Below are 48,004 nucleotides of genomic sequence, written 5' to 3' on the forward strand. Positions count from 1 at the left end.
AACGGCGACGAGTTCGGTATCGCGGCCGTGCTGACCGCGTTCCGCGACGAATTCGGCGCGCGTTGCGAAGCCAAAATGGCCGCGCTGAAACGCCTTTCCGTGCCGGACGACACCGGATGTTCACCTTCTGGTTCCACTTTGTTCACCGAATTGACCCGGTTGTTCGGGGCCCTGCGGCAGCACGGGCCCGCGGCCGTGGTCTTCGACGACCTGCACGCCGTGCCGAACCCCGGCTTCACCGTGGCGGCCGCGCGCCACGCGGGCTGCACCGTCCTCGCGACCTGCCGCGAGGACGAGACCGTGGAACCGACCCTGCTGACCGCGCTCGCCGACCAGGTCGTCGACCTCGGGCCGCTGCCGGACGGCGAGATCGACGAGCTGATCGCCGCCCGCGGGCCGGTCGACCCGGCGGTGGCCCCGGCCGTGCGGGAAGCGCTCGGCTCCCTCGCCGGCAACCCGGGCGCGGTCCTCGGCACGTGGGAAGAGCTCCGGCGCACCGGTCGGCTCGTGCCGGTGCGCGGGGTGCTGTGCCTGGCCGCCCCGGACGCGCCCATCGCCCTGCCGGCCGGGCACGCCTTCGTGCGGCGGATCGGGGACCTGCCGGAACCGGCCACGGAGCTGGTCGCGCTGGTCGCCACCGCCGGGCGCTTCCGGGTGGACGACCTGCTGGCGCTGGCCGAGGCCGCCGGGTGGGAGCCGCCCGCCTGCGGCCGGGCCGCCGACCGGCTCGTCGCCGCCGGGGTGCTGGGCTGCGACGAGCCGGGGACGCTGTTCGTCACGTCCCCGGCTCTGGCCGCCGCGGTGCTGCGGGCCTTGGGGGAGCAGCGGGTGCGCGCGCTGCACGGGATGCTCGCCGAGCACCTGCTCCGCGAGCCGGAGGCGTGGCCCGCCGAGTCCGCGCTCGTCGCGGACCACGTCGCGCTGGCCGGCCCGGAACTGCGGGCCGGCCCGGCCGCTGTCGCGTTGTTGTGCCGCGAAGCGGCCGGAGTCCTGCCGGCCGATCCCGCGTCCGCCGCCCGCTGGTACCGCGCCACGCCGGCCGCCGGCCGGACCCCGGACCTGACGAGGTCGCTGCTGCGCCTGCTGGTGCGGATCGGCCGCTACGACTGGCTGGGCGAGGCCGTCGCCGAGACGGTCGCTGCCGGGGTGCCGGCCGGGCTCGAGGACGAACTGGCGGTGGTGGCGGCCCTCGCCGCGCTGCACACGGGCCTTCCGGTGCCCCCGGCGGTGGCGGACGCGCTGGCGGGTCGCGCGCCGCTCGTGTTCACCGCGCGGTGGTTCGACGGCCGCGAACCCCTGTGCCTCGACGAACTGCTGAGCGCCTTCGGCTCCTTCCGGCTCGGCGCCCCGCCGGACCTCGCCCCGGCGCGCGACCAGCTCGGGATCTGGTGCGGCCGGCACGACCTGGTCGCCCTCTTCGGGTTCCTGTTCGGCGACGAATACGGCGCGCCCGAGGGCGGCCCGCTCGCGCTGTACCACCGGGTCATCACGGGCTACCACCGCGGGGACTGGGCCGACGTGCTGTCCGCGAGCCGGGCGCTCGAGCTGAGCGGCCGCACGGGCACCCCCGTCCACTGCCACGCGCGCTTGCTCACCGCGGAAATCCTGTCCTGCGAAGGGGAGTTCGAGCTCGCGGCCGCCTGGCTGGAGGCCGGGGAGCGGTGTCCGCTGCCCGCGATGGTGACCTGGGCCCGGACCGGCCTGCTGTGGCGCAGCGGCCGCCTGCCCGAGGCGATCGAAGCGGGCTGGCGGGGCTACGAGCGCGCCGCGGAGGCGGCCGAGCGGGGCAACGTGGTCGGGTTGCACTGGCTGCTCGTGCGGCTGGCGATGCTGGAGGCCGAGGCGGACCACCCCGCCCGGCTGCTCGAGCTGCACGCGCTGGCCCGCAAGTGGTACGCCCGCTACGGCGGGCGGCGGCTGCGGATGGCCGAGCTGATGGTCACCGGCCTGGCCGAGCGGGACCTGGCGAGCGCGCGGACGGCGGTGGAGGTGGTGCGCGGCCACGCCAACCAGAGCGACCTGATGCGGGCGTGCCTGATCGCGTCGTTCGTCGCCGACGAGCCGCGCCCGTGGCTGCACGAGGCCTACGACATCGCGCGGCGCCTGGGCGGGGACCTGCTGCGCATGGGGATCAAGGCGAGGATGCGCGAGCGGGGAGTGCCGCTGCCCCGGCAGCACCTCGCTTCGGACGACCTGTCTGCGACCGAGGTGCGCATCATCGCCCTGATCCGGGATGGCCTGACGAACCGGCAGATCGCCGGGACGATGCGGATCAGCGAGAAGACGGTGGAAAGCCACCTCACCCGGCTGTTCGCGAAGACGGGCTGCCGCTCCCGGCTCGACCTCGCGACGGCCAGCATCGAGGGCCGGCTGACGGTGTCCGGGCTCGACCGCAGCGGCACGGCCTGACGACCGGAAACGTCGCGAATGACTCATTCGGGACCTCCGAGGTCCCGAATGAGTCATTCGCGGCAGCCGGGCCGGGTCAGTCGGCGACGAGCTCGGCCACGGTGACGCCGATCGGCGTGCTCGGGCGCCCGGTCAGCGTGCGGAGGTCGGCCGTGGTCTCGGCCAGGAGGCCGTTCTTGGTGTCGGCGTCGAGGGCGACGAGCAGCCCGACGACCGGCTCCGGCAGGCCGGCCTGGGTCAGCGCCTGGGCGTGCTCGTCGGCCGGCAGGTCGGCGTAGGTGACCTCGCGGCCCGCGGCCTTGCCGATCTCGGCGGCGAGTTCGGCGTACGACCAGGCGACGTCGCCGGCGAGCTCGTAGATCTTGCCTTCGTGGCCCTCGCCGGTGAGCACGGCGACCGCGGCCGCGGCGTAGTCGGCCCGGGTGGCGCTCGCGACGCGGCCGTCGCCCGCGCTGCCGACGAAGGTGCCCGTCTGCGCGGCCTGCTTGATCACCTCGGTGTAGTTCTCGTGGTACCAGTTGTTGCGCAGGATCGTCGCGGTCAGGCCGGACGCCTCGATCAGCTCTTCGGTCGCCTTGTGCTCCGGGGCCAGCACGAGCGCCGACGTCGTCGCCTTCGGGGCGCTGGTGTAGACGAGGTGCCCGACGCCGGCCTGCTTGGCCGCCTCGATGACCGCCTGGTGCTGCGCGACGCGCTGGCCGACCTCGCTGCTGGAGATCAGCAGCACCTTGTCGGCGTCCTTGAACGCGGTGACGAGGCTCTCGGGGTCGGTGTAGTCGGCGCGGCGCACGTCGACGCCGCGTTCGGCCAGGCCGGCGGCCTTCTCCGGGGTGCGCACCGCGGCGACGACCTGGTCGGCGGGCAGCTTCTCGAGCAGGCCTTCCACCACGAGCTTGCCGAGGTGGCCGGTGGCGCCGGTGACGACGATCATGAGTTGCTCCTTGAAGTTTCAACTACGTGTCCTTGGAGCATGTACTAACTTTTCGAAAGTACCCACTGGATGTTAGTACCATCACATCCATAGTGCCAACTGCCGGGTAGTATCGGGGTGTGGACGAAGAGCGGATCGATGCCGAGCACGACGCCTTGGTGGCGGACGTGTTCAGCGCCGCCTGCGCGTCGCGCACCCTGCTGGAACACGTCACCGGCCGGTGGGGTGTCCTGGCGCTCGTCGCGCTCGACGACGGCGTCTTCCGGTTCAACGCGCTGCGCCGCCGGGTGCAGGGCGTCAGCGAGAAGATGCTCGCCCAGACGTTGCAGGCCCTGGAGCGCGACGGCTTCGTGCACCGGGACGCCCGGCCGACGATCCCGCCGCACGTGGAATACAGCCTCACGCCCGCCGGGCGGGAGGTCGCGCGACGGCTGCGGGAACTGATCGAGTTCGTCGAGGCCGCCGTGCCCGATGCCGTGGCGGCGCAAGCCCGTTACGACGAAGCGAAGGCCCGGATTTCCGGCTGATCAGTCCCCGTCGAGGCCGTCGGCGAGTTCGTCGAGCTCGTCCCGGCCGAGCCCGGACAAGGTGAGCCCGGGGTCGGTGGCCGTGGCCAGGGCGGTCACGGCGGCCGCCCAGCCGTCGGCGAGCTCGTGCGCTTCTTCGCCGGTGAGGCAGTTCCCGGCCCAGATCCAGTGGGCGACGAGCCGGAGGCCGCCGGGACCGTCCTCCAGTGCCGTGTTCACGGTGAGCACGGCCGGTACGGCCATCCCGGGGCCGCTTCCGGGCGCGGGGGACGGTTCCGGTGCCACGGCCCAGTCCGCCGGTGCCCCGGCGGCGTACCGGCCGAGGTGGTTGAAGACGATCGGGGGAGCGGGCAGCGCGCCGAGGACCCGGCCGTGTTCCGGGTGCAGGAAGCGCAGCAGGCCGTAGCCCCGCCGATCGGCCGGTCCCGCGTGCAGCTGCTCCCGCGTCCGGCGCAGCACGTCGTGCACGGCGCGCGGGTCGGTCCACGGCCGGGTGCCGCCGGACGGCCCCGGGTCGAGCCGGACCGGGTACAGGGTCGTGAACCAGCCGACCGTGCGGGACAGGTCGAACTCGTCGCGGCCGTGCCCTTCGAGCGTGACCGTCAGCGCGCTGTCCTGGTCACCCCGGCGCCGCCGGAATCCCGCGGCCGACAACGCCAGCGCGGCGAGCAATGGCTCCAGGACCGCCGTCCCGGCGGCCGCGAACGGCTCGGCGGGCAGGTCCAGCCGCAACCGCCGCAGCGTCGCGGCCGTGTCCCGCGCGGGGTCGAGCGGCCGCCCGAGCCACGGCCGGACGTCCCGCATGACCTCCGCCCAGCCCTCGAGATCGGCGGTCACCTCGGGGAGCCGCTCGTTCAGGAGCCGGGCCCACTGCCGCACGGACGTGCCGACCGGCTCGAGGGCGGGAGCGCGGTCCTCGCGCACGGCCGTCCATGCCGTGGCCAGGTCCTCCAGCAGGATCCGCCACGAGACGCCGTCCACGGCGAGGTGGTGCACCACCAGCAGGAGGCGGCCGCGCTCGGCGGGACCGGCGTCGAACCAGACTGCCCGGAGCAGTTCTCCCGCCGCCGGGTCCAGCTCCGCCTGGGCCGCGGCACCGCGCCGGGTCAGTTCGGCCTGCCTGGCCTCCGGCTCGAGCCCGGTGACGTCCACGCGGAGCACCCGCGCCGCCACCGCGCCGGGCGGACGGACTTCCAGGCCGTCGCCGGTGGCGACGAGCCGGAGCGCGTCGTGGTGGTCGAGCAGCGCGGCCAGCACGGTGTGCAGCTCGGGCAGGCCGATCCCGGCCGGGGTCCGCACGAGCATCGACTGGTTGAACCCCGCGCCGGCCGCCCCGCCGGCGCCCCGCAGCCAGGCCGCCATCGGGGTGTCTTCGACCGGGCCGGCCGGGTCGATCTCCGGCACGGACACGCCTCGCGCCGGCTCGGCGGCCGCGGCCATCTTCGCCGCGGTCCCGCCGAGCAGGACGTCACGCGGATGCAGCGTCCACCCGGCCTTGCGGGCCCTGCTCACCACCTGCAGGGCGCTGATGCTGTCGCCGCCGAGGTCGAAGAAGCTGTCCTCGACGCCGACCGACGCCAGCCCGAGCACTTCGGCCAGCACGGCGCAGAGCACACGCTCCGCCTCCGTGCGGGGCTCGGCCGCGCCGCTCTCGAAACGCGGAGCGGGCAACGCTGCCCGGTCGAGTTTCCCGTGCGGCGTCCGGGGAAACTCCGTCAGCCGGAGCACCGCGGCGGGCACCATGTGCGCCGGCAGGCGTTCGCGCAGGTACTCGCGCAACGGGGCGTCGTCGCCGACGTAGTAGGCGACCAGCTGCCGGTGTCCCGGCCGGTCCTCGCGGAGCAGCACCGTGGCCTGCCGGACCGCGGGGTGGCCGGAGAGGACCACCTCGACTTCGCCGGGCTCGACCCGGAAGCCGCGGATCTTCACCTGGTCGTCGGCGCGGCCGAGGTAGGCGAGCGTGCCCTCGGCCGTCCACGCGGCGAGGTCGCCACTGCGGTACAGCCGTGCCCCGTCCGGGGCGGCGACGAACCGGGACGCGGTCAGCCCGGGACGGCGCAGGTAGCCGCGGGACACCTGGGCGCCGCCGAGGTAGAGCTCGCCGGGAACCCCGGGCGGGACCGGCCGCAGCGACTCGTCGAGCACGTGGGCTTCCGCGTTGTCCAGCGGGCGCCCGATGGTGACCGGGCTTCCGGTTTCCAGGGGCTCGGTGACCGTGACCGTGACGGTGGTTTCGGTCGGCCCGTAGGCGTTGACCAGCCGGCGGCCCGGTGCCCAGCGCTCGGCCAGCCGGGGTGGGCACTCCTCTCCGGCGGTCATCAGCGTGATCCCGCCGGGCAGCCCGCCGGGCGGCAGGGTCGCCAGCACCGTGGGCGGCAGGGCGACGAAGTTCGCCCCGGTCTCCGCCACCAGCCGCGCCAGCGGCTCGCCGGGGACGCGCCGCTCCGCCGGCACCGGCACCAGCACCGCGCCGGCGAGCAGCGCCACGAGGATTTCGCCCGCGGCGGCGTCGAACCCGAGCGGCGCGAACTGCAGGATGCGGGTCTCGTGGTCCATCCCGAACCGCCGGACGTGGTCGGCGACCAGCGCCACGACGTTGCGGTGCTCGACGACGACCCCCTTGGGCGTCCCGGTCGAGCCCGAGGTGAAGACGACGTAGGCCGCGTGGTCCGGGCGCAGCGGCACCTCCGGCGCCGTCGAAGGCCCGTCGCCCCCGAGGTCGCCGGGAGTGAGCACCACCGTGGGCCGGGCTTCCGCCAGCAGGTGGGCGATCCGCTCGGCGGGGTAGGCGGGATCGATGGTGAGGTACGCGGCCCCGGACTTGAGCACCGCCAGCAGCGCCACCACCAGTTCGATCGACGGCGGCAGCCGCAGCGCGACGATCCGTTCCGGGCCCGCGCCCTTCCCGATCAGCACGTGGGCGAGCCGGTTCGCGCGCTCGTCGAGCTCCCGGTAGGAGATCTCGGCGCCGTCGAAGAGTACGGCGGTCTCGTCGCCGCGCTCGGCCGCCGTGGCCGCGAACAGCTCGGGCACCGTGGCTTCCGGCAGCCGCCGGAGGGGGCCGTGGGACGCGGCGAGCACGAGGTCGCGCTCGGCGGGGGCGAGCACGTCGATCCCGCCCGCCGCCGCGTCCGGGGCGGCCACCGCGGCGGCGAGGACCCGGACGAGCCGGGCGGTGAGCGCCTCCGCGGTGGCCCGGTCGAAGAGGTCGGTGGCGAATTCGAGGTACCCCCGCATGCCTTCGCCGCGGCGCGGCACGAGCGCGAACGACAGGTCGAACTTCGCCGTCCCGGTGCCGGCCGGGACGATCTCCGCGGTCAGGCCGGGCAGGTCCAGCCGCGGCTCCGCCGTGGTCTGGAACGCCAGCAGCACCCCGAACGGCCGCCGCCCGTTCGTCACCCGCGTGACCGGGACGTCCTGGTGGGCCAGCGCGGCGACGTCGGTTTCGCGCACCCGGCCCAGCAGTTCGCGGAAGGTCGGCCGCCCGGACAGGTCCACCCGCAGCACCAGGGTGTTGACGAACAGGCCGACCAGGTCGTCGAGCGCGGGGTCGCCGCGGCCCGCCACGGGGGTGCCGATCGCGATGTCCGAGCCCACGCCCAGCTTGCCGAGCAGGGTGGCGAGTGCCGCGTGCACCACCATGAACTCGGTCGCCCCGGCCGCCGCGGCGAGGTCCGCGATCCCGCGGTGCAGGCCGGCGTCCACAGTGAACTCCACGACGTCGCCGCGGTGGGACGGCGTGGCCGGGCGCGGCCGGTCGGTGGGCAGCGGCAGGTCTTCGGGCAGGCCGTCGAGGGCGCGCCGCCAGAACTCCAGCTGCCCGTCGTCGGGCCGGTCCCGCCGCGCCAGCACGTGATCCGCGTACTGCAGGGGCAGCGGTGCCCAGTCCGGCGCCTGTCCGCGGGCCCGGGCCGCATAGGCCCGTGAGAGGTCACGGGCCAGCGGGTCCAGTGACCAGCCGTCGGCGGCGATGTGGTGCACCACAAGGGAAAGCACGTGTTCGTGCGCGCCGAGGACGAACAGGCGGGCGCGGAGCGGAAGATCCTCCGAGAGGTCGAACGGCTCTCGCGCGTGGGCCGCGACCGCGGCGTCGAGTGCCCCGGCGGAGACCTCGGTGACCGGCAGCACCGGCTCGGCGTGGTCGCGGATCACCAGATGAGCCACGCCGCCGGTGTCGGCGACCACGGTCCGCAGGCTCTCGTGGCGGGCGACGACGTCCGCCAGTGCCGCGCGCAGCGCTTCGCGGTCGAGGACCCCGGAAAGCCGGGCCGCGGCGGTGATGTTGTAGAGCGGAGACGGCCCGGAAAGCCGCTGCTCGACCCAGATCTGTTCCTGGGCGGGCGAAAGCGGCAGGCGGCTGGGCCGCGGAACGCGCGCGGGGCGGGACGGGGGCGCCGCCGTCACGGCCGCCCGCTCGATCGCCGCCAGCAGCTTCGCCACGGTCGGCTCTTCGAACACCGCCCGGACGCTCAGGGGGACCCCGAAGTCCGCGTGGATCCGGCCCACCAGCCTGGCGGCCAGCAGGGAGTGCCCGCCCAGCTCGAAGAACCCGTCGTCCGGCGAAACCCGTTCGACGCCCAGCACCTCGGCGAACAGCGCGCACAGCTTTTCTTCCGCCGCGGTCGCGGGCCGCCGTCCCCGCCCGCCCGAGAAGACCGGGCCGGGCAGTGCCTGCCGGTCGAGCTTGCCGTTGGGGGTGAGCGGAAGGTCGCGCAGCACCAGGAACGCCGACGGCACCAGGTACGCGGGCAGCTGGGTCCGGGTCCACGCGCGCAGCTCGTCGACGTCGAGCGCGGCTCCGGCCGCCGGGACGACGTAGGCGGTCAGCTGCGATCCGCCCCGCTGATCCTGTGCGGCCCCGGCGGCGACCTCGCCGACCGCCGGGTGCCCGGCCAGCACGGCCTCGATCTCGCCGGGCTCGATCCGGTACCCGGAGATCTTGAGCTGGCCGTCGGCCCGGCCGGTGAACTCGAGTTCGCCGGTGTGGCTCCAGCGGCCGAGGTCCCCGGTCCGGTACATCCGCTCGCCGTCGCCGAACGGGCAGGCGACGAACCGGCCGGCGGTCAGCCCGGCGCGGCCCAGGTAGCCCCTGGCGAGTCCCGGCCCGGCGACGTACAGCTCGCCGGGCACGCCGGCGGGGACCGGCCGCAGGCCCCGGTCGAGCACGAACACCCGCAGGTCGGGCAGCGGCACCCCGATCGGGCTGCCGTCGTGCGTCACCGAGTCCGGGCCGAGCTCCCGGTAGGTCACGTGCACGGACGTCTCGGTGATCCCGTACATGTTGACCAGCAGCGGTTCTTCGCCGGAACGCCGGGCGTACCAGTCCGCCAGGCGGCGCGGTTCGAGCGCCTCGCCCCCGAAGATCACCGTGCGCAGGTCCGGGGTGTGCCCGGCTTCGGCCTCGTCCGCGATGAGGTGCAGGAAGGCCGACGGCGTCTGGCACAGCGTCGTGACCCGCTCCTCGGCCAGCAACCGCCGGAAGTCACGCGGTGTCCGGGCGGTGTCGAGGGGAACCACGACCAGCCGCCCGCCGTGCAGCAGGGCACCCCAGAGCTCCCAGACGGAGAAGTCGAACGCGTAGGAGTGGTAAAGCGTCCAGACCTGGTCCGGCCCGAAGCGGAACCGGCGGGCGGCCGAGGCGAAGAGGCGGGTCACGTTGCCGTGCGTGACGAGCACGCCCTTGGCCCGGCCGGTCGAGCCGGAGGTGTAGATGACGTAGGCGAGCTGGCCGGGCAGGATCCGGCGCCCGGGCGGGGTATGCGGGTGCGTGGCGATGGCGGGGTCGTCGAGCGGCAGGCAGGGGACCCCGGTCTCGACCGCGTGGGGGCTGATCACCAGCGACGGCCGGGCATCGCCGAGCACGTGGCCGAGGTGGCCTTCCGCGCATTCCGGGTCCAGCGGCAGGTAGGCACCCCCGGCCTTGAGCACGGCCAGGACGGCGACGACGAGGTCGGCCGAGCGGGGCAGCAGCAGCGCGACGAGCCGGTCGGGGCCGATGCCCCGGGCGATCAGCGCGTGCGCCAGCCGGTTGGCTCGCGCGTCCAGCTCCCGGTAGGTCACCTGCTCGCGGCCGCAGGTGACGGCGACGCGGTCCGCCGAAACCGCCACCTGCGCCTGCCAGAGGTTCACCAGGGTCGCCGTGACCTCTTCGCGGGCGGGCTGTGGGGCGGCCTCGGCGCCCAGGTCCAGCGTGATGGCCGGGGCGTCCGGGGCGGCCAGGACGCCTTCGGCGGCCGCCTCGAAGCAGGCCCGCAGCTCGGCCGGGCCGGCCGGGCCGAACAGCCCGGGCTCGTAGCCCGGCTCGCCGGAGTCCCCGCTCCGGCGGATCACGTCGCGGACCGTCACCGAACCCGGCAACGGTGGCACGTCTTCGCCGAGACCCAGTTTGGCGACCAGGATCGTCCACACCGCCCGCACCGCGGCGCCGGTGGACACGCCGGCCTCCGCCGCGAGCCCGGCCAGGCGTTCCCGGGCGGTGGCGGGCAGTTCCACCGGCAACCGCCCGGGGAGATCCGGGGAGGGCACCCCGGTGCTCCCCGCCGTCCGCTGCGGCCGGGGCAGGGCGGCACGGTCGAGCTTTCCGTGCGGGGTCACCGGGAACGCGTCCAGGGGCACGATCGCGGCGGGCACCATCACGGCGGGCAGCCGTCCCGCGGCGTGGGCACGCAGCACCTCGGTGTCGCAGCCGGAACCGGAGGCCGCGACGACGTAGGCCACCAGTTCGCGATCGCCCGCGGCGTCGGGCACGGCCAGCACGACGGCGTCGGCGACGGTGTCGTGGCCCCGCAGCACGGCCTCGATCTCGCCCGGCTCGATCCGCACCCCGCGGATCTTGACCTGGTGATCGGCCCGGCCCAGGTACTCGACCTCGCCGTGGCGGTTCCAGCGGGCCCGGTCCCCGGTCCGGTACAGCCGCTCGCCGTCGCCGAACGGGCTCGCCACGAACCGTTCCGCGGTCAGCCCGGCCCGGCACCGGTACCCGCGGGCGAGCTGGATCCCGGCGAGGTACAGCTCCCCGGGCGCGCCGGGCGGCACCGGCCGCAGCCGGTCGTCGAGGACGTACAGCCGGGTGTTCCACACGGGACGCCCGATCGGCACCACCGGCAGCTCCTCCGCCGGCGGCGACGCCCACGCCGTGACGTCGATGGCGGCCTCGGTCGGGCCGTAGAGGTTGTGCAGCTCGGCGCCGAGCCGCGCGTGGAAGTCCGCGCGCAGGGCCGGGGACAGCGCCTCCCCGCTGCAGTAGACGCGGCGCAGGCTCGCGCATGCGGCCGGGTCGGCCACCCGCAGGAACTCGCGCAGCATCGACGGCACGAAGTGCAGGTCGGTCACCCCCTCGCGCCGGATCACCTCGGCCAGGTACCACGGGTCGCGGTGCCCGTCCGGGCGGGCCACGACCAGCGCGGCTCCGGTGACCAGGGGCCAGAAGAACTCCCACACCGACACGTCGAACCCGCAGGAGGTCTTCTGCAGCACGCGATCCGCGGTGGAAAGCCGGTAGGTGCCCTGCATCCACAGCACGCGGTTGGCGAGCGCCGCGTGGGACACCACGACACCCTTCGGCCGCCCGGTCGAGCCCGAGGTGTAGAGCACGTAGGCGGCGCTGTCCCCGTGGGGACGGGCTTCCGCCAGGGGCCGCGACGGCGGGAGGCCGTCGTCGAGCGACAGCACCGGACTGTCCACAGTGGAGGGAATCAGCGCGGCCGCGGCGGCGTCGGTGACCACCAGGACCGGTGCGGCGTCGCCGAGCAGGTGCCCGATCCGCTGGGCGGGGTAGTCCGGGTCGACCGGCAGGAACGCCGCGCCCGACCGCGCGATCGCGTGCAGCGCCACGATCAGCTCGACCGAGCGCGGCAGCACGACGGCCACCACCCGCTCCGGTCCGGCTCCGGCCGCCGCGAGCACCCCGGCGAGCCGGTCGACCCGCGCCGACAGCTCGGCATACGTGACGGTTTCGCCTTCGAAGACCACGGCGGGCGCGTCCGGGGTGGCCCGTGCTCGGGCGGCGAACAGCTCCGGCATCGTCACCGCCGGGACCGGGTGCGCGGTGTCGTTCCACGTGGTCAAGACCTGCCGCCGCTCGCCGTCGTCCAGGACGTCGAGGTCCGAGATCGCCCGGCCGGGCGCGGCCGCGACGGCTTCGAGCACCCGGCTCAGCCGCCCGGACAGCCGCTCGGCGGTCTCGGCGTCGAACAGGTCCGTGCGGTACTCCAGTGCGCCCGCGAGCCCGCCGCCGGAGGACTCCGCGTAGTCGAGGAGCAGGTCGAACTTCGCGGTCGCGGTGTGCAGTTCTTCCACCGTGGCCCGGGCGCCGGCCAGGTCGCCGTGCCGGTCCGCCTGCGCCCGTGCGACGACCATGACCTGGAACAGCGGGTTGCGCGTGAGCGAGCGCGCCGGGTTGAGCGCGTCCACGACCAGCTCGAACGGCACGTCCTGGTGGGCGAACGCGGCCAGGTCGGTCTCCCGGACGCGGGCGAGCAGCTCCTCGAACGACGGGTCACCCGAAACGTCGGTGCGCAGCACCACCGTGTTGACGAAGAAGCCGACCAGGTCGTCGAGCGCCTGGTCCGGCCGTCCCGCGCAGGCTGTGCCGATCGGGATGTCGGTGCCGGCGCCCAGCTTCGCCAGCAGCAGCGCGAACGCCGCCTGCACGACCATGAACACCGTCGCCCCGCTGCGGTGGGCGAGCGCGCCGAGCCTGCTGTGCGTATCGGCGTCCACCCCGAACGGCACCCGGCCGCCGGCCGGTGTCGAGGCCGCCGCTCGCGGCCGGTCGAAGGGGAGCGGCAGCTCGTCCGGTGCCCCTTCCAGGGTGGTCCGCCAGAAGTCCAGCTGACGGCGGACCAGGCTGTCCGGATCGGACTCCGAGCCCAGCATCTCCCGTTGCCACACCGCGAAATCGGCGTACTGCGCGGGCAGTTCCGGCGGGGCCGGGATTTCGCCGCGGGCCCGCGTTTCGTAGGCGGCGGTGAAGTCGCGCCACACCGGGGCCCACGACATCGCGTCGCCGGTGATGTGGTGCATCACCAGCAGCAGGACGTGGTTCTCCGGCGCGAGGCGGAACAGCCGGGCGCGCAGCGGCAAGTCCGTCGCCAGGGCGAACGGCCGCCCGGCCGCCACCGCCACCGCGGCGTCGAGGTCGGCTTCGGCGACCGGCACCGTGTCGAACGGCAGGCGCCGCAACGCGGTGTCCGGGTCGAGGACGTGCTGGTACGGCACCTGCTCGTGCGCCGGGAACACCGTGCGCAGGCTTTCGTGCCGGGTGAGCACGTCGCCGAGCGCCAGGTGCAGTGCCGCCGTGTCGACCGGGCCGGACAGGCGCACGAGCACGGGGACGTGGTAGGCGGAACCGGCTTCGCCGTACTCCTCGAGGAACCACAGCCGTTGCTGCGCGTAGGACAGCGGCACCCGGTCTGGTCGCTTCGCCGTCCGCAGGGCCGGGCGGGCCGAGCCGCCGTTCGCCGCGATCGTCGCGGTCAGGGCCGCCACCGTCGGTGCCTCGAACACGGCCGACACCGGCAGATCGGTCCCGAACACCTCGCGGATGCGCCGGACCAGCCGGATGGCGAGCAGCGAGTGCCCGCCGAGCGCGAAGAAGTCGTCGCCGGCGCCGGGTTGCCCCAGCACTTCCGCGAACAGCTCGGCGAGAGCTGCTTCGCGCTCGTCGCGCGGCTTTTCTCCGGGTGCGGCGGGCCAGGACGGTTCCGGCAGCCGGGCGCGATCGATCTTTCCCTTGCGGTCCAACGGAATCCTGTCGACCTTCGTGACCAGGACCGCCGGCTTCACGGCGGCCGGGAGCCCCGCGGTCATCGCCTCCCGCGCGGCGGACTCGTCCGGATCGCCCTCGACGTACCCGGCCAGGAACGGGTCGCCCGCCGGATCCGGCCGCACCACCGCGACGGCCGCGCGCACGCCGTCGAGCCCGCGCAGCGCGGCCCCGATCGCGGCGAGGTCGAGGCGGACGCCGCGAAGGGCCGCGGTGTCGAGGTACTCCAGTTCGCCGGTGCGGGTCCAGCGGGCCCGGTCGCCGGTCCGGACCATCCGCGACCCGGGCGGTCCGGCGGGATCGGCCACGAACCGGGCCGAGGTACCGGCGGGATCGCCCGCGAAGCCCCGCGCCACCCCGGCACCGCCGGCGTACACCTCGCCGGCGACGCCGTCCGGCACCGGACGCAGATCCGGTCCCAGCACGGCGATCCGCGTGTTCCGCACGGGACGTCCGATGAGGACGGCACCGGAACACTCGGTGAGGCCGTATGCGGTGGTCAGCCCGGCGTCCCGCAGGGGTTCTCCGGTCACCACGACCTTCCGCACCCCGGGAAGCGCCTTCCCGTCGCGGAGCACCGAAGGCGTGACCTCGGCGACCGTGACCCCGTTCCGGACGTCCCCGGCGACGCGGACCCGGCCGCCCACCGCCAGGGCGGCGAACAGCTGCCACACCGAACCCCCGGACGTCAGCGGCGCGTTCTGCAGCACGGTGTCGGCCGCGGTGATCCCCAGCTCGTCGATCCGGGCCCGGAGCTGGTTCATCAATCCGGCGTCGCACACCACCGGACCGCTGACGAAGGCGGCACTGCTTTCGTGCCTCGGCACGAAACCGAAGCCCGCGGCTTCGGGGAGGTCTTCGACGACGAGCACCCGCAGACCGGGAACGCGCGCGGCGATCTTCTCCGCCGTCGTACGCCACGACGGGGGTGTCACCAGGAATCCGGCGCCGCTGTCCGCCAGGGCGACCGCGCTCTCCTCGAGCGGCTCCACCGGTAGGTACGCCCCGCCCGCCGCCCACACGCCCAGCACCGCGCCCGCGAACCCGCCGCCGGGCTCGCCCACGACGCCGACGACGGACTCGGCCCCCGCCCCGGCGGCCACCAGGCCGGCGCCGACCTTGCGGGCGAGGTCCAGCAGCTGCCCGTAGGACCAGGTGCGGTCGTCTTCCAGCACGGCCACCGTGCCCGGCGCGGTCCCCGCGACAGCGCGCAGAAGCTCGCCGAGGTTCTCGGTGGGGCACGGCTCGCCGTCGCCCCACCGCGGCCGGGCCGGACCGGCTTCGAGCCGGGCCAGCGGCCGGTCTCCGGCGAAGTTCGCGAACTCCGCGAGGAAGTCCACGAAGAGCGTCAGCAGTCCGGCCAGCTCGTCGCCGGTGTACAGCGCCGGGTTGGCGTTGACGTCGAGGAAGAGCCCGTCGCCGCCGGTCTCGCCGACGATGAGCTCGAGGTCGTCCACGGGGCCCGTGGACAGGACTCGTCCCGTCGCGGTGCAGCCGCCGAACGCGCGCGTTTCGCCCAGTCCGAGGACATTGACCGCCGGGCCGAACGGGCGGACATCACCCGGCAGTCCCAGGTGCCCCCGCACCAGGCGGCCGCGGTACCGCTGGTGCCGCACCGTGCGCCGGACCTCCTCCGCGGTGTGCGCGAGCAGCTCGCCGCGGGTCATTTCCGGCCGGACGGTCAGCGGCAGCGGCAGCGGGTTCGCCACCACGCCGGGCGCCCTCCGGGCGGCCGCACCGCGGCGGGCGGTCGTCAGCAGGGTCAGGAGCACGTCCCGGGAGCCGGTCATCCGCCCCGCGAAGGCCGCGGTCGCCGCGACGACCAGTTCGGGGAGCGCCACCCGCGCCCGCCACGCGCTCTCCCGCAAGCGTTCGGCGTCGGAGCGGGACAACCGCGCGGACCGCCGCACGACGTCGGTCGCGAGCGCGGGGGCGCGGCCGGAGAGGCTGGTGGGCTCGGGCGGGCACGGGAACCGGTCCGTCCACAGTGCACGGTCCCGGTCGAACTCGGCCGAGCCGGCGTGGTAGGCGCGATCGTCGTCGACGAGGACTTCCAAGGGCACCAGCGCGTCTTCGCCGGAGGGGCGGCCCGACACGAGTGCGTCGTAGACGTCGGTGAGGCGCTTGAGCAGCAGCCCCTGGCTGAAGCCGTCGACGGCCAGGTGGTGCAGGCACATGAAGAAGCGCCACCGCCCCGCGCCGAGCCGGTAGAGCACGCAGCGGGGCACGAGCGGCGCGGACGGATCGAACGGCGTCCGCACCTGGGCCCACATCAGCTCTTCGGCCGCCGCGGCCGGGTCCGGCTCCCCGGCCAGGTCCAGCACCGGGACGTCCACTCCGGCGGGCTCGATCACCTGGCGGGGCTCGTCGTCCACCACCTCGAAGCGGACCCGCAGCGTCTCCGCCTCGCGCACGACCTGCCGCACGGCCGCGGTCCACAACTCGGGCTCGAACGGCCCTCGGATGTCGTAGTACCCGGCGACGTTGAAGACCGCGCTGTCCCGCGCTTCCTGCCAGCGGTACCACAGCTCGGTCTGCGCGGCGGTCAGGGGCAAGGCGACGCGGCTGGCCATGCGAGGAACTCCTCTGGACGGTGGATGGAGAGCAGGTCGTGACGGCTCAGCGGTCCTGGGCGAACCCGAGCAGTTCGCCGACCGACAACGCCGTCCGGCAGCCGAGGCGGGCCGGGGCCGGGCGGCCCGCCACGGCGCCGCCGTGGTGGGCGAAGAACTGGTCGCAGATCGCCGCGACCGGCTGTTCCGGGCGGCCGAGCGCCAGCGGCTCCGGGGTGGCCGTGGTGTTCACAGTGGACTCGACGACGTTCATGCTGCTCTCCTCAGGGTGTTTTCCCGGAAACCGAACGGAAGACCCGCCACGCCGCCGTCACGACGACGGCCAGCAGGATCGTGATCGTCACCAGCGCCACCGGAACCGCGTGGACGACGGCGATGCTGTCCCCGGTGTCCGCCACCGGGTTTCCCCACAGCCGGCGGCAGGCGGTCGACACCGTGCTGACCGGGCTCCACGACGCGACCGCGTGCAGCCAGCCCGGCAGGCCGTCCGGGGGGACGAAGGCCGTCGAAAGGAACGAGCCCACCACCAGGACCAGACCCGACAGCGAGTTCACCGCCGGGGTGCTGCGGATCCGCAGGCCGGCCAGGATGCCCGTCCACGACAGGAGGAACGCCAGCGCCAGCAGCAGGCCGAAGCCCGCCAGGGCCGGCAGGAGTCCCGTGTGGATCCGCCAGCCCAGCAGCCAGCCCGCCGCCAGGGCGATGGCCAGTCCGGCGGTGATCAGCAGCAGGTCGCACAGCGACTGCGCGAGCAGCACCGGGAGCCGGCCGATCGGCAGGGACCGGAACCGGTCGACGAGCCCGTCGCGCAGGTCGTCCGCCAGCGCGATCGCGCTCGTGCCGAAGCCCGCCAGGGCCACCTGGGCGCCGACGCCGGCCATCGTGAAGTCGAGGTAGCTCGTCCCGTCCGGCATCGCGATCGACTTGTCGAGCAGGTAGCCCATCACGACCACCATCGTCACCGGGGTGAGCGTGACGGCGAACAGCTCGCCCGGCGTCCGGCGCAGCCGCAGCAGCCGCCGCCCGGTGAGGGCGGCGGTTTCGGTGAGGATCATGCGCGCTGGTCCTTTCCGGTCAGGGCGAGGAAGACGTCGTCGAGGGACGGGCGACGGACAGCGAAGTCGGCCACGGCCAGGCCGGCCCGGTCGAGGGCGGCCGCCGCGGCGGCGACGGTCGCCATGCCGTCGTCGACCGGGAGGGACAGCCGTCCCGCCGCCCGGTCGACATCCGACGCGGCCGGGCCGAGGGCGGCTGCCGCGGCCGGGACGTCGGCCGGGTCCGCCAGGACGATGCCCAGCCATTCGCCGCCCACCTTCCGTTTCAGTTCCTCCGGGCTGCCCTCCGCGACGACCGAACCGGCGCCGAGGACCGCGATCCGGTCGGCGAGCTGGTCGGCCTCCTCGAGGTACTGCGTGGTGAGCACCACCGTGATGCCGCCGTGGACCTGCTCGCGGACCTCGTCCCAGAGCAGCCGGCGGCTGGCCGGGTCCAGCCCGGCGCTCGGCTCGTCGAGGAACAGCACCGCGGGCCGGGTGACCAGGCAGCACGCCAGGTCGAGCCGCCGGCGCATCCCGCCCGAGTAGGTGCCCGCCCGGCGGTCCGCGGCCTCGGTGAGGCCGAACCGCTCCAGCAGCTCGCCCGCCCGCGCCCGGGCACCGCGGGTGCCCAGCCGCAGCAGCCTGCCCAGCAGCACGAGGTTCTCGCGGCCGGTGAGCTGCGCGTCGACCGCGGCGTACTGGCCGGCGACCGCGATCCGGCGCCGGACTTCCTGAGGCTCGCGGGCGACGTCGAACCCCGCGACCCGCGCGGACCCGCCGTCCGGCGCCAGCAGGGTCGCGAGGATCCGGACGGTGGTGGTCTTGCCCGCGCCGTTGTGGCCCAGCAGGCCCAGGACGGTCCCGGACGGCACGTGCAGATCGACGCCGCGCAGGGCCTCGTGGCCGGGAAAACGCTTGCGCAGCTCGTGGGTCTCGACGACCGCGTCCACTTCGGACCCCTTTCCTGGCGGTTGCCTCCGATCCTGGCCGCGGCCGCACTGGCATGACGCCAACCTCGCTTTTGCGGTTTGCCAGTCACGCGCTGCCGATACTGGCGGCCCCACCCGCCCCCGGAGAGGAGCGCCCCCGATGCCCGAGACGGTGCTACCGCTGACCGCCGCCCAGTCGGAGCTCTGGCAGCGCTGCGTGCGAGAGTCGGGCAACGCGGTGTACAACCTCGGCGGCGTCTACGACATCCACGGCCCGCTGGACGCCGGCCGGTGGACGGCCGCGGTGCGGACCGCGGTGCGGGAAGCCGAGACCCTGCGCGTGCGGTTCGTGCTCGAAGACGGTGAGACGCGGCAGGCCGTCGTGGCCGCCGAACCCGACGTGGCCCTGCTCGACCTGAGCCGCGACGCGGCCGAGGAGTGGATGCGGGCGGACCTCCGCAGGCCCTTCGACCTGACCGCGCCGATGCTGCCCCGGTTCGCGCTGATCCGGGTCGCCCCGGAGCACCACCTGGGCTACGTGTGCGTGCACCACGTCGTGTCCGACGGCTTCAGCCAGCTCCTGCTCTTCCGGCGAATCCTCGAGATCTACGACGCCGGACCGGACGCGGGGAAGGGCGCGCCGCCGCCCCTGCGGCTCCTGGTCGAGGACGACGTGGCCTACCACGCCGATCCCGCCCGGCACGGACGCGACCGGGCGATGTGGGCGAGCCGCTTCCCCCGGAAGCTGGAGCCGACGACGCTGTCGAGCCGTCCGTTCGTGCCCGCGGCCGACTTCGTCCGCGAGACCGCGCTGGTGCCCGGCGAGGTCGCGCGGAAGCTCCGGGAGGCCGCGTGGGAGGTCCGGGCGGCCCTGCCCGGGCTGCTGGTCGCCGCGACGGCGGCGTACGTGCAGCGGACGACCGGCACCCCCGACGTCCTGCTGAACCTGCTGACCACCGCCCGCACGGACGCACAGCTGCGGCCGATCCCCGGCATGGTGGCGAACGCGCTGCCGGTGCCGGTGCCGATCCGGCCGGGGATGCCCCGCGGCGAGCTCGTCGCGGCGGCGGCCGCGGAGATCAAGAAGACCGTGCGGCACCAGCGCTACCGCGGGCGGTGGGTGCGCGAACACCTGGGCCTGCCCGGTGATCCGCGCCCGTTCGGCCCGACCGTGAACATCCTGCGCGTCGGCCAGGAACGGCTTTCCGGCGGCTGCCGCGCGAGCGTGCACGACCTGTCCACCGGCCAGGTCGACGACATCGAATTCGTCGTCGGCGAAACACCCGAGGGCGGACTTCCCCTCACCGTCATCGCCAACCCCGCGCTGTACCGCCAGGACGAGGTGGCCGCGCACGCGGCGCGGTTCGCGGCGTTCCTCGCGGACTTCGCCCGGGAGGGAGCGCTGTGACCACCCACGGACTGCAGGACGTCCTCCCGCTGACGCCGTTGCAGGAAGGGCTGCTCTACCACGCCGCCTTGAGTGACAGCGGCACGGACGTCTACCACGTCCAGCTCGTCGTCGACCTCGAAGGCGACCTCGACGTGCCGGCGCTGCGCGCGGCCGGGCAGGCGCTGCTGGACCGGCACCCGGCCCTGCGTGCCTGCTTCCGCCGGCGCCGCTCCGGCGAACCGGTGCAGGTCGTCCCGGCCCGTGCCCGCCTGCCGTGGCGCGAGGTCGATCTCCGCGACCGCCCGGACGGCGAAGCGGACGCGATCGTCGACGCCGAGCGGGTCCGCCCGTTCGACGTCGAAAACCCGCCGCTGCTGCGGTTCCTGCTGATCCGGCTGGGTGGAAAGCGCTTTCGGCTCGTCTCGACCAACCACCACGTCCTCGCCGACGGCTGGTCGATGCCGCTGATCCTGCGTGACCTCTTCGCGCGCTATGCCGGGCACCCGGTGCCGCCGGCGCCGGACCACCGTGACTACCTGAAGTGGCTGCGCGGCCAGGACCGGGCCGCGGCCGAGCAGGCCTGGCGGGAAGCCCTCGACGGCCTCGCCGAGCCGACGCTCGTCGCCGCGCCCGGGCGGCTGCGCGAGCCGAAGCTGCCCACGGCACTGGTCGTCGACGTGCCGGAGCGGCTGACCGCGGACGTCACCGCCTGGGCGCGCGCCGAAGGGCTGACGCTCAACACCGTCCTGCAGGGCTGCTGGGCGATCGTGCTCGGCGGGCTCACCGGCCGCTCCGACGTCGTGTTCGGCGCGGTCACCGCGGGACGGCCGCCGGAGGTCGCGGGCATCGCGGACATGGTCGGGTTGTTCATCAACACGCTGCCCGTCCGCGTCCGGCTCGACCCGGCCGCCACCCTCGCCGGCACCCTGGGACGCCTGCAACGCGAGCAGTTCGGCCTCCTTCCGCACCAGCACCTCGCGCTCTGGGAGGTCCAGCGGCAGGCCGGGCTCGGCGAGCTGTTCGACGCGGCGTTCGTCTTCGAGAGCTACCCGCTCGCCGCGGAAGGCCTCGACGGCGAGATCGCCGGGCTGCGCGCGAGCGCCGCCGAAGCCCGGGATGCCACGCACTACGCGCTGAGCCTGACCGTCGTGCCGAACCAGCGCCTGCGCCTGCGGCTGGAGTACCGCGACGACGTCCTCGACGCCGGGACCGCCCGCCGCACCGCCGACCGGGTCCTCGACCTCCTGCGCACGCTGGTCGCCGAGCCGGACCGCCCCCTGGGCCGGGTTTCCGCGCTCACCGCGGCCGAGCTGGCCGGGGTGCTGGCCGACGGCCGCGGGCCGCGTCACGAGCCGGGCCTGCCGGTCGCGGACCTGGTCGAGGCGCAGGCGGCGCGCACCCCGGACGCCGTCGCCGTCGAACACGACGACGCCTCGCTGACCTACCGCGAGCTGAACGCGCGGGCCAACCGGCTGGCCCACCGGCTGATCGCCGCGGGCGCCGGGCCGGAGCAGGTGGTGGCCGTCGTGCTGCCGCGTTCGGCGGACCTGGTCGTCGCCGCGCTCGCGGTCGCCAAGTCCGGCGCGGCCTACTTCCCGCTCGATCCCGGGCACCCGGCCGAGCGCGTCGCCGGGCTGATCGCCGACACCGAACCGGTGGTCGTGCTGCGCGACACCGAAGCCGCGGGGTGGCCGGACACCGACCCCTCGCGCGACGTCCGGCCTGACCACCCCGCGTACGTGATCAGCACGTCCGGCTCGACCGGGCGCCCGAAGGGCGTCGTGGTGCCGGTGCGCGCGCTGGCCAACGCGATCGCCGACGTCGTCCGCGCCTGCGGGCACGCGCCGGGGGACCGGGTGCTGGCCGTCGCGGCGCCGACGTTCGACATCTCGCTCGAAGAGCTGTTCGCGCCGCTGACCGCCGGAGCCACGCTGGTCGTCGCCGACCACGACACCGTCCGCGACCCGGTCGCGCTGACCCGCCTGATCCGCGACGCCCGGATCACGCTGATGGACGCCGGGCCCGCGCTGTGGCACTACGTCCTGGAAGAGGACGCCGGCGCGCTCGCCGGGCTGCGCGCCATCGTCGGCGGCGAAGCGGTCGGTGCCGAGCTGGCGAACCGGCTGCGCGCGGCGACCCGCGGGGTCGTCAACTTCTACGGCCCCACCGAAACCACCATCAACGCGACCGGCTTCACGCTGCCGGAGCACGTCGAAGACGCGCCGCCGATCGGGCGGCCGGTCGCGAACACCGATGCCTACGTGCTCGACTCCGCGCTGCGGCCGGTGCCGCCCGGCGTCACCGGTGAGCTGTACCTCGCGGGCACCCAGGTCGCGCGGGGCTACCTGCGCCGCCCCGGGCTCACGGCGGAACGGTTCGTCGCCGACCCCTTCGGCCCGGCGGGGACGCGGATGTACCGCACCGGCGACCGCGTCCGCTGGACCGGCGGCGAGCTGGAGTTCCGTGGCCGCGCCGACGAGCAGGTCAAGATCCGCGGCTTCCGCATCGAGCCCGGCGAGATCGAAACCGTGCTCGCCGCCGGCGACGGCGTCACCGGCGTGGTCGTGCTCGCCCGGGACGACGACGGCGACCGCCGCCTGGTCGCCTACGTGACCGGCACCGCCGGCGCGGACGAGCTGCGCACGTGGGCGGCCGCCCGGCTGCCCGAGCACTGCGTCCCGTCGGCCTTCGTGGTCCTGGACGCGTTCCCGCTGACCCCCCACGGCAAGGTGGACCGCCGCGCCCTGCCCGCGCCGGACTTCTCCGGCGCGCGGGACCGCCGCGCGCGGACCTCCCTGGAGCAGATCCTCTGCGTGTTGTTCGCCGAAGTGCTCAAGGTGCCGTCGGTCGGTCCCGGCGACGACTTCTTCCACCTCGGCGGCCACTCGGTCCTCGCCACCCGGCTGGCCGGGCGGATCCGCACGGTCCTGGGCACCGACCTGGGAGTCCGGACGATCTTCGACGCCCCGACCGTCGCCGAGCTGGCGGACCGCCTCGCCGGCGAATCCGGGGCCCGCCCCGCGCTGACGGCGATGCCGCGGCCGGGCGGGGAACTGCCGCTGTCCTACGTCCAGGAACGCTTCTGGTTCATCGACGAGATCGCCGGGCGGGAAGGCTCACTGGAGATGCCGCCGCTGGCGATCCGGTTGCACGGCGAGCTCGACGTCGAGGCGTTCTCCGCCGCGCTCGGCGACGTCGTCGAGCGGCACGAGTCCCTGCGCACGCTGTACCCGGTCGCCGACGGCGAACCGCGGCAGCGGATCCTGGACGTCGCCCGGGCGCGCGAGCTGGCCCGCCTGGACGTCCGCGGGCCCGGGAAGATCACGTCGGTGAACCGGCGCTTCGACACCGCCACCGAGCTGCCGGTGCGGGCGGTGCTGTTCCGCGAAGCCGCCGACGAGCACCTGTTCGTCCTGATCCTGCACCAGATCGCCGTCGACGGCTGGTCGCTGGTCCCGCTGGCCCGCGACTTCGCCGACGCCTACAACGCCCGCGCCGCCGGGCACGCTCCCCCGTGGACACCGCTGAAGGTGCAGTACGCGGACTACACGTTGTGGCAGCACGCGATTCTCGGCGACGAGTCCGATCCGGACAGTGGCCTTTCGCGGCAGCTGGCGTACTGGAAGTCCACCTTGGATGGACTGCCCGAGGAACTGACGCTGCCCGTGGACCGGCCGCGCCCCGCGATGCCGTCCTACCGGGGGCTCGGCTTCGACTTCGAGATCGACGCGGCCGTCCACCGCACGCTCACCGACGTCTGCCGCCAGACCGGCACCACGGCGTTCATGGTCGTGCAGGCCGCGCTCGCGGTGCTGCTGGGCAAGCTCGGCGCGGGCACGGACATCCCGCTCGGCACCGCCGTGGCCGGGCGCACCGACGAGGCGCTGGACGACCTCATCGGCAACTTCGTCAACGTCCTCGTGCTGCGTACCGACCTCGGCGGCGACCCGACGTTCCGCGAGCTGCTGAACCGGGTCCGGCGCACCGACCTGGCCGCGTTCAGCCACCAGGACGTGCCGTTCCAGCGGGTCGTCGACGCGCTCAACCCGGTGCGTTCGGCCGCGCGGCACCCGCTGTTCCAGGTGATGCTCGAGTTCGAGAACCTCGACGAAGTGCGGTTCGAGTTCGACGGCCTGACCGCCGGGCTCGAGCACCAGGCCCTCGAAGCCATGGACTACGACCTCATGTTCATCATGCGGGAGCGGCACGATCGCGACGGCGCCCCCGCGGGCATCCGGGCCTTCCTGGAGGCCGCCGCCGACCTGTTCGACGCGGAAACCGGCCGGGCGATCGCCCGGCGGCTCGTCCGGCTGCTCGGTGCGCTGGTCGCGGCCCCCGACCGGCCGATCAGCGCGTTCTCGGTGCTGGACAACGCCGAGCGCGACCTGGTGCTGACTCGGTGGAACGAGACCGCGCGCGCCGAGGAGTTCGTGGACGTGCCCACACGGGTGCGGGAACGTGCGCGGACGACGCCGCGCGCCGAGGCGGTCGCCGACGACGACGGTGCGTGGTCCTACCGCGAGCTGTGGGCGTACGCCTCGGGCGTGGCCGCGGCGCTGCCCGCCGGGGGACCGGTGGTGGGGATCCTCGGCGACCCCGGCCGCGAGTTCGCCGGCGCGGTGCTCGGGGTCTGGGCCGCGGGCGGCGCGTACGTGCCGGTGGATCCGGCCGCGCCCGTCGAGCGGATCGCCGGGATGCTCGCCGACGCGGGCGCGTCCGTGCTGCTGGCCTCCGGGGGATCTCCTTCGCGCGCGGAGGAGATCGCCGCGGCCGTACCGGGTTTGCGGGTGATCGCCGACCGCGAGTCCACTGTGGACTTCACGCCGGTGCCGCGGCACCCCGGCGACGCCGCGTACGTGCTGTTCACCTCGGGCTCGACCGGGCGGCCCAAGGGCGTCGTCGTGTGCGACGGCGGCATGGTGAACCACCTGCTCGCCAAGATCGAGGACCTGGGCCTGACCGCGACCGACACCGTGCTGCAGAACGCCCCGCTGACGTTCGACATCTCGGTGTGGCAGAGCTTCGCCGCGCTGCTGGCCGGCGGCACCGTGCGCGTGGTGGGCGCCGGCCTGCGGTCCGACCCGCGGCGGCTGTTCGACGTCGTCGACGCGGACGGCGTGACCGTGGTCGAGGTGGTCCCGTCGCTGCTGCGCACCGCCCTCGACGAGTGGGATCCGCGCGTGGACCTGGCCGGCGTCCGCTGGCTGGTGGTGACCGGCGAGGCGTTCCCGCCCGACCTGCGCGACCGCTGGCTCGCCCGGTTCCCCGGCATCGGCCTGGTCAACGCCTACGGCCCCACCGAGTGCTCGGACGACGTCACGCACGCCTTCCTCGGCCCCGGTGACGTCGTCCCGATCGGGCGGCCGGTGCGCAACACCCGGCTCTACGTCCTGGGGCCCGAGCTGCGGCCCGTCCCGCCGGGCGTGGTCGGCGAGCTGTACGTCGGCGGCACGGGCGTCGCCCGCGGCTACGCCGGACGCGCCGGCGGCACCGCGGAACGGTTCCTCGCGAACCCGTTCGGGGCTCCCGGTTCCCGGATGTACCGCACGGGTGACCGGGTGCGCTGGAACCGCGGCGGCGAGCTGGAGTACTTCGGCCGCGCCGACGACCAGGTCAAGGTGCGCGGCGTGCGCATCGAGCTGGGCGAGGTCGAAGCCGCGCTGCACGCGCTCGACGGCGTCCGCGACGCCGCCGCGGCGGTCCGGCCCGACCCCGCCGGGCAGCCGTCCCTCGTCGGCTACGTCGTCCCGGCCGGCGACTTCGACGGCGCGGCGGCGCGCACGGCCTTGGCGGGCAAGCTGCCCGCCGCGCTCGTGCCCGCGGTCCTGGCCCCGTTGCCGGTGCTGCCGGTCGACGGGAACGGCAAGATCGCCCGGCGCGCGCTGCCCGAACCGGCGTGGCCGGTCGCCGTCCGGGCGGGCGGCGAACCGAAGACGCCCCGCGAGGAGATCCTTTGCGGACTCTTCGCGGACGTCCTGGGGCAGCCCGGGATCGGGACCGGTGACGGCTTCTTCGACCTCGGCGGGCACTCGCTGCTGGCCACCCGCCTGGTCGGCCGCGTCCGCGCGGTCTTCGGCGTCGAACTGCCCGTCTCGGCCGTGTTCGAGGCGCCGACCGTCGCCGGGCTCGCCCGGGCGATCGAGGCCGCGGCCGCCCCGGCCCGGCCGGCCCTGCGGACGGGGGAGCGGCCCGAGCGGATCCCGCTGTCGTTCGCGCAGCAGCGGCTGTGGTTCCTCGACCAGCTCGGCGACGGCGGTACGGCCTATCACATCCCCACCGTGGTGCGGCTGACCGGCGAGGTCGACGTCGCCGCCGTGCGGGCCGCGCTCGCGGACGTGGTCGTCCGCCACGAGAGCCTGCGCACGGTCTTCGAGGAGCACGACGGCTCTCCGTACCAGCGCGTCCTCGACCCGGAAGAAGCCTTGTCCCGCTTGCGCTTCGACGTCATCCGGGACGTCGCCGGGGAAAGCGCGGTCGGGGAGTTCGTAGACGAACGGTTCGACCTCGCCGCCGACCTGCCGCTGCGCGTCCGGCTGTTCGCCCCGGGCGGCGACGAGTACGTCCTGGCGCTGGTGCTGCACCACATCGCCGGGGACGCGTGGTCGTTCGGGCCGCTCACCGCCGACTTCACCACGGCCTACCGCGCCCGTACCGCGGGTTCGGCACCCGAGTGGCCGGACCTGCCCGTCCAGTACGCCGACTTCGCCCTCTGGCAACGGGAAAGCCTCGGCGACGAGTCCGATCCGGACAGTGCGGTCAGCGGCCAGCTCGCCTACTGGCGCCAAGCCCTCGACGGCGCGCCGGACGAGCTGGCGCTGCCGTTCGACCGCCCGCGCCCGCCCGCGTTGTCCCTGCGCGGCGACCGCGTCCCGTGGGAAGCCGACGCCGGCATCCACCGTGGCCTGGCCGAGCTGGCCCGGCGCACCGGGACGACGGTGTTCATGGCCGTGCAGGCCGCGCTGGCGGTGACCCTGGCGAAACTCGGCGCGGGCCCGGACATCCCGATCGGCACCGCGGTCGCCGGCCGCACCGACCGGGCTCTGGAAGACCTCGTCGGCTTCTTCGTCAACACCCTGGTCCTGCGCACCGACGTCTCGGGTGCGGTGTCGGTCGAGGAACTGCTGGCCCGCGTCCGCGAGACCGACCTGGCCGCGTTCGCCCACCAGGACGTGCCGTTCGAGCTGGTCGTCGACGCGCTCGGCCCGGCGCGTTCCCTGGCGCGGAACCCCCTGTTCCAGGTCATGCTCGTGGCCCGGAACGTGCCGGACGCGGGCGACGAGCCCGGCGGCTTGCACGCGGTGGTCGGCACGGTGGACACCGACACCGCGAAGTTCGACCTGCTCCTCGACTACGCCGAGCGGCACGACGGCGGCGCCCCGGCCGGGCTCGCCGGATCGCTGGAGTACAGCACCGACCTGTTCGACCGCGGCACCGCCGAGCGGATCACCGCCTGGCTGAGCCGGGTCCTGCGAGCCGCCGTCGCGGACCCGGCCCGTCCGATCGGTTCACTGGAGCTGACCGACGCCGCGGAACGCGAGCGGGTGGTGCGCGAGTGGAACGCCACCACGCACGCGACGCCGCCGGTGACGGTGCCCGAGCTGGTCCGCGCCCAGACCGTCGCGACGCCGGGGGCGGTCGCCGCGCTCGACGAAGACGAGCAGGTCACCTACCGGGAGCTGGAGATCCGGGTGGACCGGCTCGCGCACGCGCTGGCGAGCCGCGGCGCCGGGCCGGAACGCGTGGTGGCGATCGCGCTGCCGCGGTCGGTGGACCTGGTGGTCGCGCTGCTCGCGGTCCTGCGCACCGGCGCGGCCTTCCTGCCGATCGACCCGGACCACCCGGCCGAGCGCGTCGCCCACCTCCTCGGCGACGCCCGGCCCGTGTTCGTCCTCGACGACGTCGGCCTCGACGGCGAGGCGAGCTTCCCTGGCCCGGTCTCGGGCGACAGCGCGGCGTACCTCATGTACACCTCGGGGTCGACCGGCAAACCGAAGGGCGTCGTCGTCTCGCACGCGGCACTGGCCAACCGGCTGCTGTGGATGCGCGAGACGTTCGGGCGCCCGGGCCGGGTGCTGCAGAAGACCTCGTGCGGGTTCGACGTGGCGCTGTGGGAGTTCTTCTGGCCGCTGGTCTCCGGCGGGACGCTCGTCCTCGCCCGGCCCGACGGCCACCGCGACCCGGCCTACCTCGCCGACGCCATCCGGCGCCACGGCGTCACCGACGTCCACTTCGTCCCCTCGATGCTGCGGGATTTCCTGCCCGAAGCCGCCGGCCTCACCGGGCTGCGCCGCGTGTTCTGCAGCGGCGAGGCCCTCACCCCGGCCCTGCGCGACCGGCTCCACGCGACCCTGGACGCCGAACTGCACAACCTCTACGGCCCGACCGAAACCACGATCGAAGTCACCGCGTGGACCTCCCCGCCGGGACCGGCCACGACCGTCCCCATCGGACGTCCACTGTGGAACAGCCAGGTGTACGTACTCGACCGCTGGCTGCGGCCGGTCCCCCCGGGCGTGGCCGGCGAGCTGTACGTCGCGGGCACGCAGCTGGCCCGTGGGTACCAGGGCAAGCCGGGGCTGTCCGCCGAGCGGTTCGTCGCGAACCCGTTCGGGGCGCCCGGTGCCCGGATGTACCGCAGCGGCGACCGCGCCCGCTGGAACCACGACGGCGAGGTCGAGTACCTCGGCCGGGTCGACCACCAGGTCAAGGTGCGCGGCGTGCGCGTCGAGCCCGGCGAGATCGAGGCCGTGCTGCGGGGCCACGCCGGCGTCTCGGACGTGGTCGTGCTGCCGCGCCCGCTCGCCGCGGGCGACCACCAGCTCGTCGCGTACGTCGTCGGCGACGCCGATGCCGGCGCGCTGCGGGCCCGCGCGGCCGCGCAGCTGCCGCAGTACATGGTGCCCTCGGCCTTCGTCGCGCTCGAGGCGTTCCCGGTGACGGCCAGCGGGAAGCTGGACCGCGCCGCCCTGCCCGCGCCGGACGTGTCCGGCGGCGGCCGCGAGCCGCGTACCGAACGCGAACGGGCATTGTGCGCCCTCTTCGCGGAAGTTCTGGAAGTGCCGGCGGTCGGGGTGGACGACGACTTCTTCCACCTGGGCGGGCATTCGCTCACCGCGACCCGCCTGGTCAGCCGGATCCGCGCCGCACTGGACGTCGAGCTCGGCGTCCGGGCGCTGTTCGAACGGCCCACCGTCGCCGGGCTGGCCGAGCGCCTCGGCCATGCCGGGACTCGCGAAAGCGCTTTCGAACCGGTGCTCCCGCTGCGCACCGGCGGGGACCTGCCGCCGCTGTTCTGCGTGCACCCGATCGGCGCGCTGAGCTGGTCCTACCTCGGGCTGGTGCCGCACCTCGACCCGCGGCGGCCGGTCTACGGCCTCCAGGCCCGCGGCCTGGCCGGGGACGAGCCGCTGCCGGCGTCGCTGGAGGAGATGGCGGCGGACTACCTCGGCCGGATCCGCGAGATCCAGCCCGCCGGTCCCTACCACCTGCTGGGCTGGTCGTTCGGCGGGCTCGTCGCCCACCACATCGCGGTGCTGCTGCAGGAACAGGGCGACGAGGTCGCGCTCCTGGTCAGCCTGGACAGCCACCCGCTGGCACCCACCGGCGAACCGGTGGGAGAGCAGGAGATCCACGGGACCATCCTGGACGCGGTCGCCGGCTCCGGGCTCTCGCCGGACTTCGGCGAAGAGCAGTTGCGGCGGCTGGTGGCGGTGTGGCGCAACAACGACGAACTGGCACGGAAGTTCGTGCCGGGCCGCTGTTCCGGGCGGCTGCTGCACTTCGCCGCCGCGGACGCGCCGGACGACCCGGCCGAGGTCTGGGGACCGCACGTCGACGCCGTCGACGTCCACGCGGTCGACGCCGCGCACGCCGACCTGACCAGGCCCGGACCGCTGAAGCACATTGGCGAAATTCTCGACGCGGCACTGCTTGACTGTGCGCACGGTTTCCGAGAGGAGCAGCGATGAGCAACCCGTTCGACGACCCCGACGGCACCTTCCACGTGCTGGTCAACGACGAGAACCAGCACTCCCTGTGGCCCGCCTTCGCCGAGGTGCCCGCGGGCTGGACGGTGGTCCTGCGCGACGCGACCCGCGAAGCCGCGCTGGCCTACGTCGAAGAGAACTGGACCGACATGCGGCCGGCGAGCCTCGTCCGCGCCATGGGTGAATAGGAGTCCCGCCATGACCGAAGTGAAGGCCGATCTCTACGACGAGCTGCGCGAGCTGGTGTGCGACGTGCTCGAGCTCGAACCCGGCGAGATCACCGGCACGAGCTCGTTCGTCGACGACCTCGGCGTCGACTCGCTGTCGCTCATCGAGCTGGTTTCCCAGTGCGAGAAGCGCTACCGCATCCGGATCGCCGAGTCGCAGCTGAAGACGATGCTCACCCTCGACGGCGTCTACCGCGTCGTCACCGAGGCGGAAGCGATCTGATGAGCCGCCGGGTGGTGGTGACCGGGCTCGGCGTCGTGTCGAGCATCGGCATCGGCCGGGCCGCGTTCGCGGAGGCGTTGCGCGCGGGCCGCAGCGGCGCCCGGCCGATCAGCGTCTTCGACACCGAAGGGTTCGAGCACACGATGGGCTGCGAGGTCGCGGGGTTCGATCCGCGGCCCTGGATCCGCCGGCTCGACCCGGACGAGCTCGGCCGGGCGAGCCGGTTCGCCGTCGCGGCGTCCCGGATGGCCGTGGAGGACGGCGGGCTCACCGAAGACGAGCTGCGTGCCCGGCGCGGCATGATCTGCGTCGGCACCACCGACGGCGAGGCCCACGACCTGGACCGGCTGGCGGAGATCGAGCTCGCCCACGGCCCGGCGGCGATGGACCCGGTGCGGGCCCGCCGCTCGCCGGCCACCCGGCTGTCCGCGGCGATCGCACACGACCTCGCACTGTCCGATGTGGAAGCGCTCACGGTGGCGACCGCCTGCTCGGCCGGGAACTACGCCATCGGCACGGGGTTCGACGCCGTCCGCACGGGCGAAGCCGACTTCGCCTTGTGTGGCGGCGCGGATGCCATGTGCCGCAAGACGTTCGCCGGGTTCTACCGGCTCGGGACGGTGGCCCCGGACTGCTGCCGCCCGTTCGACTCCGGCCGCAAGGGCATCCTCACCGGCGAGGGGGCCGGGGTGATCGTGCTGGAGAGCGCGGAGTCCGCGCTGCGCCGCGGCGCCCCGATCTACGCGGAAGTGCTCGGGTACGCGATCAACTGCGACGCCCTGCACCCCGTCGCGCCCGACCGGGCGAGCATCAAGGAGTGCATCGAGCTGGCCCTGGCCGACGCCCGCGTCGACCCGGACGAGGTGGACCTGGTCTCGGCGCACGGCACCGGCACGCCCGCGAACGACGTCACCGAAACGGGGGCGATCCGGGACGTGTACGGGGAGAAGCCGCCGCCGACGGTGTCGTTCAAGTCGATGCTCGGCCACGCGATGGGCGCCGCGAGCGCGCTGGCCGCGATCGCGTGCGGGCTGGGCATCACCCACCGGTTCATCCCGCCGACCATCAACCACCGCGAGACCGACCCGGAGTGTGCCATCGACTGCGTGCCCAACCGGGCGGTCGAGGCCGAGCTGAAGGTCGTGCAGAACAACGGCCTGGCCTTCGGCGGCAACAACGCCGTCGTCGTCCTCGGCCGGTTCGACGAGGAGGTGGCCCGGTGAACCCGGTCATCACGGCGTGGACGGCGGTCTCGCCGTACGGCATCGACCGCGAGTCCTTCGTGGACGGTCTGCGCGCCGGCCGGGCGGCGGCCGTGTCCGACGGCGCGGTCCACCAGGCGGCGCTGGTCCCCGGCTTCGACGCCCGCGAGCTGCTGGGCCGGAAGGGCACCCGGTCGATGGACCGGCTCATCGGGCTCGCCGTGTGGGCGGCCGGCCGCCTGACCGCTGGACGGCCCGCCGAACGCGGCGACCGCTCAGGGCTCGTGCTCGGCACCATGGGCAGCCTGCAGAGCACCATGGACTTCACCCGCTCGTCTCTCGTCGAGGCCAAGCCGTACTTCGTCGATGCGGGCCGGATGCCGAACTCGATCATGAACTCGGCCGCCGGGCAGTGTGCGATCTGGCACAGCCTGACCGGGCCGAACGTGACGCTGGCCGGCGGCCGGGCGGCCGGTCTCTCGGCGCTGGCCTACGCCCTCCGCCTGCTGCGGGCCGGACGGGCCTCGAACGTGCTCGTCGGGGCGGTCGAGGAGTACTCCGACACGCGGTCCTGGATCGAGTCCCACAGCGGCGTCGACGGCGTGCTGGGCGAGGGCTGCGTGATGCTGCGCGTCGAGCCCGCGGCCGACCGCGCGCCACTGGCCGAGGTGCTCGCGGTGCGGTCGCGGGTCGCTCTGCCGGGTGACGTCGAGGGCGCGCTGTCGTCCTGTGTGGACGATGCGCTGGCCGCGGCGGGTCTGTCGGCGGACGACGTCACGACCGAGTCGTGGTCGGGCGTGCCGGACCGCGCCGACCCGGTGGCCGAGCTGATCGGCGACACCGGCGCGGCGACGGCGATGTTCCAGGTCGCCGGGGTGCTGACGACCGGCGAACCCGGCGACGTCGCCGTCGTCGGCTCGGCGGACCGTGACGGCGCGGTGGTCTGCGCGGTGCTGCGGCTGGGCGGCCCGGGATGAGCGGGGTGGCGCTGGTCAGCGGCGGCTCGCGCGGGATCGGCCGGGCCGTCGCGGTCCGCCTGGCCCGGGACGGTTTCGCCGTGAGCTTCTGCTACCGCTCCGATCAAGACGCCGCCCGCGAGGTCGAGAAGGAGCTGGCGGAGCTGGGTGTGCGGGTGCTGGCCGAGCGGGTCGACGTCGCCGACGCAGAAGCCGTCCGGGCCTGGGTCGCGCGCACCGAGCGGGAGCTCGGGCCGGTCACCGCCGCGGTGACGTCCGCGGGCATCACCCGGGACCGGCCGCTGGTGCGGATGCCGGACGAGGACTGGAAAGCCGTGCTGGAGACCAATTTGGACGGCGTCTACCACGTGTGCCGGTCGGTGGTCTTCGGGATGATGAAGCGCAAGGCGGGCACGGTGGTCGCGATCAGCTCGATCGCGGGGGTGCACGGCAATGCCGGGCAGACCAACTACAGCGCCTCGAAGGCCGGCACGATCGGGTTCGGCAAGGCCTTGGCCAAGGAGGTCGGGCGCTACGGCGTCCGCGTCAACGTCGTGGCGCCGGGGTTCATCGACACCGACATGGTCGCCGTCCTCGACGAGCGGACCCGCGAGCGCGCGCTGGCCGACGTCCCGCTGCGGCGGTTCGGCACGGCCGCCGAGGTCGCGGACCTGGTCGGGTTCCTGGTCTCCGAGCGGGCGGGGTACATCACCGGTTCGGTCCTGCACGTCGACGGCGGGCTCGTCCGGTGACGGGGGAGCCGCTCCGCTTTCGGCGGAACCCGGCTCCGCCCGGAACCGAATCGCCTTCATCGCCGGGACGTCCTCTGCCTAGCGTGGACGCGCGGGCTCCGCACCTCGGTGGAGCCACGGGCGACGGGACGGTGATCAGCATGAGCGAGGTGGCCCTGCGCCGGGGAAAGCGGCGCCCGGAGGCCGGGGAGCCGGGTGCCGGGATGGTCGAACTGGACCCCGGCCTGGTCGTGCGGCGGGTGAACGGCGCGTTCGCGGAGCTCTTCGGGACCACGCCGGACGACGTCATCGGCACGGCGTTCCCCGACTGGTTCCCGCCGGTGTTCCAGGAGACCGTGCGGCGCGAGCTGGGAGAGCTGGTGAGTGGCCGCGAAGATCGTTTCGACGCGCGGCTCACCGGGCCCGGCCCGTTCGCCGTCGACGTCACGGGTCGCACGATCACCGGCGGCGACGGCGAGCTGTGTGTGGTGCTGCTCGCCCACCCGGCCGGATCCGCGCCGCCGGTCCGGCTGGACGACCTCGACGCGCGCATCCTGGAAGGGCTGGCGGCGGGGGAGCCGACCGTCCGGATCGCGATGCGGCTGTACCTGAGCCGCCAGGCCGTCGACTACCGCATCGGCGCGATGCTGCGGAAGCTGGGCGCCCCCAGCCGGGCGGCGCTGGTGTCGAAGGCTTACACGTCGGGTGTGCTGTGCCCGTCGCAGTGGCCGCCGCGCGTGGCCGGTCACGCCCGGGAGGAATGACCTTTCCGCACCGTCGCGTCCCGGCTCGCGTGGATCGCGGGTACCGCGGCGGCCGCCCCGGAGAGTTGAATTCCGGCATCCGAGCACTACGGGGTGGGTGACATGGGCGAACCGAGGACCTGGCACGTCGCGTGCGTCGACGAGAACTTCCGCGTGCTGACCGCCGAAGACGGGTTCTTCGCACTGTTCGGGGTGTCCGCGTTCGAGCTGCGGCACCGGGGAATCCTCGAGTGCCTGCACCCCGACGCCGCCGAAGGACCACGGCACGCGCTGACGGCGCTGGCCACCGGTAGCCGCCTCGAAGCGACCGAGCGGGTGGTGCTCGCCGGCCTGGGCGGGACGATGGTCGCCGCCGAGCTGACGGCCCTGGCGCTGGCCGGCTCGCGGCGGATCGTGCTGGCCGCCCGCCGCGTCTCGCCCGACCGGGACCGCCGCCCGCCCCTGAGCCGGCTCGAGGCGCTGATCCTGGAGGGACTGGCGGCGGGCGTCCCGACGACCGAGCTGGCCGAACGGGCCCACCTGAGCCGCCAGGGCGTGGAGTACCACGTCGGCGCGATGATCCGGCAGTTCGGCGTGCCCAACCGCACGGCCCTGGTGGCCAAGGCCCACGCGGCGGGGGTGTACACAGTGGACACCTGGCCGCCTCGGGTGGATCCGCGGCTGCTCGGAGAATCCCGCGAGGCCGTGGGTTCCTGACCGGTCCCGCGTCGCGGCCCGGTGCCGCCTGTCTTGAACGACTCGTTCAGGTCGCCGGAGGTCTTGAACGAGTCGTTCAAGACCTCCGGCGGCGAGGTGTTCAGGCGGGCACGAACCAGGCCGCGGAATCACCCGGCAGCTCGCCCACGAAGCGCGCACTCCCGAGTACGGCCTCGCCCCACTCGGCGGGCGGGGTGAACGGCGTACTCCCGGTGTTGACCACGCACACCAGTTCCCCGCGCCGGAAAGCGAGCACGGCGTCCTCCCCGGTGTCGAGCCATTCCAGCGGCCCGGGCGCGCCGAGGCCGCGGTCCCGGCGCGCCCGGAGGGCTCGGCGGTAGAGGTGCAGCGTCGACGCGTCGTCCTGCTCTTCGACGTCCACCGCGTACCGGGCGAACCAGTCCGGCTGCGGCAGCCACGGCACACCGGTGCCGAACCCGAACGCCGGGGCCTGTGCGGTCCAGGGCAGCGGGACGCGGCAGCCGTCGCGGCCCTTCTCCTGTCCGCCCGTCCGGTGGAACACCGGGTCCTGGCGCGCTTCGTCGGGCAGGTCGAGAACCTCGGGCAGGCCCAGTTCCTCGCCCTGGTAAAGGAAGACCGAGCCCGGCAGGGCCAGCAGCAGGAGCAAGGCGGCGCGGGCCCGACGTTCGCCCAGTGCGGTGTCGACCTCGCCGCGCGGGCGCATCAAGGCCGCGAAGGCGTCGTTGCTCTCCGGTGCCGGCTCGGGACGGACGATGCCGTAGCGGGTGACCGCCCGGTGCACGTCGTGGTTGGCCAGCGTCCACGCCGCCGGGGCGCCGTGGGCCGCCGTGCGGGCCACGGCGCGTTCGACGGCGCCGCGCAGTGCCGGCGCCGCCCACGGCTGGACCAGCAGGTCGAAGGAGAACGCCTGGTGCAGCTCGTCCGGGCGCAGGTAGTGGTCGAGGTCGGCCGGGTCGGGGACCCACACCTCGCCGACCAGCAGCAGGTCGCGCCCGGGGCCGTAGCCCGCCGTCAGCGCGCGCCAGCGGCGGAAGATCTCGTGGACCTCCGGCTGGTTCCAGCTGCGGGCGTTGTACCCGTCGCCGTCCCAGTCCCGCAGGGCCGCGTCCTTGATCATCCCGTGGCACACGTCGATGCGGAACCCGTCGACCCCGCGGTCGAACCAGAACCGCAGGACGTCGTCGAAGTACTCGAGGACCTCGGGGTTCCGCCAGTCGAAGTCCGGCTGCTCGCGGGTGAACAGGTGCAGGTACCACTGCCCGGGCGTGCCGTCGGGCTCGGTGACGCGGGTCCAGGCGGGCCCGCCGAAGACCGACTGCCAGTTGTTGGGCGGCTGGTCACCCCGGCCGTCGCGGAAGAGGAACCGCGCGCGTTCCGGCGAGCCGGGGCCCGCGGCGAGGGCCGCGGTGAACCACGGGTGCCGGTCCGAGCAGTGGTTCGGGACGAGGTCCATGAGGATCCGCAGCCCGCGGGCGTGCGCCTCGGCGACCAGCCGGTCGAACGTCTCGAGGCTGCCGTACTCGGGGTTGACGGCGCGGTAGTCGGCGATGTCGTAGCCGTGGTCCGCCTGGGGCGAGGGGTAGCAGGGGTTGAGCCAGACGGCGTCGGCGCCGAGCCCGGCGATGTGGCCGAGCCGCCGGATCACCCCGCCGAGGTCGCCGACGCCGTCGCCGTCACTGTCGGCGAACGAACGGACGTACAGCTGGTAAACGACCGCGTCGTCCCAGAACGAGCGCGGGCGCGAGGAAGTTCGGGACACCCCTCGATCTTCGCACGGGCCCGCGACCACCCCGTGAGGGCGGTCGCGGGCCCGCGGGGGGTCACAACGTGCCGAGCACGGCGCTGCGCGCGGCGAGCAGTTCGACGGCCGACATGCGGTCCGGCGTGGCCGGGCTTTCGGTCACCGGGAAACCACCGGTCTCGTCGAAGCCGTTGCGGACGACGTGCCGGGCGGCCCGCACGATGTAGGTGAACGCGGTGACCCCGACGTAGACGGTGTCGAATTCGGCGGCGCACGCCAGCGGCATGACGGCGTCGGGCACTCGCAGCGGGACCGGCGCGCTGCCTTCGGGGGAGAAGTGTTCGGCCGCGGCGGCTTCGACAACAGTCGTCATGGTTTCGTCCTCTGTGTACGGTGGCGGCTGCCCGTTCTTCCGGGCCGGTAAGGCCATGATGGCCGCGCGTTCCCGCGAGGCAACCGAACCGGCGGATCGCGGTGGCAAGTTCCCGTTTTTTCGGAGAATCGCGCAGTTCGCCCGCACCCCGCTTGACGGCTCCGGTGATTATCCGTCAATCGGTGGATGACCGGCCGGGGATCCGCTGTTTATCGTGGCTGAGCCCACGCAAGGGAGCGGGGCGCGGTTCGAAGCAGAGGAGAAGAGATGGAACTGATCGAGTCCGTGCAGGACCCGGAGATCCCGGGGCTGGAGCCTCTTTCCTTTGGCGGCCAGGCAGTGGAACCCACGGCCTGCACCTGGGCGATCGCCGCGGCCACCGCGGCGGGGGTGATCTTCGGGGCCGGCGTCGGCTGGGTCAACTGCCACTACCACGGTTGCGTGCAGCAGTCGGACGGGATCGACGTCCCGGACGGCGTTTCGGGGCTTCCGGTCGCGGAATTGCTCGGAATGCGCGACCAAGCCGCCGCCCGCCGCGCCTGAACGTCAATCCACCGATGGAGGATGAAATGAACGTCGTTTCGCCGGATTCGCTCACCGGGTCGCTCGAACCGCTGGAGTTCGGCGGCCGAGAGGTGACCATCGCGTGCACTCCCGCCGCGGTCGACCTCGCCGCGGTCGGGCTGGGGGCCGTGGGTATCGGCTACTTCGCCGCGAAAGCGTTTTACCACAAGCACGGCCAGTTCGACGGCGAGGAAGAACTCGTCGACGCCGGAGCCGCGCAGCACCGGCTGCTGTCCTCTTCGGACTTGCTGTCGGTGCGGCTGAACGAGCTCACCCGCGGCTGATCCGGTACCGGACGGGCGCACGCTTCGGCGTGCGCCCGTTCCGTGCTGTCCGGTCTCGCTCACCCGGCGATCCGGACGTCCGACGCGGCGAGCGCGCGCCGGCCTTCGCCGGTCACCAAGGCGGGAACCCGCTCGCCCACCCGGCCGGGCCTGCTCGCCGCGATCAGGCCCAGCCTGCCGAGGGTGCGTGCGGTCACCTGGTCGCAGCAGGGGATTCCGTCGACGTAGAGATCCGGTTCGCAGCCGAGGGAAAGCTCGGCGCGGCCGTCGGCGACGGCCTTGAGCATGTTCACGGCCCGGCGGGTGAGCGCGGGGCCCGCCGAGCGGGGATCGTGGTCCATGGTCGGTTCCGATCTCGAAAAGAACAAGGGCCCGCGGAGAGTCTCCACGGGCCCCGTTCCGCATTGCCCGCGTCAGCCGAGGACGGTGATCGCGTCCGCCTTGATCAGGCCGATGAGCGAGCTCAGGGCCGAGGTGACGACCTGGACCTTGGCGTCCTTCTTGAGATCGCCGACGACCTTGGTCAGCGAGGTCCACTCGACGACGACCTTGTGCCCGGAGCGGTCCAGGACGATGGTGACGTACTTGCCGTGGACGGCCACGACCGTGCCGGTCAGGGTCACGCTGCCGAGGCCCGGCACCGTGATGTCGGCCGACGCCGCCGGCGTGGCGGCACCGGCCGTGCCGGCCGCGCCGAGCAGCCCCGCGCACACCAGCGCGGACGCGACGACGCCGGTCGTGATCTTCGTGAGGGTACGCATCTTCATTTCCCACGCGGCCTTTCGATCGTTCGTGTTCGAGCGAGCCGCCGATCGGTTTCGCTCGTGCCGCGAAGATTAGGTCAGTTCGAGTGATCCGCTGTATCCGCGAATCCCGAAGCGAATCCCGGATTCCCGCTGGGAACGGGAAAAGGGGTCAGGACGGGGAAACGGTCCGGCCGGAGAGCCGGTACCCGGTGCCGTGTGCCGTGCGGATCAGCACGCGGTGGTGGTCGCCGAGCTTCCGGCGCAGCCGGGCGACGTAGAACCGGATCTTCCGGCTGTCGCCGCGAGTGCCGCCGAGGGCGCGCTCGAGCAGCCAGATCGGGCTGACGCGGTTCGCGTTGAGCATGAGCACCCGCAGCAGCCGGGACTCGGTGGGCGTGAGGTGGACCGCTTCTCCCCGGTAGTGCACCGCGCCGGTCCGCAGGTTCATTTCGAGTCCTTGGACGCGCAGGACCGGCTCCCGTGACGGAGTGCGTTCGATCACTTCGGTCATGATTCCCCGGATGTGTTCGGCGGGCAGTGGTCGGCGGAGAGTGTGTCCGAACGGGAAGACGCCGGACAAGGGGACGGCGACTGCGCATTTCCCCGAACTTTCCTTCGGCGGACCCGGCGGCGACCTCGGCGATGTCCGAAGTGTCCGGTTCGCTGGCGGTTCTTGAGGGATTCCCCTGCAAGCGTTGCTTCTTCACGATCTTCACCGATACGTTCACTGTGGGTGACGGGGCTGGGGGACGTCGCCGAACGTGAAAGCGCTTGCCGACGGGGCCGGCGCTGCCCCGCCGGGACCGGTGGGAAGACGGCTGGATGGGTGGGGATCGCATGACGGTGCTGGACGACCGGCCGGAGGACCGGACGCAGCCACAGGACGGCTTCGTCGTCGACGGCATCGTGGTGCCGGCGGGCGACCTGCTCGACGGCATCACGCCGGTGGCCGCCCGGCCGGTGGCCGCGGCGCTGCTCGGCGAGATCACCGGGATCTACCGCCGCGTCCTCGTCGAGGACGTGACGGTTTCGCCCGCCCAGCGGGCCCGCGTCCGGATCGCCGGCGAGGCGTTCGCGGAGGCGGGCGGGGCGGCCGACACGGCCGCCGACCTGCTCGGCCGGTTCGCGGCCCAGGTGACCGACGCCGTCGCGCGGCACCGGCCGCACCGGGTGGTCTCCGTCGTGCGCGTCGCCCACCTCCTCGTCCACGACCTGCTCGCGGGCACCGGGACGCCGGTGCCGGCCGCGCCGGCGCGGGAGGCGCGGTGGGCGCTCGTCCAGCGTCTCGTCCGGCAGGAGCGGCTCGAGCCGGCGGAGCTGGCCGGTCTGGAGGACGGCTATGTCGTGGTCGCGGCCCGGTTCCCGCGGGCGGTGCCGCACGACGGGCTGGCCGCGGTGCTCGACGAGCACCATGACGACGGCATGCTGGGCGCCCCGGTCGGCGACGGGGTCGTGGTGCTCGTCCCCCGCCGGCTCGAGCGGCGGGCCGGCCCGCTGCTCGAGGCACTGGCCGGCCGGTTCGGCCAGGAGCCGTGGACGGTGCTGGTGCCCGCCGACCGCGCCGCGCTCGCCGCCGGCTGCAAGGAGGCGACGGACGTGCTGGCGCTGGCCGCGGCGACGGCTCGCCCGGGCGGCCGGTACTGCCTCGACGACGTCCTGCTGGAGTACGCCATGCTGCGGGATCCGGTGACGTCGGCCAGGCTGGTGGCGCTGGTCGCCCCGCTGGCGGGCAACGAAGTCCTCCACGCCACCCTCGAAGCCCTGATCCGCGCCGACTTCAACCGGACCGTCGCCGCGCGCGAGCTGTTCATCCACCGATCCACTTTGGACTACCGGATCCGGCGGATCGAAGAGATCACCGGGCAGAACCCCCTCACCGGCCGCGGCGCCTGCGTGCTGGCGGCCGCGATGGTCGCGCACGCGGTCAGCGGTTCCTGAACACCCGCGAACCGTCAGCCGTACCGGGTCACGTCGGCGAAGAAACCGGGGATCGTCGTCAGTGCCCCGTCGGCGGCGAGCCGGTCGTACACGTGCCGTCCCACGGCCAGGTCGAGGATGCCCAGCCCGAACGGCGAGAACACCAGCGGCCGGTCGGCCGGCAGGTCCACCGCGCCCGTCATGACGTCGAACAGCGTGCCGTGCACGAAGCCGCGGTGCCCGGTCCGCTGCTCGGCCAGGTGGACGGACGTGCCGGCCTTGAGGCAGTGTTCGACGTCGTCGACGATGGTGGTCGAGGCGAGCACGATCTCCGGCGAGAGGTCGCGCAGGGAAACGTGCAGCACCACGGGGTTGTGGGCGAACCACGACGGGTCCGTCACGTGGGGGACGTCCGCCACGGTGGCGAAGACGACGAGGTCCGACGACCTGACCAGCGCCTCGGCGCTGTCGTGGCGGACGACGCCGGCCCGGGTGCCGGTGCGGGCCAGGTAGCCCGCGAAGCCGTCGACGGACGACGCCGCCAGGTCGTGGAGCCCGATTTCCCCGAAGTCCCAGCCGTTCGCGGCCAGGTAGGTGTGGATGTACCGCGCGATCAGCCCGGTGCCGAAGAAGCCGGCCCGCCGCGGCCGCCCGCGGTGCCGGGTCAGCCAGTCCGCGGCCAGCGCCGCCGACGCCGCCGTCCGGGACGCGCTGACGACCGAAGCCTCCATGACCGCGAACGGGTAGCCGGTGACCCGGTCGTTGAGCACGAGCACGGCGGAGGCGCGCGGGATCCCGCCGCCGACGTTCTCCGGGAAGCTGGCGATCCACTTGAGACCGTCCACACCGGACTCGCCACCGAGTGACGCGGGCAGGGCGATGATGCGGGCGCTCGGGCGGTCCGGGAACCGCAGGAAGTACGACGGCGGGTTGACCGTGTCGCCCGCGCCGTGCGTGCGGTAGGCCTGCTCGACGACGGCGGTGACGGCCCGCTCGTCCCCGTCGAGCACGCGGTGGACCTCGGTTCCGGTGATGACGGTGAACGGCGGGATCGGGCGCGTTCCGGGCAAGGTGCGGTCCTTTCCAGTGGCCTTCAGGCGGCGGAGCGGCGAAGCTCGGCCAGGCGGTGCATCGCCGACGCGGTGGCGAGCAGCCGGAGCCCGCGGATCGTGCACGGCGAATGCCCGGTGAGCTGGGCGATGCGCTGCAGCCGGTAGTCCACCGTGCTGCGGTGGACGATCAGCCGCTCCGCGGCCTTCCCGCGGTTGCCGTCCTCGGCCAGCAGGACCTGCAGCGTCTCCCACAGCACCGGCTGGGCCAGCAGGGGCTGGATCACCTTCAGCAGGGCGTTGGACACCACCGGCTCGTGCGCGGCGGCGAACTCGAGCAGCACGTTGTCGAGCACGTGCACCGCGGGAGGCAGTTCCAGCGACGTCGCCTCGGCGAGGATGTCGTCGGCCACCGACCGGCACGCCGACAGGCTGCGGCCGCCGGGCCAGACCAGCGCGGCTCGCGCGGACCCGCCGAGCGCGTCCAGCACCTTCTCGGTGCGCCGGACGGCGTCCGCCTTGTCCGGGGCGGGGACCAGGACGTGCCCGCCGCCGTCGGCGAGCAGGGTCAGCGTGCCGTCGCCGGTGAGGGTGCGGAACGTCTCGTCCACCACGGCCGGGTCCAGTTCGGACGTGGCCAGCGCGACGACGGCGTACGTCTGGTCCGGCGCCGGGGTCGCCGCGCCGGTCAGGAGCAGTTCGGCCCGCCGGCGCCGGCTCGGCTCCTCGACTTCCGGCGCCGCCGCGCCGGCCTCGGCGAAGCCGCGCGTCAACTCCACCAGGATCCGGTTGCCGAGTTCGCTGATCCGCTGGGCCGCCAGGCAGCGCGTGCCGGTGTCACGCAGGTCCGGCCGGTTCAGCGCCTTGTCCACCAGGTCGGCGGTGAGCTTCTGCACGGCCTCCAGCAGCCGCTCGAGCCCGCGGCCGGACTCCGCCCACGCGTGGCCGACCCGGCGCGCCGAAAGCCCGTCGAGCACGAAGCCGTCCGACAGCACGTCGGAGAACAGCGGGAGCACGTGCCGCACCACGGTCTTGCGGGGCGTCTGCACGTCGGCCCCGTGCCCCGCCGGCGCGGGGTGGACCCGCGGGAGGGAGGGGACGGCGGCCACGGGGGAAAACGTCTTGTCGGTACTCGTCGGAGTCATCCGGCCTCACCCTTGTTGTCTCAGCCAGTAACGGAACCGGTCATCGACTGTGCCTGACCTCGTGACATCTTCACCGGATCGGGGAGCGGTGTAGCTCAAAGTTTCCTCAGATTCGGGTTTTCCCTCGTCAGCGCCGTTCAAGGCCGCGCCGCGCGGAAAGCGGTTCCGCGTTGCGCGGATGTCACGAGGGCCGACGCCCGTGTCAAACTCGGTTCAGGCGCGAGAAATCCCGGATTGGACGGTGCCGTGATCTGCCTCGGAAGCATGAACTTCGGGACCACGGTCGATCGCGCCGCGGTGTTCCGGATCCTGGACGCCTTCATCGAGGGCGGCGGGTCGGCCGTCGACACGGCGAACTGCTACAGCAGCTGGGACGGCACCGGCGACGAAAGCGAGCTCGCGATCGGGGCCTGGCACCGCGCGCGGGGTACGCGGGACCGGATCCGGCTCGCCACCAAGGTCGGCGGCCGGCCGGTGCCCGGCGGCGCGCTGACGGACTTCGAAGGGCTTTCGCCGTCGGCGGTCCGCTCCGCGGTCGAGGACAGCCTCCGCCGCCTGGACACCGACCACGTGGACATCTGCTTCGCGCACATCATGGATCCGGCCGTTCCGCCGGCGGACACCCTCGGCACGTTCGAGGAGCTGGTGGAGGCCGGGAAGATCCGGGAAATCGGGCTGAGCAACCAGGATCTCGCCTCGCTGCGGTCCGCCGGGACCAGGATCACCTGGCTCCAGCAGCGGCACAGCTACCTGCGGCCCTTCCCGGGCGCCTCGTTCGGTCCCCAGAAGATCCTCACCCCGGAAATGGCCGCGTACGCGCACGAAGCCGGGTTGGCCGTGCAGGGGTATTCGCCACTGCTGTCCGGTGCCTACACGCGCCCGGACCGCGAGTTCTGGCCCCACTACGACCACCCGGGCACCGAGCCGCGCCTCGTCGCCCTGCGGAAGGTGGCCGGCGACCTCGGGGTCTCGGTCAACCAGGTGGTGCTGGCCTGGATGCTCGCCTCGACGCCGTCCGTCGAGCCGGTGATCGGGGTGAGCACCGAAGACCAGCTCGCCGACTGCCTCGCCGCCGGCCGGCTGGTCCTGAGCGACGAGCACCTGCGCTGCCTCGAAGCCGTTTGAACGGAGGCTGGGGCACGATGACGCGTGCGGGACGCGGGGATGTGGTGCTGGGGGCCGAAATCGGGACGGCGGTGATCACGGTCGCCGTCCTCGGCGAGGACCTGAGCCTGCGGGAAACCGTCGCGTGGCCGCTGCCGCGGGCCACGCCGCACCCGGTCGACCCGGTGCAGGATCCCTGGCTGGTGCTGGACGCCCTGGCTGCGGCGGTCCGCGAGGCGGCCGGGATCTGCGAGGTCTTCGGCAATTCCGTGCGGGGCATTTCGCTGACGTCCCGCATGCCCACGCTGCTGGCCCTGGACGCCGGCCAGCTTCCGCTCACGCCGGTGCTCAACGCGACCGACGGCCGTGCGGCCGGCACCACCCGCCGGCTCGTCGCCGAGCAGGGGGCCGCCCTGCACCGCGTGACCGGCGTCCCGCTGACCCCGGCCTCCCCGGTGGCCAAGCTGGCCTGGTTCGCCGGGCACGATCCCGAGCTGTTCGGGCATGTCGCGCACTGGACCGGGTTGAAGGGCTTCCTGCTGTCCCGCCTCACCGGCCGGCTGGTGACCGACGTCTCGACGTCGTCGGCCGCCGGCTGGGTGGAATCGGCCACTTTGGACTGGGCACAGCCGGCGCTCGACGCCGCCGGCGTGGCCAGCGAGCAGCTGCCCGCCCTGGTCGACCCCACCTCGGTGCTGCGGTTGACGGCCGCGGCCGGCGAGCTCCTCGGCCTCCCGGCCGGCACGCCCGTGGTCGTCGGCGCGTCCGGGGCGGCCACCGCCCAGATCGGCGTCGGGGCGATGTCCCGCGGGTGCGCCGCGCTGTCCATGGGGGCTTCGGCGGACCTGTGCGTGCTCGAGGAGCGGCCGGTGGTCCGGGAGTCGGAGCTGGTGTCGTGCCACGCGTTCGCCGACGGGCTGTGGATTTCGCGGGGGACGTTCAGCAACGGGGACGCCGTCGCGCGCTGGGCGGCGGAGTCGTTCGGCGGGATTGACATCGATGTCCTGCTGGCCGAAGCGGAGTCGGTGCCGATCGGCGCGGAGGGCCTGATCGGGATCCCGCACGCCATGGTGCCCGGCGGGACCTCCTGGGGCGACCCGGACTTCCGCGCCGCGCTGGTCGGGCTGCGGGTCGACCACGGCAGGGCGGCGATGACCCGGGCGATGGCCGAAGGCGTCGCCCGGGAACTGGCCACGGTGCGGGACGCGCTCGGGCGGGGGACCGAGCCCATCACGCGGGTGCGCGCCGGCGGCTCGGCCCTGCGGTCCCCGCTGTGGGGGCCGCTGCTGGCGGCCGCGCTCGACGTGCCCCTGGAGGTCGTCGGGACGGACGAGGCACCCGCCATCGGTGCGGCGCTCATGGCGTGGCGCGGCCTCGGCCTGCTGGGGTACCTGGGCGACCGGCCCGACGTCCGGCTGCCGGCCCGGGAGGTGCTGCCGGATCCGCTGGCCACCGCGCACTTCGCCGCGACGCGCCGGCTGGGCGAGCAGCTCACCCGGCTGCTGACCCAGCTCCGGACGGCTTCGTGAGCCCGTGCGGGCCGGAGGCCGGCTTCATCGCCGGCAGCCGGACGCGCACCCAGCAGCCGCTGTCGGTGGGCATCACCTCGATCGTGCCGTCGTGGTGGTGCACCAGGTCGGCCACGATGCTCAGGCCCAGCCCGCTGCCGGCCGAGCCCTTCGGGCCGGCGCGGAAGAACGGCTCGAAGACCTTCTCGCGCAGTCCGGGGTCGATGCCGGGACCGTCGTCGAGGATGTCGATCACGTGCTCGGAACCGGTGGTGGACAGCCACACCTGGGCCTTCGTGCCCGGCGGCGTGTGGGCCCGGATGTTGGCGAGCAGGTTGGTCACCACCTGGCGCAGCCGGAACGCGTCCCCGACGACCAGGTACGGCCGGCGGCAGTCGATGTCGTGGCTCAGCTCCCACTCCGGGGCCGCCGCCTGCGCGTCGTGCACCGCGTCGATGCAGAGGGGAGCGAGGTCGACCGGTTCCGCTTCGGACGGGCGGCCCCGGTCGAGCTCCGCGAGCAGCAGCAGTTCGTCGATGAGCGCGGTCATCCGTTTCGTCTCCCCGAACACCCGGCGCATGGCGGCCTGGAACTTCTCCGGCTCGTCGAGGGCGCCGAGCTGGGCCAGCTGCGCGTAGCCGGAGATCGCCGACAACGGCGTGCGCAGCTCGTGCCCCGCCGACGCGACGAACCGGCGCAACCGGAGTTCGGCGGACTCGCGCCGGTCGAACGAATCCTGCAGCCGGGACACCATGGTGTTGAACGACCGGGTGAGGCTGTACGCCTCGTACGTCGAGCCGTCGACCTCGGCCCGCCGGGAGAGGTCTCCGCCGGCGATGGAACGGGCGGTGCCGACGACGGATTCCAGCGGCCGCAGCCACCTCTTGCTCAGCTGGAGCAGGACGAGCGCGAGCACGACCAGCACGACCAGCACCACCACGCACTCGGCGAGCGCGATCCGGCGCGCGATCTGGTCGTAGTCCTCGGTCGACACCGCCCCGACCACGTAGTCGCCGTTCGGCAGCCGCTCCGCCATGCCCAGGAAGGTCGACCCGGGGAGCACGACGACCGAACGGTTTTCGGCCATGGACTTCAGGAGATCCACGGGCGGGGTCGGCACTTTCGCCGGCTGCGCGCCCCAGTACTGTTCGAGCCGGCCGGACGCGGTGACGATCATGGCCGCGCACACGCCGCGCACGGCCGGTTTCGCGGCCGACTCACGGGCGGCGGGCGGTATCGCCACGTAGGCGGAGAGATCGCTCAGGTAGTCCACGGCCTGCTGCTCCAGGCGGGACCGCATGAACGCGTTCACGCTGACGATCGTGATCACCAGTGCCGCGGCCAGGCCGATCGCGGTCGCGGTCAGCACGGCCACCACGAGCTTGGTGCGCAGTGATCTCGGTGGCCGCTCGGCAGTGGTCACGGCGGACCTTTCCGTTCCGGGAGTGCTTGTGTCCAGTGTAGACGTTCACTCGAACGAGTGATCTCCTCCGCGATTCGCGAGTTCTTCTTCCGTGCGTTGCCGAACGAGTGCCGCGGTTCGTCGTTCCGCGAAATCGCTTTCGTGTCGTTCGGAATACCGCTCGCCGTGAATGGGTATTCCGGTGGATGTGGCCTTTCGATCGGCTGGACTACTGTCGCGTTGTCGAGCAGCTCGGCTGCTTCCCCGGAACAAAACCCCCTTTTTTCGGCAGACCGTAAGGTGAATCCCATGACCCGGATCGAATCCTTCGCCAACTCGAGTGGCTCGCTCGCGCCGCTGGAGATGCTGACCCCGGACGCGGCGGTGCTCTGCACCCCCGCCTTCGCCGGCGCCTTCGTCGGCATCTGCGTGAACTACGCCCTCGACAAGGCGGTCGACTGGTACGCCCGGCACCACGGCGGCGGGCACTTCGTCCCCGCCGGCGACAGCTTGGGCCGGGCCGGCGACGTCTCGAGCGACGAGCTCGTGGAATCGCTCGTCGCGCGGTTCTGACCGATTCCCGTTCCGGGAACGTGTCGAGTCAGGTAACAACAACCGAGAAAAAAAGGTGAACAAATGACCCGGATCGAGTCCTTCGCCAACACCGGTGACGTCCTCCAGCCGCTGGAGATGATCACCCAGGCGGCCCCGGTTTCCTGCTTCTGGGCCGCCTTCAACGGTGCCGGCGCCGCCTTCATCGCCAACTGGGCGGTCGAGAAGGCCGTCGACTACTACAAGGCCCACCACCAGGCCGGCGGTCACTTCGACGGTGGCGAGGTCCCGGAGTTCGCGGGCGACGCGGCGGACCTGTCGGGCGACGCCCTGCTGGCGCTGCGCGCGCTCTGAGCGATCACTGGCCAGGAGACGGGCCCGGTCTCGTGCCGGGCCCGTCTTCGTTTCCCGGGGCCGGGTTCAGGCCGCGATCAGGTAGCCGAAGTTCCGCACCGTGCGGATCAGCTCCTGGCCGAGCTTCCGCCGCAGGTAGTACACGTAGGTCTCGACGACGCCGAAGTCGCCGTGGAAGTCGTGACCCCACACCGCGGACAGGATCTCCGCCTTGGACACGGCCTTGCCGGGGTTCGCCATGAGGTGGCACAGCAGGTCGAACTCCGTGGCCGAAAGCTGCACCGGGGTCCCGTCCTTCCACGCTTCGCGCGAGGCGCGGTCGATTTCGAGTCTGCCGACCTGCAGCCGGGTGGCGGGCGGGACGGGGGGCACGCCCCGGCGCAGCAGGACCTCAACCCGGGCGACGAGCTCCTTGATGTCGAACGGCTTGGCGACGTAGTCGTCGCCGCCCAGGGTGAGCCCGTGCACCTTGTCGTCGGTGGACTGCCGGGCGCTGAGGAACATGACGGGCGCCGTGACGTCCGCGGCGCGCAGGCGCCGGTAGACCTCGAACCCGTCCAGGTCGGGCAGCATGACGTCGAGGAGCACGACGTCCGGCGCGGCGCTGGCCGCGGCCCGGAGCGCCTCCCGGCCGGTGGCCGCCGTGACGACGTCGTAGCCCAGGAACTGGAACGTGGTGAACAGGATGGCGGCGATGCTCACTTCGTCGTCGGCCACCAGCAACCGGCCGCGCGGCGATTCGGGGGTCACCGGCTCATTGAACCATCCGCTCACCGGTTTCCTCCTTCGGCAATGGTCGCGGGCACGGTGGGAATCGCGGATTCAGCTCCGGCTACTGCCGCGCGTGGCAAGTTGCGGCCGTCCCGACGAGCGCCCCAATGTGGCGTTGGTTGCGTTGGACGCACCCAATGTGGCGTTCGGTGCGTCAGACGCACC

Annotated in this window: 32 protein-coding genes (1 of these 32 running past the window's edge); 18 read left to right on the top strand and 14 right to left on the bottom strand. The window is 73.7% G+C overall.

All coding sequences use genetic code 11. The features are described 5' to 3' along the window. A protein-coding gene (locus tag AB0G28_RS11015; protein ID WP_361086173.1) for a LuxR C-terminal-related transcriptional regulator crosses the window boundary here: on the top strand, positions 1–2,409 show its 3' portion. It extends 198 nt beyond the left edge of the window; only the last 2,409 of its 2,607 coding nucleotides appear in the window; the start codon falls outside the window, past its left edge; the stop codon is at positions 2,407–2,409. 76 nt (positions 2,410–2,485) lie between these two features. On the opposite strand, the gene AB0G28_RS11020 is transcribed toward AB0G28_RS11015, so the two are convergent. Continuing rightward, positions 2,486–3,340 (bottom strand): SDR family oxidoreductase, encoded by an 855-nt coding sequence (locus tag AB0G28_RS11020; RefSeq protein WP_361086176.1) that lies wholly within the window; start codon positions 3,338–3,340, stop codon positions 2,486–2,488. Between the two features lie 119 nt (positions 3,341–3,459). Here AB0G28_RS11020 and AB0G28_RS11025 point away from each other — a divergent pair, with 119 nt between their 5' ends. After that, on the top strand, positions 3,460–3,867 hold the full coding sequence (locus tag AB0G28_RS11025) for a helix-turn-helix domain-containing protein (protein WP_361086179.1): 408 nt from the start codon (positions 3,460–3,462) through the stop codon (positions 3,865–3,867). Here the strand turns inward: AB0G28_RS11025 and AB0G28_RS11030 are convergent, their stop codons facing one another. Genes AB0G28_RS11030 through AB0G28_RS11045 form a run of 4 tightly spaced genes read right to left on the bottom strand, consistent with a single transcriptional unit; the run spans position 3,868 to position 18,193 of the window. Then, positions 3,868–16,206: an amino acid adenylation domain-containing protein gene (locus tag AB0G28_RS11030; protein WP_361086182.1), complete on the bottom strand. Its 12,339-nt coding sequence runs from the start codon at positions 16,204–16,206 to the stop codon at positions 3,868–3,870. Positions 16,207–16,252: 46 nt separating this feature from the next. Continuing rightward, positions 16,253–16,459: a hypothetical protein gene (locus AB0G28_RS11035; RefSeq protein ID WP_361086185.1), complete on the bottom strand. Its 207-nt coding sequence runs from the start codon at positions 16,457–16,459 to the stop codon at positions 16,253–16,255. A 10-nt stretch (positions 16,460–16,469) separates the two neighbouring features. Then, complete coding sequence (locus AB0G28_RS11040) at positions 16,470–17,261, bottom strand: ABC transporter permease (protein ID WP_361086188.1); 792 nt, start codon at positions 17,259–17,261, stop codon at positions 16,470–16,472. Next, a complete protein-coding gene (locus tag AB0G28_RS11045) occupies positions 17,258–18,193 on the bottom strand; it encodes an ATP-binding cassette domain-containing protein (RefSeq protein ID WP_361086191.1) in 936 nt (311 codons plus the stop codon). The genes AB0G28_RS11040 and AB0G28_RS11045 overlap by 4 nt, the downstream gene beginning before the upstream one ends. A 139-nt stretch (positions 18,194–18,332) precedes the next feature. Here AB0G28_RS11045 and AB0G28_RS11050 point away from each other — a divergent pair, with 139 nt between their 5' ends. The 9 genes from AB0G28_RS11050 to AB0G28_RS11090 all read left to right on the top strand — a co-directional run bounded on the left by AB0G28_RS11050 (position 18,333) and on the right by AB0G28_RS11090 (position 34,347). Further along, positions 18,333–19,580, top strand: a complete 1,248-nt coding sequence (locus tag AB0G28_RS11050) for a condensation domain-containing protein (RefSeq protein ID WP_361086193.1) — start codon at positions 18,333–18,335, stop codon at positions 19,578–19,580. Further along, entirely contained in the window at positions 19,577–29,530 is a 9,954-nt protein-coding gene (locus tag AB0G28_RS11055) for an amino acid adenylation domain-containing protein (protein WP_361086195.1), read from the top strand. Before AB0G28_RS11050 ends, AB0G28_RS11055 begins: the two co-directional genes overlap by 4 nt. Continuing rightward, on the top strand, positions 29,527–29,736 hold the full coding sequence (locus AB0G28_RS11060) for an MbtH family protein (protein WP_361086197.1): 210 nt from the start codon (positions 29,527–29,529) through the stop codon (positions 29,734–29,736). The genes AB0G28_RS11055 and AB0G28_RS11060 overlap by 4 nt, the downstream gene beginning before the upstream one ends. Before the next feature lie 10 nt (positions 29,737–29,746). Continuing rightward, the gene (locus AB0G28_RS11065) at positions 29,747–29,998 is read left to right on the top strand and encodes an acyl carrier protein (protein ID WP_361086200.1); all 252 of its coding nucleotides are present in this window, start codon (positions 29,747–29,749) and stop codon (positions 29,996–29,998) included. Next, entirely contained in the window at positions 29,998–31,221 is a 1,224-nt protein-coding gene (locus AB0G28_RS11070) for a beta-ketoacyl-[acyl-carrier-protein] synthase family protein (protein WP_361086203.1), read from the top strand. Before AB0G28_RS11065 ends, AB0G28_RS11070 begins: the two co-directional genes overlap by 1 nt. Beyond that, positions 31,218–32,177, top strand: coding sequence for a beta-ketoacyl synthase N-terminal-like domain-containing protein (locus AB0G28_RS11075; RefSeq protein ID WP_361086206.1), 960 nt, complete (start codon positions 31,218–31,220; stop codon positions 32,175–32,177). The genes AB0G28_RS11070 and AB0G28_RS11075 overlap by 4 nt, the downstream gene beginning before the upstream one ends. After that, positions 32,174–32,908 carry a 3-oxoacyl-[acyl-carrier-protein] reductase gene (gene fabG / locus AB0G28_RS11080; protein WP_361086209.1) on the top strand — a complete coding sequence of 245 codons (735 nt, stop codon included), beginning with the start codon at positions 32,174–32,176 and terminating at the stop codon, positions 32,906–32,908. The genes AB0G28_RS11075 and fabG overlap by 4 nt, the downstream gene beginning before the upstream one ends. A 140-nt stretch (positions 32,909–33,048) precedes the next feature. Then, positions 33,049–33,651, top strand: a complete 603-nt coding sequence (locus AB0G28_RS11085) for a PAS domain-containing protein (protein ID WP_361086212.1) — start codon at positions 33,049–33,051, stop codon at positions 33,649–33,651. Positions 33,652–33,753: 102 nt separating this feature from the next. Then, positions 33,754–34,347, top strand: coding sequence for a LuxR C-terminal-related transcriptional regulator (locus AB0G28_RS11090; RefSeq protein WP_361086215.1), 594 nt, complete (start codon positions 33,754–33,756; stop codon positions 34,345–34,347). 100 nt (positions 34,348–34,447) lie between these two features. On the opposite strand, the gene AB0G28_RS11095 is transcribed toward AB0G28_RS11090, so the two are convergent. Continuing rightward, positions 34,448–36,088, bottom strand: coding sequence for a glycoside hydrolase family 13 protein (locus AB0G28_RS11095; RefSeq protein WP_361086218.1), 1,641 nt, complete (start codon positions 36,086–36,088; stop codon positions 34,448–34,450). 61 nt (positions 36,089–36,149) lie between these two features. Further along, positions 36,150–36,443: a hypothetical protein gene (locus AB0G28_RS11100; protein ID WP_361086221.1), complete on the bottom strand. Its 294-nt coding sequence runs from the start codon at positions 36,441–36,443 to the stop codon at positions 36,150–36,152. 267 nt (positions 36,444–36,710) lie between these two features. Between AB0G28_RS11100 and AB0G28_RS11105 the strand changes: the two genes are divergently transcribed. Together AB0G28_RS11105 and AB0G28_RS11110 are read left to right on the top strand one after the other, a co-directional pair. Then, a complete protein-coding gene (locus AB0G28_RS11105) occupies positions 36,711–36,986 on the top strand; it encodes a hypothetical protein (protein WP_361086224.1) in 276 nt (91 codons plus the stop codon). Positions 36,987–37,012: 26 nt separating this feature from the next. Then, positions 37,013–37,291: a hypothetical protein gene (locus tag AB0G28_RS11110; RefSeq protein WP_361086227.1), complete on the top strand. Its 279-nt coding sequence runs from the start codon at positions 37,013–37,015 to the stop codon at positions 37,289–37,291. 59 nt (positions 37,292–37,350) lie between these two features. Here the strand turns inward: AB0G28_RS11110 and AB0G28_RS11115 are convergent, their stop codons facing one another. The 3 genes from AB0G28_RS11115 to AB0G28_RS11125 form a co-directional block, all read right to left on the bottom strand. Beyond that, on the bottom strand, positions 37,351–37,578 hold the full coding sequence (locus AB0G28_RS11115) for a hypothetical protein (protein ID WP_361086298.1): 228 nt from the start codon (positions 37,576–37,578) through the stop codon (positions 37,351–37,353). Between the two features lie 126 nt (positions 37,579–37,704). Further along, the gene (locus AB0G28_RS11120) at positions 37,705–38,052 is read right to left on the bottom strand and encodes a hypothetical protein (protein ID WP_361086230.1); all 348 of its coding nucleotides are present in this window, start codon (positions 38,050–38,052) and stop codon (positions 37,705–37,707) included. A 154-nt stretch (positions 38,053–38,206) separates the two neighbouring features. Continuing rightward, a complete protein-coding gene (locus tag AB0G28_RS11125; RefSeq protein WP_361086233.1) occupies positions 38,207–38,548 on the bottom strand; it encodes a winged helix-turn-helix domain-containing protein in 342 nt (113 codons plus the stop codon). A gap of 326 nt (positions 38,549–38,874) precedes the next feature. On the opposite strand from AB0G28_RS11125, the gene AB0G28_RS11130 reads away from it, so the two are divergent. Next, on the top strand, positions 38,875–39,975 hold the full coding sequence (locus AB0G28_RS11130; protein ID WP_361086235.1) for a helix-turn-helix domain-containing protein: 1,101 nt from the start codon (positions 38,875–38,877) through the stop codon (positions 39,973–39,975). Between the two features lie 14 nt (positions 39,976–39,989). On the opposite strand, the gene sbnB is transcribed toward AB0G28_RS11130, so the two are convergent. Both sbnB and AB0G28_RS11140 read right to left on the bottom strand, forming a co-directional pair. After that, complete coding sequence (gene sbnB, locus AB0G28_RS11135) at positions 39,990–41,024, bottom strand: 2,3-diaminopropionate biosynthesis protein SbnB (protein WP_361086238.1); 1,035 nt, start codon at positions 41,022–41,024, stop codon at positions 39,990–39,992. Between the two features lie 23 nt (positions 41,025–41,047). Further along, the gene (locus AB0G28_RS11140; protein ID WP_361086241.1) at positions 41,048–42,148 is read right to left on the bottom strand and encodes a helix-turn-helix domain-containing protein; all 1,101 of its coding nucleotides are present in this window, start codon (positions 42,146–42,148) and stop codon (positions 41,048–41,050) included. Between the two features lie 246 nt (positions 42,149–42,394). Here AB0G28_RS11140 and AB0G28_RS11145 point away from each other — a divergent pair, with 246 nt between their 5' ends. Beyond that, positions 42,395–43,273 (top strand): aldo/keto reductase, encoded by an 879-nt coding sequence (locus tag AB0G28_RS11145; RefSeq protein WP_361086244.1) that lies wholly within the window; start codon positions 42,395–42,397, stop codon positions 43,271–43,273. A 17-nt stretch (positions 43,274–43,290) separates the two neighbouring features. Then, complete coding sequence (locus AB0G28_RS11150; RefSeq protein ID WP_361086247.1) at positions 43,291–44,781, top strand: FGGY family carbohydrate kinase; 1,491 nt, start codon at positions 43,291–43,293, stop codon at positions 44,779–44,781. Here AB0G28_RS11150 and AB0G28_RS11155 read toward each other — a convergent pair. Further along, positions 44,744–46,183 (bottom strand): ATP-binding protein, encoded by a 1,440-nt coding sequence (locus AB0G28_RS11155; RefSeq protein WP_361086250.1) that lies wholly within the window; start codon positions 46,181–46,183, stop codon positions 44,744–44,746. The two genes, AB0G28_RS11150 and AB0G28_RS11155, sit on opposite strands and share 38 nt — an antisense overlap. 288 nt (positions 46,184–46,471) lie before the next feature. Here AB0G28_RS11155 and AB0G28_RS11160 point away from each other — a divergent pair, with 288 nt between their 5' ends. Further along, the gene (locus AB0G28_RS11160) at positions 46,472–46,735 is read left to right on the top strand and encodes a hypothetical protein (RefSeq protein ID WP_361086253.1); all 264 of its coding nucleotides are present in this window, start codon (positions 46,472–46,474) and stop codon (positions 46,733–46,735) included. 63 nt (positions 46,736–46,798) lie between these two features. Further along, entirely contained in the window at positions 46,799–47,068 is a 270-nt protein-coding gene (locus AB0G28_RS11165; protein ID WP_361086256.1) for a hypothetical protein, read from the top strand. A 66-nt stretch (positions 47,069–47,134) separates the two neighbouring features. Here the strand turns inward: AB0G28_RS11165 and AB0G28_RS11170 are convergent, their stop codons facing one another. After that, positions 47,135–47,818, bottom strand: a complete 684-nt coding sequence (locus AB0G28_RS11170; RefSeq protein WP_361086259.1) for a response regulator transcription factor — start codon at positions 47,816–47,818, stop codon at positions 47,135–47,137. Positions 47,819–48,004: the final 186 nt, after the last annotated feature.

Origin of the sequence: Amycolatopsis sp. NPDC021455 (assembly GCF_040640995.1) — a bacterium.
GTDB lineage: Bacteria > Actinomycetota > Actinomycetes > Mycobacteriales > Pseudonocardiaceae > Amycolatopsis.

Bases quoted from the DNA above. Each gene is read 5' to 3' on its own strand.
- AB0G28_RS11100 (WP_361086221.1), bottom strand. From the start codon at position 36,443: ATGACGACTGTTGTCGAAGCCGCCGCGGCCGAACACTTCTCCCCCGAA.
- AB0G28_RS11165 (WP_361086256.1), top strand. From the start codon at position 46,799: ATGACCCGGATCGAGTCCTTCGCCAACACCGGTGACGTCCTCCAGCCG.
- AB0G28_RS11020 (WP_361086176.1), bottom strand. From the start codon at position 3,340: ATGATCGTCGTCACCGGCGCCACCGGCCACCTCGGCAAGCTCGTGGTG.
- AB0G28_RS11110 (WP_361086227.1), top strand. From the start codon at position 37,013: ATGAACGTCGTTTCGCCGGATTCGCTCACCGGGTCGCTCGAACCGCTG.
- AB0G28_RS11050 (WP_361086193.1), top strand. From the start codon at position 18,333: ATGCCCGAGACGGTGCTACCGCTGACCGCCGCCCAGTCGGAGCTCTGG.
- AB0G28_RS11140 (WP_361086241.1), bottom strand. From the start codon at position 42,148: ATGACTCCGACGAGTACCGACAAGACGTTTTCCCCCGTGGCCGCCGTC.
- AB0G28_RS11125 (WP_361086233.1), bottom strand. From the start codon at position 38,548: ATGACCGAAGTGATCGAACGCACTCCGTCACGGGAGCCGGTCCTGCGC.
- AB0G28_RS11130 (WP_361086235.1), top strand. From the start codon at position 38,875: ATGACGGTGCTGGACGACCGGCCGGAGGACCGGACGCAGCCACAGGAC.
- AB0G28_RS11090 (WP_361086215.1), top strand. From the start codon at position 33,754: ATGGGCGAACCGAGGACCTGGCACGTCGCGTGCGTCGACGAGAACTTC.
- AB0G28_RS11035 (WP_361086185.1), bottom strand. From the start codon at position 16,459: ATGAACGTCGTCGAGTCCACTGTGAACACCACGGCCACCCCGGAGCCG.
- AB0G28_RS11070 (WP_361086203.1), top strand. From the start codon at position 29,998: ATGAGCCGCCGGGTGGTGGTGACCGGGCTCGGCGTCGTGTCGAGCATC.
- AB0G28_RS11120 (WP_361086230.1), bottom strand. From the start codon at position 38,052: ATGCGTACCCTCACGAAGATCACGACCGGCGTCGTCGCGTCCGCGCTG.
- AB0G28_RS11085 (WP_361086212.1), top strand. From the start codon at position 33,049: ATGAGCGAGGTGGCCCTGCGCCGGGGAAAGCGGCGCCCGGAGGCCGGG.
- AB0G28_RS11040 (WP_361086188.1), bottom strand. From the start codon at position 17,261: ATGATCCTCACCGAAACCGCCGCCCTCACCGGGCGGCGGCTGCTGCGG.
- fabG (WP_361086209.1), top strand. From the start codon at position 32,174: ATGAGCGGGGTGGCGCTGGTCAGCGGCGGCTCGCGCGGGATCGGCCGG.
- AB0G28_RS11105 (WP_361086224.1), top strand. From the start codon at position 36,711: ATGGAACTGATCGAGTCCGTGCAGGACCCGGAGATCCCGGGGCTGGAG.
- AB0G28_RS11065 (WP_361086200.1), top strand. From the start codon at position 29,747: ATGACCGAAGTGAAGGCCGATCTCTACGACGAGCTGCGCGAGCTGGTG.
- AB0G28_RS11030 (WP_361086182.1), bottom strand. From the start codon at position 16,206: ATGGCCAGCCGCGTCGCCTTGCCCCTGACCGCCGCGCAGACCGAGCTG.
- AB0G28_RS11160 (WP_361086253.1), top strand. From the start codon at position 46,472: ATGACCCGGATCGAATCCTTCGCCAACTCGAGTGGCTCGCTCGCGCCG.
- AB0G28_RS11115 (WP_361086298.1), bottom strand. From the start codon at position 37,578: ATGCTCAAGGCCGTCGCCGACGGCCGCGCCGAGCTTTCCCTCGGCTGC.
- AB0G28_RS11060 (WP_361086197.1), top strand. From the start codon at position 29,527: ATGAGCAACCCGTTCGACGACCCCGACGGCACCTTCCACGTGCTGGTC.
- AB0G28_RS11150 (WP_361086247.1), top strand. From the start codon at position 43,291: ATGACGCGTGCGGGACGCGGGGATGTGGTGCTGGGGGCCGAAATCGGG.